General features: G+C 72.1%; 58 protein-coding genes and 1 tRNA gene (2 of these 59 cut by a window edge). 30 read left to right on the top strand and 29 right to left on the bottom strand.

Annotated features, from left to right (window positions below; all coding sequences use genetic code 11):
* The 3 genes in view from ABIC30_RS17490 to ABIC30_RS17480 are tightly spaced (at most 3 nt apart) and all read left to right on the top strand, a layout consistent with a single transcriptional unit that may run on beyond the window.
* Window positions 1–94 carry the 3' portion of a S1C family serine protease gene (locus ABIC30_RS17490; RefSeq protein WP_354455828.1) on the top strand. It extends 1037 nt beyond the left edge of the window, so only the last 94 of its 1131 coding nucleotides appear in the window; its start codon lies off the left edge, out of view; it ends in the stop codon at window positions 92–94.
* Window positions 91–339, top strand: a complete 249-nt coding sequence (locus tag ABIC30_RS17485) for a hypothetical protein (RefSeq protein WP_354455827.1) — start codon at window positions 91–93, stop codon at window positions 337–339. Before ABIC30_RS17490 ends, ABIC30_RS17485 begins: the two co-directional genes overlap by 4 nt.
* A gap of 3 nt (window positions 340–342) precedes the next feature.
* Window positions 343–1104 carry a J domain-containing protein gene (locus tag ABIC30_RS17480; RefSeq protein WP_020095813.1) on the top strand — a complete coding sequence of 254 codons (762 nt, stop codon included), beginning with the start codon at window positions 343–345 and terminating at the stop codon, window positions 1102–1104.
* A gap of 138 nt (window positions 1105–1242) precedes the next feature.
* On the opposite strand, the gene ABIC30_RS17475 is transcribed toward ABIC30_RS17480, so the two are convergent.
* The gene (locus tag ABIC30_RS17475) at window positions 1243–2709 is read right to left on the bottom strand and encodes a D-alanyl-D-alanine carboxypeptidase (RefSeq protein ID WP_091976918.1); all 1467 of its coding nucleotides are present in this window, start codon (window positions 2707–2709) and stop codon (window positions 1243–1245) included.
* Window positions 2710–3047: 338 nt separating this feature from the next.
* Between ABIC30_RS17475 and ABIC30_RS17470 the strand changes: the two genes are divergently transcribed.
* The 5 genes from ABIC30_RS17470 to ABIC30_RS17450 all read left to right on the top strand — a co-directional run bounded on the left by ABIC30_RS17470 (window position 3048) and on the right by ABIC30_RS17450 (window position 8250).
* A complete protein-coding gene (locus ABIC30_RS17470) occupies window positions 3048–3392 on the top strand; it encodes a phasin family protein (protein ID WP_020095815.1) in 345 nt (114 codons plus the stop codon).
* A gap of 205 nt (window positions 3393–3597) precedes the next feature.
* On the top strand, window positions 3598–3984 hold the full coding sequence (clpS, locus tag ABIC30_RS17465; protein ID WP_026605344.1) for an ATP-dependent Clp protease adapter ClpS: 387 nt from the start codon (window positions 3598–3600) through the stop codon (window positions 3982–3984).
* A 38-nt stretch (window positions 3985–4022) separates the two neighbouring features.
* Window positions 4023–6509: an ATP-dependent Clp protease ATP-binding subunit ClpA gene (clpA, locus tag ABIC30_RS17460; RefSeq protein WP_026605345.1), complete on the top strand. Its 2487-nt coding sequence runs from the start codon at window positions 4023–4025 to the stop codon at window positions 6507–6509.
* 92 nt (window positions 6510–6601) lie between these two features.
* Entirely contained in the window at window positions 6602–6886 is a 285-nt protein-coding gene (locus ABIC30_RS17455) for a hypothetical protein (RefSeq protein WP_020095819.1), read from the top strand.
* A 65-nt stretch (window positions 6887–6951) separates the two neighbouring features.
* A complete protein-coding gene (locus tag ABIC30_RS17450; RefSeq protein WP_020095820.1) occupies window positions 6952–8250 on the top strand; it encodes a flavin monoamine oxidase family protein in 1299 nt (432 codons plus the stop codon).
* A gap of 21 nt (window positions 8251–8271) precedes the next feature.
* Here the strand turns inward: ABIC30_RS17450 and ABIC30_RS17445 are convergent, their stop codons facing one another.
* The 3 genes from ABIC30_RS17445 to egtB are packed head-to-tail and all read right to left on the bottom strand — an operon-like array spanning window position 8272 to window position 11625.
* Window positions 8272–9336, bottom strand: a complete 1065-nt coding sequence (locus ABIC30_RS17445) for an adenylate/guanylate cyclase domain-containing protein (RefSeq protein WP_020095821.1) — start codon at window positions 9334–9336, stop codon at window positions 8272–8274.
* Between the two features lie 27 nt (window positions 9337–9363).
* Window positions 9364–10338 (bottom strand): L-histidine N(alpha)-methyltransferase, encoded by a 975-nt coding sequence (gene egtD / locus ABIC30_RS17440; protein WP_020095822.1) that lies wholly within the window; start codon window positions 10336–10338, stop codon window positions 9364–9366.
* Window positions 10339–10356: 18 nt separating this feature from the next.
* Window positions 10357–11625 carry an ergothioneine biosynthesis protein EgtB gene (gene egtB, locus ABIC30_RS17435; protein WP_354455826.1) on the bottom strand — a complete coding sequence of 423 codons (1269 nt, stop codon included), beginning with the start codon at window positions 11623–11625 and terminating at the stop codon, window positions 10357–10359.
* Between the two features lie 294 nt (window positions 11626–11919).
* Here egtB and murI point away from each other — a divergent pair, with 294 nt between their 5' ends.
* Window positions 11920–12795, top strand: a complete 876-nt coding sequence (gene murI / locus ABIC30_RS17430) for a glutamate racemase (protein WP_042674021.1) — start codon at window positions 11920–11922, stop codon at window positions 12793–12795.
* A 113-nt stretch (window positions 12796–12908) separates the two neighbouring features.
* Window positions 12909–13625: a cache domain-containing protein gene (locus ABIC30_RS17425; protein WP_354455825.1), complete on the top strand. Its 717-nt coding sequence runs from the start codon at window positions 12909–12911 to the stop codon at window positions 13623–13625.
* 59 nt (window positions 13626–13684) lie between these two features.
* Here ABIC30_RS17425 and ABIC30_RS17420 read toward each other — a convergent pair whose 3' ends face one another.
* A complete protein-coding gene (locus ABIC30_RS17420; protein ID WP_020095826.1) occupies window positions 13685–13876 on the bottom strand; it encodes a hypothetical protein in 192 nt (63 codons plus the stop codon).
* A gap of 425 nt (window positions 13877–14301) precedes the next feature.
* Window positions 14302–14514 carry a hypothetical protein gene (locus tag ABIC30_RS17415; protein ID WP_020095827.1) on the bottom strand — a complete coding sequence of 71 codons (213 nt, stop codon included), beginning with the start codon at window positions 14512–14514 and terminating at the stop codon, window positions 14302–14304.
* A 240-nt stretch (window positions 14515–14754) separates the two neighbouring features.
* Between ABIC30_RS17415 and ABIC30_RS17410 the strand changes: the two genes are divergently transcribed.
* From ABIC30_RS17410 to ABIC30_RS17395, 4 genes are all read left to right on the top strand, one after another.
* Entirely contained in the window at window positions 14755–14967 is a 213-nt protein-coding gene (locus tag ABIC30_RS17410) for a hypothetical protein (RefSeq protein WP_020095828.1), read from the top strand.
* 106 nt (window positions 14968–15073) lie between these two features.
* Window positions 15074–15331, top strand: coding sequence for a hypothetical protein (locus ABIC30_RS17405; RefSeq protein WP_020095829.1), 258 nt, complete (start codon window positions 15074–15076; stop codon window positions 15329–15331).
* Between the two features lie 133 nt (window positions 15332–15464).
* Window positions 15465–16106, top strand: coding sequence for a DUF47 domain-containing protein (locus tag ABIC30_RS17400; RefSeq protein ID WP_020095830.1), 642 nt, complete (start codon window positions 15465–15467; stop codon window positions 16104–16106).
* Between the two features lie 15 nt (window positions 16107–16121).
* A complete protein-coding gene (locus ABIC30_RS17395; protein WP_020095831.1) occupies window positions 16122–17108 on the top strand; it encodes an inorganic phosphate transporter in 987 nt (328 codons plus the stop codon).
* Window positions 17109–17138: 30 nt separating this feature from the next.
* On the opposite strand, the gene ABIC30_RS17390 is transcribed toward ABIC30_RS17395, so the two are convergent.
* From ABIC30_RS17390 to ABIC30_RS17375, 4 genes are all read right to left on the bottom strand, one after another.
* The gene (locus tag ABIC30_RS17390) at window positions 17139–17492 is read right to left on the bottom strand and encodes a GCG_CRPN prefix-to-repeats domain-containing protein (protein WP_020095832.1); all 354 of its coding nucleotides are present in this window, start codon (window positions 17490–17492) and stop codon (window positions 17139–17141) included.
* Between the two features lie 84 nt (window positions 17493–17576).
* Window positions 17577–17840, bottom strand: a complete 264-nt coding sequence (locus ABIC30_RS17385; protein WP_020095833.1) for a GCG_CRPN prefix-to-repeats domain-containing protein — start codon at window positions 17838–17840, stop codon at window positions 17577–17579.
* A 181-nt stretch (window positions 17841–18021) separates the two neighbouring features.
* Window positions 18022–19395 (bottom strand): sensor histidine kinase, encoded by a 1374-nt coding sequence (locus tag ABIC30_RS17380; RefSeq protein WP_354455824.1) that lies wholly within the window; start codon window positions 19393–19395, stop codon window positions 18022–18024.
* Window positions 19395–20129, bottom strand: a complete 735-nt coding sequence (locus ABIC30_RS17375) for a response regulator (RefSeq protein ID WP_354455823.1) — start codon at window positions 20127–20129, stop codon at window positions 19395–19397. Before ABIC30_RS17375 ends, ABIC30_RS17380 begins: the two co-directional genes overlap by 1 nt.
* Window positions 20130–20280: 151 nt before the next feature.
* On the opposite strand from ABIC30_RS17375, the gene ABIC30_RS17370 reads away from it, so the two are divergent.
* Window positions 20281–21360: a tartrate dehydrogenase gene (locus tag ABIC30_RS17370; protein WP_056525363.1), complete on the top strand. Its 1080-nt coding sequence runs from the start codon at window positions 20281–20283 to the stop codon at window positions 21358–21360.
* 25 nt (window positions 21361–21385) lie between these two features.
* Here ABIC30_RS17370 and ABIC30_RS17365 read toward each other — a convergent pair whose 3' ends face one another.
* Complete coding sequence (locus ABIC30_RS17365) at window positions 21386–22441, bottom strand: zinc ribbon domain-containing protein (RefSeq protein ID WP_056525360.1); 1056 nt, start codon at window positions 22439–22441, stop codon at window positions 21386–21388.
* 211 nt (window positions 22442–22652) lie between these two features.
* On the opposite strand from ABIC30_RS17365, the gene ABIC30_RS17360 reads away from it, so the two are divergent.
* The 4 genes from ABIC30_RS17360 to ABIC30_RS17345 all read left to right on the top strand — a co-directional run bounded on the left by ABIC30_RS17360 (window position 22653) and on the right by ABIC30_RS17345 (window position 24051).
* Entirely contained in the window at window positions 22653–23114 is a 462-nt protein-coding gene (locus ABIC30_RS17360) for a cupredoxin domain-containing protein (protein WP_354455822.1), read from the top strand.
* Window positions 23115–23136: 22 nt separating this feature from the next.
* Window positions 23137–23538: a thiol-disulfide oxidoreductase DCC family protein gene (locus ABIC30_RS17355; RefSeq protein WP_354455821.1), complete on the top strand. Its 402-nt coding sequence runs from the start codon at window positions 23137–23139 to the stop codon at window positions 23536–23538.
* A gap of 4 nt (window positions 23539–23542) precedes the next feature.
* Window positions 23543–23758, top strand: a complete 216-nt coding sequence (locus tag ABIC30_RS17350; RefSeq protein WP_012317770.1) for a hypothetical protein — start codon at window positions 23543–23545, stop codon at window positions 23756–23758.
* A gap of 158 nt (window positions 23759–23916) precedes the next feature.
* On the top strand, window positions 23917–24051 hold the full coding sequence (locus ABIC30_RS17345; protein ID WP_354455820.1) for a hypothetical protein: 135 nt from the start codon (window positions 23917–23919) through the stop codon (window positions 24049–24051).
* A 468-nt stretch (window positions 24052–24519) separates the two neighbouring features.
* Here the strand turns inward: ABIC30_RS17345 and ABIC30_RS17340 are convergent.
* Both ABIC30_RS17340 and leuC read right to left on the bottom strand, forming a co-directional pair.
* Window positions 24520–24604: transfer RNA gene (locus tag ABIC30_RS17340), tRNA-Leu, on the bottom strand.
* Window positions 24605–24671: 67 nt separating this feature from the next.
* Window positions 24672–26084: a 3-isopropylmalate dehydratase large subunit gene (gene leuC / locus ABIC30_RS17335; protein ID WP_020095841.1), complete on the bottom strand. Its 1413-nt coding sequence runs from the start codon at window positions 26082–26084 to the stop codon at window positions 24672–24674.
* A 244-nt stretch (window positions 26085–26328) separates the two neighbouring features.
* Between leuC and ABIC30_RS17330 the strand changes: the two genes are divergently transcribed.
* The gene (locus tag ABIC30_RS17330; RefSeq protein WP_354455819.1) at window positions 26329–27294 is read left to right on the top strand and encodes a 2-hydroxyacid dehydrogenase; all 966 of its coding nucleotides are present in this window, start codon (window positions 26329–26331) and stop codon (window positions 27292–27294) included.
* Window positions 27291–28202: an AprI/Inh family metalloprotease inhibitor gene (locus ABIC30_RS17325; protein WP_354455818.1), complete on the top strand. Its 912-nt coding sequence runs from the start codon at window positions 27291–27293 to the stop codon at window positions 28200–28202. Before ABIC30_RS17330 ends, ABIC30_RS17325 begins: the two co-directional genes overlap by 4 nt.
* Window positions 28203–28244: 42 nt before the next feature.
* Here the strand turns inward: ABIC30_RS17325 and ABIC30_RS17320 are convergent, their stop codons facing one another.
* The 4 genes from ABIC30_RS17320 to ABIC30_RS17305 form a co-directional block, all read right to left on the bottom strand.
* A complete protein-coding gene (locus tag ABIC30_RS17320) occupies window positions 28245–28859 on the bottom strand; it encodes a cytochrome b (RefSeq protein WP_354455817.1) in 615 nt (204 codons plus the stop codon).
* Window positions 28860–28926: 67 nt separating this feature from the next.
* Window positions 28927–29493, bottom strand: coding sequence for an NAD(P)H-dependent oxidoreductase (locus tag ABIC30_RS17315; protein WP_020095845.1), 567 nt, complete (start codon window positions 29491–29493; stop codon window positions 28927–28929).
* 184 nt (window positions 29494–29677) lie between these two features.
* Window positions 29678–30337, bottom strand: a complete 660-nt coding sequence (locus tag ABIC30_RS17310) for a class I SAM-dependent methyltransferase (RefSeq protein WP_020095846.1) — start codon at window positions 30335–30337, stop codon at window positions 29678–29680.
* Window positions 30338–30339: 2 nt separating this feature from the next.
* A complete protein-coding gene (locus tag ABIC30_RS17305; protein ID WP_354455816.1) occupies window positions 30340–31503 on the bottom strand; it encodes a glycosyltransferase in 1164 nt (387 codons plus the stop codon).
* A 137-nt stretch (window positions 31504–31640) separates the two neighbouring features.
* Here ABIC30_RS17305 and ABIC30_RS17300 point away from each other — a divergent pair, with 137 nt between their 5' ends.
* Window positions 31641–32852, top strand: a complete 1212-nt coding sequence (locus ABIC30_RS17300; RefSeq protein WP_042669279.1) for a DNA topoisomerase IB — start codon at window positions 31641–31643, stop codon at window positions 32850–32852.
* Window positions 32853–32887: 35 nt separating this feature from the next.
* On the opposite strand, the gene ABIC30_RS17295 is transcribed toward ABIC30_RS17300, so the two are convergent.
* Entirely contained in the window at window positions 32888–33574 is a 687-nt protein-coding gene (locus ABIC30_RS17295) for a LuxR C-terminal-related transcriptional regulator (protein WP_091679872.1), read from the bottom strand.
* Between the two features lie 212 nt (window positions 33575–33786).
* On the bottom strand, window positions 33787–34683 hold the full coding sequence (locus ABIC30_RS17290) for a GGDEF domain-containing protein (RefSeq protein WP_354455815.1): 897 nt from the start codon (window positions 34681–34683) through the stop codon (window positions 33787–33789).
* A 74-nt stretch (window positions 34684–34757) separates the two neighbouring features.
* Here ABIC30_RS17290 and ABIC30_RS17285 point away from each other — a divergent pair, with 74 nt between their 5' ends.
* The gene (locus ABIC30_RS17285; RefSeq protein WP_354455814.1) at window positions 34758–35114 is read left to right on the top strand and encodes a hypothetical protein; all 357 of its coding nucleotides are present in this window, start codon (window positions 34758–34760) and stop codon (window positions 35112–35114) included.
* Here ABIC30_RS17285 and ABIC30_RS17280 read toward each other — a convergent pair.
* Both ABIC30_RS17280 and ABIC30_RS17275 read right to left on the bottom strand, forming a co-directional pair.
* Complete coding sequence (locus ABIC30_RS17280) at window positions 35086–35475, bottom strand: hypothetical protein (RefSeq protein ID WP_354455813.1); 390 nt, start codon at window positions 35473–35475, stop codon at window positions 35086–35088. The two genes, ABIC30_RS17285 and ABIC30_RS17280, sit on opposite strands and share 29 nt — an antisense overlap.
* Window positions 35476–35624: 149 nt before the next feature.
* A complete protein-coding gene (locus ABIC30_RS17275; protein ID WP_354455812.1) occupies window positions 35625–35855 on the bottom strand; it encodes a hypothetical protein in 231 nt (76 codons plus the stop codon).
* Between the two features lie 332 nt (window positions 35856–36187).
* On the opposite strand from ABIC30_RS17275, the gene ruvB reads away from it, so the two are divergent.
* The 3 genes from ruvB (at window position 36188) to ybgC (ending at window position 38879) form a co-directional block, all read left to right on the top strand.
* Window positions 36188–37243: a Holliday junction branch migration DNA helicase RuvB gene (ruvB, locus tag ABIC30_RS17270; protein WP_091679881.1), complete on the top strand. Its 1056-nt coding sequence runs from the start codon at window positions 36188–36190 to the stop codon at window positions 37241–37243.
* Window positions 37244–37610: 367 nt separating this feature from the next.
* On the top strand, window positions 37611–38336 hold the full coding sequence (locus tag ABIC30_RS17265) for a DUF4142 domain-containing protein (protein ID WP_354455811.1): 726 nt from the start codon (window positions 37611–37613) through the stop codon (window positions 38334–38336).
* 90 nt (window positions 38337–38426) lie between these two features.
* Complete coding sequence (gene ybgC / locus ABIC30_RS17260) at window positions 38427–38879, top strand: tol-pal system-associated acyl-CoA thioesterase (RefSeq protein ID WP_091679884.1); 453 nt, start codon at window positions 38427–38429, stop codon at window positions 38877–38879.
* A 3-nt stretch (window positions 38880–38882) separates the two neighbouring features.
* Here ybgC and ABIC30_RS17255 read toward each other — a convergent pair whose 3' ends face one another.
* Window positions 38883–39671, bottom strand: a complete 789-nt coding sequence (locus ABIC30_RS17255; RefSeq protein WP_354455810.1) for an HpcH/HpaI aldolase family protein — start codon at window positions 39669–39671, stop codon at window positions 38883–38885.
* A gap of 308 nt (window positions 39672–39979) precedes the next feature.
* Between ABIC30_RS17255 and tolQ the strand changes: the two genes are divergently transcribed.
* The 4 genes from tolQ (at window position 39980) to tolB (ending at window position 43921) form a co-directional block, all read left to right on the top strand.
* Entirely contained in the window at window positions 39980–40696 is a 717-nt protein-coding gene (gene tolQ / locus ABIC30_RS17250; RefSeq protein WP_012317751.1) for a protein TolQ, read from the top strand.
* 27 nt (window positions 40697–40723) lie between these two features.
* On the top strand, window positions 40724–41170 hold the full coding sequence (locus tag ABIC30_RS17245) for an ExbD/TolR family protein (RefSeq protein WP_020093363.1): 447 nt from the start codon (window positions 40724–40726) through the stop codon (window positions 41168–41170).
* Between the two features lie 9 nt (window positions 41171–41179).
* On the top strand, window positions 41180–42517 hold the full coding sequence (gene tolA / locus ABIC30_RS17240; RefSeq protein ID WP_331326317.1) for a cell envelope integrity protein TolA: 1338 nt from the start codon (window positions 41180–41182) through the stop codon (window positions 42515–42517).
* Between the two features lie 66 nt (window positions 42518–42583).
* Complete coding sequence (gene tolB / locus ABIC30_RS17235; RefSeq protein WP_091976958.1) at window positions 42584–43921, top strand: Tol-Pal system beta propeller repeat protein TolB; 1338 nt, start codon at window positions 42584–42586, stop codon at window positions 43919–43921.
* A gap of 231 nt (window positions 43922–44152) precedes the next feature.
* Here the strand turns inward: tolB and ABIC30_RS17230 are convergent, their stop codons facing one another.
* The 7 genes from ABIC30_RS17230 to secA all read right to left on the bottom strand — a co-directional run.
* Window positions 44153–45385, bottom strand: coding sequence for an MFS transporter (locus tag ABIC30_RS17230; protein ID WP_100252136.1), 1233 nt, complete (start codon window positions 45383–45385; stop codon window positions 44153–44155).
* Between the two features lie 37 nt (window positions 45386–45422).
* Window positions 45423–48029, bottom strand: coding sequence for a sensor histidine kinase (locus ABIC30_RS17225; protein ID WP_354455809.1), 2607 nt, complete (start codon window positions 48027–48029; stop codon window positions 45423–45425).
* 371 nt (window positions 48030–48400) lie between these two features.
* A complete protein-coding gene (gene ahcY, locus ABIC30_RS17220; RefSeq protein ID WP_091679894.1) occupies window positions 48401–49801 on the bottom strand; it encodes an adenosylhomocysteinase in 1401 nt (466 codons plus the stop codon).
* Window positions 49802–49959: 158 nt separating this feature from the next.
* Window positions 49960–50364: a hypothetical protein gene (locus ABIC30_RS17215; protein WP_056525297.1), complete on the bottom strand. Its 405-nt coding sequence runs from the start codon at window positions 50362–50364 to the stop codon at window positions 49960–49962.
* Window positions 50365–50671: 307 nt separating this feature from the next.
* Entirely contained in the window at window positions 50672–52615 is a 1944-nt protein-coding gene (locus ABIC30_RS17210; protein WP_091976962.1) for a potassium transporter Kup, read from the bottom strand.
* A gap of 114 nt (window positions 52616–52729) precedes the next feature.
* Window positions 52730–53401, bottom strand: coding sequence for a dethiobiotin synthase (gene bioD / locus ABIC30_RS17205; protein ID WP_091976964.1), 672 nt, complete (start codon window positions 53399–53401; stop codon window positions 52730–52732).
* Window positions 53402–53408: 7 nt separating this feature from the next.
* Window positions 53409–53903, bottom strand: partial view of a preprotein translocase subunit SecA gene (gene secA / locus ABIC30_RS17200; RefSeq protein WP_026604963.1) — the end only. The gene runs 2397 nt beyond the window's last position; 495 of the gene's 2892 nt are visible here — the last part of the coding sequence; the start codon falls outside the window, past its right edge; its stop codon occupies window positions 53409–53411.

Below are 53903 nucleotides of genomic sequence, written 5' to 3'. Positions count from 1 at the left end.
CCTCGGCGCCGGCGTGACCCTCAAGGTGGAGCGCGACGGCCGGATCCGGCAGGTCCGCGTCACCACCGCCGAGGTCGCGGAGAACCGGCGATGACGCGCGCGGCCCTCCTCCTGTCCCTGATCCTCCTCGCCGCCGCCGCGCGCGCCGGCGAGGCGCCCACGCGCGCGCGCCTCTGCCCGGAGAACCTGCCCGAGGGCGTGCGCCTCCCGCCGCAGCCCGGCTGCGACGCGAGCGTCCGCCCGCCGACGCCGCGCCGGCCGGGCCACTTCGATCTCGGGGACGGGACGAGCATCCAGATCGGCGGGAGCGCGTCCGCCCTCTACGGCGTGCGGCGCTGAGCGATGGTGCTGTTCGCTGGCCTGCTCGCCTGCCTGACCCTGTGGTGGCTGTCGAAGAACTCGGGCGGCCTCGGCCGGAGGCTCCGCGGCGGTCTCCGGGCTGGCCTCGGCGCCGCCCTCGGGCGGGCGCGTCTGCCGACCTTCGGCGCCTTCGCGCTGCTCGCGGCCGGGTTCCTGCTCCTGCGCGGGAACTTCGTCCTCGCGGCACTGCTCGGGCTGAGCGGCGTCTGGATGATCGAGGGCCAGGCCGCCATGACCGCGCGGCTGCGCCGGCTGATCCGGCCGGGATCCGGCGAGCGCCCGCGCGACCCGGAGGACCGCCGCTTCCGCACGGTCCTGATCGACGCCCTCGTGCGCCCGGACGGCAGCCTGCGCACGGGCCGCGTCATCGCGGGGCCGGGCGCCGGCGCGTGGCTCGACAGCATGCCCACCGGGGCCGTGGTCGAGCTGCTGCGGCTCTGCCGGATCCGCGACGCCGCCGGCGCCGCCCTGCTAGAGCCGTATCTCGACCGCCGGTCGCCCGGATGGCGTGTAGACGCTGAGGGCGATCGCGACCCGCGGCCGCGCCGTCCGCCGCATCCAGGGGCGATGACGCAGGAGCAGGCGTACGAGATCCTGGGGCTTCAGCGCGGGGCGACCGCTGAGGAGATCCGGTCGGCCCACCGGTCTCTCATGAAGCGCGCCCACCCCGACCAGGGGGGCAGCGCCGAGGGCGCGGCGCGCGTCAACGCGGCCCGGGACAGGCTTCTGAACCGACATCGCTGAACTCCACGCGCGTTGTCAGAGAGTTACCGATCGTCGGCCGCGGACGAACTCGGTCGCGGCCGTTCCGTAACCGGCGCGCGGGCGCGCCGGTGGCTCGCGAAACGCGGCGCGCGGGCGCGCCGGCGGGTCTCGCGGGTCTCAGCTCCGGGTGGCGAAGCAGCTGAAGCCGCTTCGCTTCAGGGCCGAGCAGGCCTCCTGGGCGGAATCCTGCTCGGAGAAGCCCGAGAAGCGGGCGCGGAACAGCGTGGTGCCGCCGTGCTCGACCTTGACCGTGTAGGGCGCGGCCTTCGACAGGCTGCCGCCGACCTTGGCGCGCGCTTCCGAGAGCATCGTCCGGGCCTTGGACTCGTCGTCCATGGCGCCGAGCTGGATCACCCAGGCGGTCGGGACGACGCGGGCGCCGGAGACCGCCTTCGGCGGCTCGTCGCGCTCGAGGGAGGCCACCCGGGCCGTGGACTTGGACGCGCCCGGGAAGGGCGGCTGGGCGTTGCCGCCGCCGGCATAGGCCTGGGCCGCCTTCGGGATCCCCTGCGGGCCGGGCTTCCAGGTGCCGCCCGGCGTCGTCGTCTTGGCGGGGGACAGGTCGAGGGGCTCGCCGGTGGTGCCGGTTGTCTCGACGTCCTCGTCGTCCGCCGAGGCGACCTGCGTGCGGGTCCGCGAGACCGCGTCGGCGACGACCGCCGGGCGGGCGCGCTCGGCGACCTCGGTGACCGGCGCCGAGATCCGGGCGCCGGCATAGGCGCGCGGCAGGCTGGCGCGGACGAGGTCGGCCATGATCCGGTCGCGGCTCGCGCCGGACTTGCCGCCCAGCACGATCGCCACGATCTGGCGCCCCTCGGACTTCGCCGCGGTCATCAGGTTGAAGCCGGAATCCCGCGTGTAGCCGGTCTTGATCCCGTCGACGCCCTGGACGTTGCCCAGGAGGCGGTTGTGGTTGCCGATCACCCGGCCGCGGAACGCGAAGGACCGGGTCTGGAAGTAGCGGTAGTAGTGCGGGAACCGGTCCTGGATCGCCCGGGCCAGCACGGTCAGGTCACGCGCGGTGGTCAGCTGGTCCGGATCGGGCAGGCCCGAGGCGTTGGCGTAGTGCGTGCGGCTCATGCCGAGGGCGTGGGCCTTCGCGGTCATCATCTGGGCGAAGCGCTCCTCGGAGCCGGCGATGTTCTCGCCGATGGCGCAGGCCACGTCGTTCGCCGACTTCGTCACGATCGCCTTGATGGCGTCCTCGACCGAGATGGTCTGGCCGGGGCGCAGGCCGAGCTTGGACGGCGCCTGGGCGGCGGCGTGGGCCGAGATGGTCAGGTCGGAATCGAGGGCGAACTTACCCCGCTCCATCTGCTCGAACAGCATGTAGAGCGTCATCACCTTGGTGATCGAGGCCGGGTGCCGCAGGGCGTCCTCGTTCACCGCGTGCAAGGTCTTGCCGCTCTTCACGTCCACGACCATCGCCGCGTAGGGCGGGTTGTAGCCGCCGCCGGCGCGGGCGTGGTGGTGCCGACCGCGCCGGGCGTCGGCCGGTGAGGCCATGGCCGTCAGGACGGCGGCGGCCAGGATCGCGGCCGGGAGCGCTGGAATCGTCCGGGAGCGGCCTACTACGCTACGCATCACGCCTGATTGCCTCGCGAGACCGGATCTGGCCGGTCGTATCCCCTGCAGAGCCTTCCGCCGATCACGTGGCCCCGCTGCATCAGTGGAGAGTTAGGCAAGTGCAGTTACAGGCCCGTTAATGCGATCGCGGCGAGTGCCGGATCGTGCCGGTCCGGCATCCGCTTACCGGCCGTTCCCGACCCGCTGTTGCCGGTCGGCCATGCCGTGCCGGTTGCGGCCGGCCGCTCTTACAGGCCCGAGCTTGACGCTGGCTGTCGTGCCGCACACTCTCCCGGCGATCCGAAACTGTCGGTCGCGGATGGCGGGCCGGCTCGGCGGCGGACCGGAGATCGGCGATGCAGAAACCCCCTGCCCTCCCCCTGAGCCCGGTCGCCTCCGGCTTCGGGACGCCCCTGCGGCGGTTCGGGATCGCGAGCCGCGCGGCCCAGACCCTCGGCATCGAGTATCTCGACTCGGTCAAGAAGGCCCTCGACGACCTCGGGGCGACCTGGGGGGCGCTGGCGGTGGCGCGCAGCCCGACCGAGATCCTGGCGGTGCAGGCCGCGTACCTGCAGCGGGCCGGGGAGCGCGCCGCGGCTCGCTCGGCCGCCGCCGGCGACGCGATGCTGGGCCTGACCGGCGCGTTCCTGCGGCCGAAGGCGCTGGCACCGGCCGCGGCCCGTCCCGGCCCGGCGCGCTAGCGGGTCGGCCATCATGCGCCGGGGACACGCGGTGCAGGGCGGACAAGTGCGCACAGGCGTCTGGCGAAGTCGGCTCACCGTCTGTAGATTAAACGGCGTGGAGCTGAGCGCTGCTCCCGGCAGGCCAGGATCAGGATCGGCCGTGAGGGCCGGCGGCGCCCGCTCCGAGCAAGGGATCGGTTCGACGCACATGAGACAGGTCCCCATGCAGGGCACCGCGAGTTCGACCAGGGAGCACCGGCCGGCGCGTATCGCGGTCACGGCATCCGGTTCGCGCACGCCCGGGGGCGACGACCGGTCCAACACCGCGATCATCACGCGCACGAAGCCGCGGACCAAGCGGCCGAGTCTGTACCGGGTACTCCTTCTGAACGACGACTATACGCCGATGGAGTTCGTGGTCCTGGTGGTCGAGCGGTTCTTCAACAAGAGCCACGAGGACGCCTACCAGATCATGATGCACGTGCATCAGAACGGGGTCGGCGAGTGCGGGGTCTTCACCTACGAGGTGGCGGAGACCAAGGTGACGCAGGTCATGGACTTCGCACGCAAACACCAACATCCTCTCCAGTGCGTTATGGAAAAGAAATAGGCGCCGCTCGCGGTAGGCACGAAGGACAGAGGCCAGCTTTGCCAAGCTTCTCACGCAGCCTAGAACAAGCCCTCCACCGCGCCCTGGCGCTCGCCGGGGAGCGCCGGCACGAATACGCGACGCTGGAGCATCTCCTGCTCGCCCTGGTGGATGACCAAGATGCGGCCGCGGTCATGCGCGCCTGCAACGTCGAGATCGACACGCTCAAGCGCAGCTTGGTCGACTACGTCGACACCGAGCTCTCCAACCTCACCGGCGATGGCCGGCAGGACGCCAAGCCCACGGCCGGGTTCCAGCGCGTGATCCAGCGCGCCGTGATCCACGTCCAGTCGTCGGGCCGCGAGGAGGTGACCGGCGCCAACGTGCTGGTGGCGATCTTCGCCGAGCGCGAGAGCCACGCCGCCTACTTCCTGCAGGAGCAGGACATGACCCGCTACGACGCGGTCAACTACATCAGCCACGGCATCGCCAAGCGGCCCGGCGCCTCCGAGGCGAAGCCCGTGCGCGGCGCCGACGAGGAGGGCGCGTCCGAGCGTCCGAGCGACGAGGGCGATCCCCGCGGCGCCAAGAAGAAGGGCGACGCGCTCGACGCCTACTGCGTCAACCTCAACAAGAAGGCCCGCGACGGCAAGATCGACCCGCTGATCGGCCGCGAGAGCGAGGTCCAGCGGACGATCCAGGTCCTCTGCCGCCGGCAGAAGAACAACCCGCTGCTGGTCGGCGATCCCGGCGTCGGCAAGACCGCGATCGCCGAAGGTCTGGCGCGCAAGATCATCCAGCACGAGGTGCCGGAGGTGCTCGCCGACGCGACCGTCTTCTCCCTCGACATGGGCACGCTGCTCGCCGGCACCCGCTACCGGGGCGACTTCGAGGAGCGCCTCAAGCAGGTCATGAAGGAGATCGAGGCGCACCCGAACGCGATCATGTTCATCGACGAGATCCACACGGTGATCGGCGCCGGCGCGACCTCGGGCGGGGCCATGGACGCGTCGAACCTGCTCAAGCCGGCGCTCGCCTCCGGCACGCTGCGCTGCATCGGCTCGACCACCTACAAGGAGTACCGCCAGTACTTCGAGAAGGACCGCGCCCTGGTGCGGCGCTTCCAGAAGATCGACGTCAACGAGCCGTCGATCCCCGACACGATCGAGATCGTGAAGGGCCTGCGGCCGTACTTCGAGGAGTTCCACAAGCTCAAGTACACGACCGAGGCCGTGAAGGCCGCGGTGGAGCTGTCGGCCCGCTACATCAACGACCGCAAGCTGCCCGACAAGGCGATCGACGTGATCGACGAGACCGGCGCCTCGCAGATGCTGGTGCCGGAGGCGCGCCGCAAGCGCACCATCGGCATCAAGGAGATAGAGGCGACCATCGCCACGATGGCCCGGATCCCGCCGAAGACGGTCTCCAAGGACGACGCGGTGGTGCTCCAGCACCTGACCGAGAACCTGAAGCGCGTGGTCTACGGACAGCCGAACGCCATCGAGGCCCTAACCTCGGCGATCAAGCTGGCCCGGGCCGGCCTGCGCGACCCGGACAAGCCGATCGGCTCGTACCTGTTCGCGGGCCCGACCGGCGTCGGCAAGACCGAGGCCGCCAAGCAGCTCGCCGCCTCGCTCGGCGTCGAGATGCTGCGCTTCGACATGTCGGAGTACATGGAGCGCCACACGGTGAGCCGCCTGATCGGCGCGCCCCCCGGCTACGTGGGCTTCGACCAGGGCGGCCTGCTCACCGACGGGATCGACCAGCACCCGCACTGCGTGCTCCTCCTCGACGAGATCGAGAAGGCGCATCCGGACCTGTTCAACATCCTGCTGCAGGTGATGGATCACGGGAAGCTGACCGACCACAACGGCAAGCAGGTCGATTTCCGCAACGTCATCATCATCATGACGTCGAACGCGGGCGCCTCGGACCTGGCCAAGGCGGCCTACGGCTTCACCCAGTCGAAGCGCTCCGGCGACGACGTCGAGGCGATCAACCGGCTGTTCGCGCCGGAATTCCGCAACCGGCTCGACGCGATCATCTCGTTCGGCCACCTGCCGAAGGACGTGGTGGCGAAGGTGGTGGACAAGTTCGTCCTCCAGCTCGAGGCGCAGCTCGCCGACCGCAACGTCACGATCGAGCTCTCCGACGAGGCCCGGGACTGGCTGGTGGAGCACGGCTACGACGACGCGATGGGCGCGCGCCCGATGGCCCGGCTGATCCAGTCGACCATCAAGACGCCGCTCGCCGACGAGGTCCTGTTCGGCAAGCTCAAGGACGGCGGCGCGGTCCGCGTGGTCGTCCGCAAGCCGGAGGACGGCGAGGCCAAGGCCGGCGCCAAGGACAGCCTGGGCTTCGACTTCCCGGCGGGTCCCGTGACGCCCAAGCCCGAGAAGGACGTGACCAACGCCGCCAAGCGCCACAAGCGCGCCAAGCCCCGCACCGCGGCCCGGAAGAAGACGCCGAAGGACAACAAGGGCGGCGGCGGCAGCTCGGGCGGCGGCGTCCGGACCGTGCCGAAGGTGCCACTCGTGCGCGCCTAATGGTGTGCAGGCCGGCTGGCGGCCTTCCGGACTCGGGGGCCGCCGGTCTATGACCGCCGCGACGCGCATGCGCCGCGGCGAGGAGGCGCCCGATGACTGACAACCTGCACGAGGGACCTCTGTCCCCCGTCGCGCAGCCGGCGCCCCCCAAGAAGCTCACCCGGCGCGAGGAGCGGCGCCGGCGTCGCCAGCGGCGCCGCCGCGGCGAGGAGGTGCTGGCCTGGGTGCTCGTGCCGTTCATCTGCTTCGGCATCTACTGGGGCATCGCCGCCGGCTTCGACTTCTTCGGCACCTCGCCGGGCCAGGTCTGGGACCAGCTGATGCAGGTCAAGGCCATGATGGAGAAGCGTTCGGGTCCCCAGGGCGCGCGCGGCTAGCGCGCCGCCGCGGGTCCCGGCGCGGGGGAGGCGACGCCTCCGGACGGTTCCGAGCGGGCGCGCCCATGACACCGACCCGTCGATCGCTGCTCGCCGCCCCCCTCCTGGCGATGCCGGCCCTCCGGGCCCGCGCCGGCGGCGGATCCGTGGTCGTCGTCGGCGCCGGGGCCGCGGGGCTCGCGGCCGCCGCCCTCCTGCGGGCGGCAGGGCAGAGTTTCACCCTCGTCGAGGCCCGGGACCGGATCGGCGGCCGCGCCTTCACCGACCGGGCGCTCGGCGACGCGTGCCGGTTCGACGCCGGCGCCGAGTACATCCACTGGGCCGAGCGCAATCCCTGGGCGCCCATCGCCCGGGCGGCCGGGGCGCACGTCGCCCGCGAGGACGGCTGGGCGCGCCGGCTCGTCGTCGACGGCCGTCCCGCCACCGTCGCCGAGGCGGCGCGGCGGCGTGCCGGCTTCTCCGGCCTCGACGCGCTGCTCGCCCCGAAGGGCGGCGACCCGTCCCTGGCGGAGGCGGCCGGGGCCGGCGGCCCCGACGCCGCCCTGGCGGCGGCCGGCCTGAGCCGGCTCTCCCTCGGCGAGGATCCCGAGCGGGTCTCGGCCGTGGACTACGACCGGCTCTGGTCCGGCTCCGACCTCTGGATCGACGGCTACGGCGACCTCGTGGCGCGGCACTTCGCCGACCTGCCGGTCAGCCTCGGCTGCCCCGTGCGGGCGATCGACTGGTCGGGCCGCGGGGTCCGGGTCGAGACGGCGCGGGGCACGATCGCGGCCGCCGCCGCCATCGTCACGGTGCCGGTCGGCGTGCTGAAGGCCGGGGCCGTGGCGTTCGCGCCGGACCTGCCGGACGCCGCCCGGACGGCGCTCGACGGCCTGTCGATGGGCGCCTACACCAAGATCGGCCTGCGCCTCGACCCCGCGCGCCTCGACGGTGCCGACCTCGGCGACGCGGTCTCGGTGGCGACGGGCGGCCCGACGATCTACTTCGAGATGCAGCCCTTCGGCAGGTCCCTGGCGGTGGCCAATCTCGGCGGCGACCTCGCGCGCGACCTGTGCCGGGCCGGTGAGGCGGAGGCGGTGGCGCTCGCCACCGAGCGCCTGGTCGCGGTCCTCGGCGGCGGCGCCCGCAGCGCCGTCCAGGCCGGGCGCCTCGCCGGCTGGTGGACGGACCCGCACGCCCGGGGCTCCTACTCGATCGCCGCCCCCGGCCACGCGGAGGCCCGCGACCGCCTGCGCGCGCCGGTCGGCGGGCGCGTGTTCTTCGCCGGGGAGGCGCTGGCGGGCGGCGGCGCCATGACGGTGGGCGGGGCGACCCTCGACGGCGAGCGCGCCGCCCGGGCGGTGCTGAAGGCGCTCGGCGCCTGACGGGCTCGTCGCCGCGGCGGTTCACGCGGTCGCGGCGCGGCTCGGCAGCGGTCGCGCGGGTGCCGCGACGGCGGTCCGGCGCCGGATCGCCGCCACCGCCAGGGGCTCGGCGCGGCCGCGCAGGGCGTGGGCTCCGAGATCCTCCGCCACGAGGTCGTCCGGCAGCGGGCCGAGCCGGGCGAGGAGGTCGGCCGAGACGAGGACGTCGACGCCCAAGGTCTTCGACAGGGCCTCCAGCCGGGCCGTCGTGTTCACGACGTCGCCGAAATACGCGATCTTGTGCCGCTCCAGCCCGATCTCGGCGGTCACGACCGGGCCGCAATGCAGCGCGGCGCGGAACTGCGGCACCTGCCCGAAGCGATCCCGCCAGCTCTCCGCCTCGGCGGCGAGCCGCTCCTGGAACGCGAAGACGCAGCGCAGGCAGGCGGCGTCGCGCAGGCCCCGCTCCATCGTCCAGGTCACCAGCGCGAGGTCGCCGACGTAGTCGTCGATCGAGCCGCGGGCGCGCGCCACCGGCAGCGCCAGGGCGTTGAAGACCTGCCCGAGATAGGCCTGCGCCGCCCGGTCGCCGTGGCGGTCGGCGAAGCGCGTCGACCCGGTCACGTCGAGGAAGAGGAAGATCCGCTCCTCGCTGATCGGCCGGTGGTAGCGCCCGATCAGCAGGTTCGCGAAGACGCCAGGGCCGATCAGGTCGCGGACCCGGAACACGAACACCACCAGGGCCGAGATGCCGAGCGCGTAGAGCAGGCCGGACTGCGACATCAGCATCGCGTTCCGCTCGCTGTACATGAAGCGGAACAGCTGGTTCAGCACCGTGCTGGCGACCGCGTTCCCGACCACGATCAGCGCGATGTAGAGCGCCACGGTGGCGAGCAGGAACAGCGGCGTCGCGAGGCCGCGGATGCGGTCGCGCAGCCGCGGCGCCAGCAACTGCCGCTCGTAGAGCAGGATCGGCGTGCCGATGATCGCGCCGCGGATCGCCGTCCCGGTCAGCGGGGCGATCCCGAAGATCACCCCGTAGAGGAGCCCCGCCAGGGCCCCCAGGGCGGGCGCCACCAGCAGGAACCAGCGCGGGCCGAAGCGCATGGATCCGCGTGCCCCGCCCGGCCCCGCTCAGTCCAGCCGGAGCGCGTGGACCGAGAACAGCTGGTCCGGGTCGGTCCAGACCGTCAGCCACGTCCAGCCCGCCCGCTCGGTCAGCGCGCGGAACGTGGCCGGCGTGTACTTGTAGCTGCTCTCGGTGTGGATCGTCTCGCCCGCCGCGAACGCGAAGGTGTCGGCGCCGACCCGCACCGCCTGGGCGTCGCGGGCGACGAGATGCATCTCGATCCGCGAGGCGTCGGTGTTGAACACCGCCCGGTGGCCGAAGGCGTCGGGCTCGAAGCGCCCGGCGAGTTCCCGGTTGATCCGGGTCAGGAGGTTGAGGTTGAAGGCGGCGGTGACGCCCTGCGCGTCGTCGTAGGCGGCCTCCAGCACCGCCGCGTCCTTCACGAGGTCGACGCCGACGATCATGTGGGCGCCCGGCCCCAGGATCCGGCCGAACCGGCGCAGCAGATCCTCGGCCTCGTGCGGGTCGAAGTTGCCGATGGTCGAGCCCGGGAAGAACCCGGCGCGCGGCAGGCCGTTCAGGCTCTCCGGCAGGTCGAAGTCGCGGGTGAAGTCGGCCACGACCGGCTCGACCCGCAGGTCCGGGAAGTCGCCCCGCAGGACCTCCGCCTGCCCGCGCAGGAACTCGCCGGAGACGTCCACCGGCACGTAGGCCGCGAGGGTGTCGAGGTGGCGCAGGAGACGGCGCAGCTTCACGGTCGAGCCGCTGCCGAACTCCACCAGCGCCGCGTGGGCCGGCAGCAGCGCGGCGATCTCGGGCCCGCAGGCGTCGAGGATGCCGATCTCGGTCCGGGTCGGGTAGTATTCCGGGAGCCGGGTGATCGCCTCGAACAGCGCGGACCCGGCCTCGTCGTAGAAGTATTTCGGCGACAGGGCCTTCTGGGGCTTGGACAGGCCCGCGCGGACGTCGTCGAGGAAGCTCAGCGGTGGCGCGTCCAGCGTGACCGGCGTCGCGTCGGCGAAGGTGGGCTTGATGGTCAAGGGCGGCTCCGGGGCGCGTCAGGCGGCGTCGGCGAGGCGCAGGCCGGTGAACTGCCAGCGCTGGTGCGGATAGAAGAAGTTGCGGTACGGCAGCCGGGCATGGCCCTCGGGGGTCGCCACCGACGAGCCCCGCAGCACGAACTGGTTGGCCATGAACTTGCCGTTGTACTCGCCGAGCGCACCCGGGAGCGGCCGGTACCCCGGGTAGGGGACGTAGGCGCTGCGGGTCCATTGCCAGACGAGGCCGAAGGCGTCCGGCAGGCCGCCGTCGCGGGCCGCGACCTCCCACTCGAACTCGGTCGGCAGGAAGCGGCCGGCCCAGCGGGCGTAGGCGTCGGCCTCGTAGTAGCTGACGTGGGTGACGGGCGCGTCGAGGTCCACCGGGCGCTCGCCGCCCAGCGTCATGGTTGCCCACCCCTCCCCGTCCCGGCGCCAGTAGCCGGGGGCCTCCCAGCCCTCCGCCGGCCCGGCGTACCAGCCGTCGGAGAGCCACAGCTCCGGCTTGGCGTAGCCGCCATCCTCCATGAAGGCGAGCCACTGGCGGTTCGTCACCAGCGCCCGGTCGAGGCGGCCGGCCGGGATCAGCGTCTCGTGCCGGGGCGACTCGTTGTCGAACGAGAACCCTTCGCCCGCATGCCCGATCCACGCGATCGCGCGGTCGAGGGTGACCTGGCCGGCCTGCGCCGCCGCCTTCGGGAAGCGCCAGTCCGGGTCGTAGGCCGGGTTCAGCGGGTTCTGCGCGAAGGCGTGCAGGATGTCGGTGAGGAGGAGCTCCTGGTGCTGCTGCTCGTGGTAGAGGCCGATCTCCAGGATCGGCAGCACTGCCTCGAGCGCGCGCTCGGAGGCTTGGCCCAGCAGGGCCTCGACCGCCCGGTCGATATGGGCGCGGTAGGCCGCGACCTCCGCCATGGTCGGGCGGGTGATCATGCCGCGCTGGATGCGCGGCTGACGGGGACCGGCCGCCACGTAGTACGAGTTGAACAGGTAGTGCAGCCGCGCGTCGTAGATCGCGTAGCCCGGCAGGTGCTCCCGCAGCAGGAACTGCTCGAAGAACCACGTGACATGCGCCCGGTGCCACTTGGTCGGGCTGGCATCGGCCATCGACTGGACCTGCTGGTCTTCCGGCGAGAGCGGCGCGGCGCGGCGCTCGGTCTCGCTCCGGACCTGCCGGTAGGCGGCGATCCAGGCGGCCCGGTCGATCGGCCGGGCCGTGACCTGCGGCGGCGGGAAGGCCGGTGCCGCGGGGTCGCGTCTCTCGTCCGGGCGCAGTGCGGCTGTCGCTGCCATGACGATGATCCCTTTTTTCGGGCCTGACCGAGAACCGTCTTCTCGACCCCGGCCGGCGCGCAGAAGATATGTTCCGGCCGTGTTCCGACAACCTCTGCAAGAGCGGACGCGGCGGCTTCGTGTGCGCCTGGTCGGCGCGCGGTCGCCGCTCGGCCCACCGGGCCTCTTCGCCGCGTCGGCACGGCGGTTAACGGAACGGGTTGGGGATCACGGGTCTTTCTCTCGCCGCAGTGACACCGCCTTAACCCTCGCTGCCGAGATTTTGGGACGCTCTTCGAGGAGTCCGGGGTTCTCATGCGGATCGATCTGATGGCCGGGGCCAGCCTGTCCGCCGCCGCTCTGCGCTGCGCCGCAGAGCCGACCATCCTGGTGTTCGATTCCGGCCTCGGCGGCCTGACCGTCCTCGACGCGGTGCGGCGCGCCCGCCCGGATGCCCGCTACGTCTATGTCGGCGACGACGCCGCCTTCCCGTACGGCCGGCTCTCGGAGGCGACCCTCGTCGCCCGCGTCCTCGCCGTGATGGAGCGGCTGGTCGCGACCCACCGGCCCGACCTCGTGGTCATCGCCTGCAACACCGCCTCGACGCTGGTGCTCCCGGCGCTGCGCCAGCGCTTCACGACGCCCTTCGTGGGGGTGGTCCCGCCGATCAAGCCCGCCGCCGAGGCGACGCGCTCGCGGCTCGTGACCCTGCTGGCGACGCCCGGCACGGTGGCGCGCTCCTACACCCACGACCTGATCGCGACCTACGCGGGCTCCTGCGCGGTGACGCTGGTCGGCTCGCAGAACCTCGCCGGCTTCGCGGAGACCGAGCTCGCGGGCGCGCCGGTGGACGACGCCACCCTCGCCGCCGAGATCGCCCCCTGCTTCGTCACCGAGGCGGACGGGCGGCGCACCGACGTGGTCTGCCTCGCCTGCACCCACTATCCGCTGCTGCTGCCGCGCCTCCAGGCGGTCGCGCCCTGGCCGGTGACCTGGATCGACCCGGCGCCCGCCATCGCCCGGCGCGTCGTGCAGCTGATCGGCCCCCTCCCCCGCGAGGCGGACCGGCACGGCTCGGCGCTCGGCGCCTTCACGGCCGGCACCTGCCTGACCGACGCCCTGCGCGCGGCCCTCGCCGCCCGGGGCATCGGCGACGTCGCCGTGGAGGCGGTGCCGCTGCCGATGCAGTGAGGCAGTGCGGCGTCTCTCGCCCTGTCATCCCTTGTTCGGGTGATGACCGGTTCAGGCTGACAGGTCTCTCATTCCACCGGTTCGACACGTCATGTTGAAAGCGGGAGAGGCCGATGGCGTCCAGGGCTTCGAGACTGGCGATCCTCGCGCTGCTCGGACTGGGACCGGTCGCGCCGGCCCGGGCCTGCGGTGACGGTGAGGCTCCGGTATCCTGCGACGATCCGAGCCCGAATGGCCTCGCCTCCTGGATGCTCGGCCGCGTCGATCGGGCCCTGAAAGCCGACCGGACCCGGGCGCTCCAGGACTTCACCGACGGCACGCGCGGGTTCCGCACCGCCGACACCTACGTGTTCTGTATCGATGCGGACGGCGTCATGACCGCCCACCCGAACCCGATCCTGAAGGGGCACGACGTCCGCGACCTGCACGACCGGACCGGCCACCACTTCATCCGCACGATGCTGGACACGGCCAGGCCCGGCCAGATCTCGGTGATCCGCTACCTGTTCCCCAAGCCGGGCAGCACCGTCGAGGAGCCCAAGACCACCTACTACACCCGGGCCGGGGACCAGACCTGCGCGGTCGGCGTGTACGACGCCGACGCCGCGGCCCCGACGGTCGCGACGCCCGAGGGCCGCGTCGCCCTGCTGCGCCAGAAGCTCGACGGCCAGATCCCGAGCAGTGCCCGCGCGGACTGGACCGCCTTCCTGGAGGCCCTGAACGCGCAGGGCGACGAGAAGGAGACGGCGATCGCCGAAGCCCGGCGCGAGCTGAGGGCGGCCGCGAGTGCGCTGGATCAGGCCGGGCTCGGCGCGGCGCGCGGCGAGTAGGCGGGGCGGCCGGGGGCGGCTCGGGCGCCGCGTCGGGGTCGCCTGTCAGGCCGTGCCCGTCACCGCAGGATCTGGGCGCCCGCGATCTGCGCCGTGGCGACCGGGGCCGCGTCGGCCTCGGCGGGCACGACCAGATGGACGAACAGCATGCCGGCCGCGACGATCAGCGCGAGGGCGAGGATGCGCCACAGTTCCAGGATCGGCTCCTGCGCCGGGGCATCCTGAATCGCTCGGTTCGTCTCGCTCGGCATCGCTTCCGCTTTCCCGCCTGTGACCCTCCGGATCGGACACCCGGAGGATGAACGCTTGGTAAAATCCGCCCCGATCGGCCCGGCCCGCCGAGGCGGGCTCGGCGGGGAGCGGGGGGCCGGCGTCGGGATCGTCGCCGCCACCGCGAGGCAGAGGGAGCGGGCGCTGGCGATCGCCTCGCCGACCGGGGCCGTGTCGCAGCGGAATGGGGCCGCAGCGGGACGGGCCCGGTCCCGCGGCGTGCGGTGCCGCACCCGCTGACGTTGCGGCCGGGGCGCGGTCCCGGTCACGAGGCCGAGCGCGGAGGCCGAACCTCGTCGTCTCGGATCCACCCGCACGTCCCGGAAGCGAGAGGGACGGGCTCGGGTGCGGCGTCGATGGCCGGCGCGGATCCGGGCCGGTCCCGGTGCCCGCAGGTCCGGTCGACCTACGCGGCGGCCGGCAGGGCGGCGACCTCGCAGCTGTCGGCGCGCAGGCGCCAGTCGACCACCCGGGCCCCCGCGCAGAGCAGCGCCTTGGCCTGCCAGACGGCCGACACCTCCGACGGCGCCCGGACCAGGATCGCGCGCTGCCGCACCCGGTGCTCGTGGCCGGTATCGTCCGCGACGGTCTTGTAGAAGGTGACGCGATAGAGGCGCATGGTCCGGGCTCCGGTTGGGCGCGGGGATCGTGGGAGACCGGGGCGGCGCGCGCATTGATCCCGCGCAAGGACGGGACGCCCACCACGCGCGGGCGTCGCGGGTGGGCGCAATCAGTTGTCGACAGTCGAATACCCGGCGATACAGGGCGTTGATTACATTCGCGGGAATGGTCTAGCTTCATCAGCAATCGTCCGCAGTCCGGAACGGTCCGCGGCGGGGCTCCAGACCGGGAGTGCCTGATGTTCGAGAGCGTGTTCTGGGGTGCGGTACTCGTGGCGCTGATCGGTTCGGCCGCGCTGGTGGCGATCGGCGCCAGCGTCCAGCCGCGGTTGGGTCGCAAGATGGAGATGGACGCGCGTCTCGCCGATCCGCGCCGCACCTTCGGGCGCAAGCGGCGCTGGGCGCGTCCGCCGCGGACGATGCGGCGACCCGGCCTGCTCCCCATGCGGTGACTAGCGCTGCACCAAAGACGTACATCTCCCGCCGCCGGCGCGCGTGATAGCTACCTGTTCACTGCGGAAATGCAGTGTTCACGCCGGGCTGGAGGGATCGGTACTGATGAGCGTGCGTCAGATTTGTGATCAGGTTCGGATCGCCGAGCAGGCCTTCACCGCCGCGCTCGGCAACATGAAGGCCGCAGGCCTGCGCGAGTCGCTGACCCGCGAGCTCCAGGAGATGGAGAGCGCCGAGATCGACGCCGGGCAGGACGCGGCCGCGGCGCGGTCGGCCTCCTGGAAGCGGGTCAAGATGCTGCACGGGCTCGGCTACCCGGTGGATTTCGGCTGGCTCCACGCCGCCGCCATCCCGGTCCGCTGAGCGGCGCCGGCCGGCGCCGCCCCGCTGGCAGATTGTTTGCCGGCTCCCGGATCGGGTCGGCGCTCTCGCCCGTTGTGCCTGCCGGGTGCCGTCGCACCCGGCCGCCGCGCCGACCTCTCGATCCGGACACGCCATGCTGGCTTGGTTTCGCGCCCTGATGCCGCGGGAGGACCGGTTCTTCGATCTCTTCGAGCGTCACGCGCGGACGCTCGAGGACGGCGCGGCCGCCCTGCGAGGACTTCTCGACGGGACTCAGGCCGTCCCGTCGGCCTACGCGGCGATCGCGGCCCACGAGGACGCGGCCGACGGGATCACCCGCGAGGCGCTGCTGGCGGTCCGCCGGACCTTCATCACGCCGTTCGACCGCGGCGACATCCAGGCCCTGGTCGGCTCCCTCGACGACGCCATCGACCAGATGCTCAAGACCGCCAAGGCGGTCCAGCTCTTCGAGGTGACCACCTTCGAGCCGGCGATGCGCGAGATGGGCGCGGTCATCCAGGAGGCCGCGCAGGTCACCGCCGAGGCGCTGCCGAAGCTGCGGGCCCTCGGCGAGAACGCCGCCGCGCTGAACAGCCTGACCGAGCGCGTCATCGAGCTGGAGGGGCGGGCCGACGACCTGCACAATGACGGGCTGAAAGCCCTGTTCAAGGCCTCGGGGCGGGACCCCATGGCCTTCCTCGTCGGGTCCGAGCTGTACGGCCACCTGGAGAAGGTCATGGACCGGTTCGAGGACGTGGCGAACCAGATCAGCAGCATCGTCGTCGAACATGTCTGAGCCGCAGGTCGCCGCGTGACGCTCCTCGTCGTCCTCATCGTCCTCGCCCTGGTCTTCGACTTCCTGAACGGGCTGCACGACGCCGCGAACTCCATCGCCACGATCGTGTCGACGCGGGTGCTGGCGCCCCGCTACGCCGTGTTCTGGGCGGCGTTCTTCAACTTCGTGGCCTTCCTGGTCTTCGGCCTGCACGTCGCCGGCACGGTCGGCTCGGGCATTATCGACGTCGCGACGGTGGACGACCGGGTCATCATGGGCGCGCTCGGCGGCGCTATCACGTGGAATCTGGTCACGTGGTACGCCGGCATCCCGTCCTCCAGCTCCCACGCCCTGATCGGGGGCCTGCTCGGCGCCGGCATCGCCAAGGCGGGGGTCGGCGTGATCGTCTGGCCTGGCGTCATCGCCACCAGCGCCGCCATCGTCCTCTCGCCCGCCCTGGGCTTCGCCCTCGGGCTGCTGCTGATGCTGGCCGTCTCGTGGATCTTCGTCCGCTCGACGCCGCACGCCGTGGACCGCGTGTTCCGGGGCCTCCAGTTCGTCTCGGCCTCGCTCTACTCCCTCGGCCACGGCGGCAACGACGCCCAGAAGACCATGGGCATCATCGCGGCCCTGCTCTACGCCCACGGCGAGAGCGGGGCTTTCCACGTGCCCCTCTGGGTGGTGCTGTCCTGCCAGACCGCCATGGCCCTCGGCACCCTGATGGGCGGCTGGCGCATCGTCCACACGATGGGGTCGAAGATCACGCGGCTGTCGCCCATGCAGGGGTTCTGCGCCGAGACCGGCGGCGCCGCGACGCTGTTCGCCGCGACGGCCTTCGGCATCCCGGTCTCGACCACCCACACGATCACGGGCGCCATCGTCGGCGTCGGCGCCGCCCGCCGGGTCTCGGCGGTCCGCTGGAACGTCGCGCAGGGCATCGTGATCGCCTGGGTGATCACGATGCCGGCCGCGGCCCTGGTCGCGGCCCTGACCTACGCGGCGTCGGGCCTCGTCCTGCCGTAGCGGACGGGCGCGGCCGGATCCGGCACGGGGTCACCAGCGATGGTGCCAGCCGCCGTGGTGCCAGCCACCGTGCCAGCCCCGATGCCAGCCGCCGCGCCATCCCGCATGCCATCCCCCATGCCAGCCGGCATGGCGGAAGCCGCCCCAGCGATAGCCGCCGCCCCACGCGAAGCGTCGGTGCCAGCGGTAGCCGTAGTGCCACCGGTCGCCGACGCGCGGATAGACCGGAACGTAGACGAACGGCCTGTAGCCCAGATTCGGCCGGCACCAGCCGTAGACGTTGCGGTGGAAGCCGGGCCCGCAGCCGTCGCGCGCCTCGGCGCTCGAGCCGGCCAACAGAACCCCCGCGGCGAGCGCCACGGGCAGGACGAGAGTGCGGATCATGATTCAACTCCGGGAGTGTCTCCACGGGAACCCGGCCGCGGGGCCGGACGCGGAACGGGGGACGCGATCGAGCGTCCCGGCGTCTCAGTTCGGCCAGCAGCGGCGGCCGTAGGGGCCGATGTGGAAGCCCGCCGGGCACGAGCGGCCGCGGATGTAGCCGCCCCACTGGCCGCCGGTGCGGCAGCCGCCGTACGGGCCGCGATGGCCGTAGGGACCGCAGCCGCCGTAGACCTGGATGATCCGGGCGCCGTCGGCGCCGTCGGAGACGGCGTCCTGCACCAGCGGCAGCGCCGAGGCGGGCACCGCGAGGCTCACGACGAGGGCGGCGGGAGCGAGAACCTTCAACATCGGTGATCTCCTTCTGCTCGATCGGTCAGCGCGGCCCGGGGCCGGCTGCCGCCGCCGGGACGGAGGATCCGCCGCGGCGTGTGAGCGAAGGTTCGTCCGCGCGCGCTGCCCGGATGTGACCGGGGAGCGCCGTCCTGTAACGATGTGTAACGGCCGGTTGCGGGCCCGTTGCGGCCCGCCGTCAGGACAGGCTCGGCAGGGTCACGACGAGCCGCGCGCCGCCGTCCGCGCCGGCCTCCGCCACCACCGTGCCGCCGTGGGCCTCGGCGATCTGCCGGCTGATGGCGAGGCCCAGGCCTGTCCCGCCGGTCTGTCGGCTGCGCGAGCGCTCGACCCGGTAGTACGGGCTGAACACCGCCGTCCGCTCCGCCTCGGGAATGCCCGGCCCGTCATCCTCGACGACGATCCGGCACACCGTCCCGGCCCGGCTCACCCCCACCGCCACCGAGGAGCGTCCGAACTTGACGGCGTTCCCGATCAGGTTGGCCACGACCCGGCGCAGGGCGACCGCGTCACCGGCCACGGTGGCGTCCCGCACCTCCTCGCCGGTCAGGCTGATCGTGGCGCCCTGGGCGGCGTGCTCGGCCACCTCGACGGCGACGAGATCGGCGAGATCCACCGGCGCCCGGGTCGCCTCGACGGCGGTGCCGCGGGCGAACCCCAGGGACGCCTCGATCAGCTCGGTCATGGCGTCGAGATCCGCCACGAGCTTGTCCCGGAGCATCGGCTCCGCCACCACTTCGGCGCGGAGGCGCAGCCGCGTCAGGTAGGTCTTGAGGTCGTGCGAGATGGCGCCGATCAGCAGCGAGCGCTCGGCCATGAGGCCGGCGATCCGCTCCTGCATGCCCTGCACTGCCTGGGCGAGACGCCGGATCTCGGGCGCCCCCCGGGGCGCGCTCACCCGCTCCGGGGCGCGGCCGTCGAACCGGGAGACCGCGTCGGTGAGGCGGCGCAGCGGTGCGAGTTCGTGGCGCGTGCCGACCAGGACGAGACCGGCCGCCGCGGCGCCGAGCACCGCCACCCAGAGGCTCAGCGGCTGGCCGAACAGCCACGGCATGAGCGAGCGATGATGCTCGGCCGCGCTGATCACGGCGTACCGGCCGTCGGGCAGCCGGTAAGTCGCCAGCGCGAGGCGTCCGATCGGCCCGGCGCGCTCGGCCTGCGCGATGTTGGCCGGATCGACGCCGCGGCGCAGCAGGGCGGCGTCGGTGTAGGCCTGGACGCGGTCGGCCGGCTCGGCCGTCATCCGCCGGATCCGGGTTTCCAGGCGGGGCTCGCGGATCAGGTCGACGGTGTCGGGCGGCGCGTCGGCGATCTCGGCCCGCAGCACCTCGCCGCTGACCGCCTTCAGGATGGCCGGCCTCTGGGCGGGATCCGCGTCGCGCAGCAGCGTCATGATGCCGGCGGCCTGGTCGACCCGCGGGAAGCGCGAGCCCGCGGGCAGCCGCTCCTCCCGGCGCTGCCAGTGATCCAGGGCCACGGTGGCGAGGACGAGCAGAGAGAGGGCGCCGAGCAGGAGCAGCATGATGCGCCCGAGGAGCCCGACGCGGCCCATCACGGCGTTCCGGAGCGGACCGGGGCGGCCAGGATGTAGCCGGCATTGCGCACGGTCTTGAGCAGGGACGCGGCCTGACTGCCCGAGGCGTCGAGCTTGTGCCGCAGGCGGCTGACCTGGACGTCGATGGTGCGGTCGAAGGCGTCGGCGGTCCGGCCCCGGGTCCAGTCGAGGAGCTGGTCGCGCGAGAGCACCCTCTGCGGCCGGGTGACGAAGCAGTGGAGCAGGTCGTACTCGGCGCTGGTCAGCGGGATCTCGGCGGCGGGATCGCCGGTGATCACCGTGCGGGCCGCGAGATCGACGACGAGGTCGGCGACACTGAGACGCTCGGAGGCGGCCGCGGCGGGCTGGCCGCCGACGCCGTGGGCCCGTCGCAGGACCGCGCGGATCCGGGCCAGCAGGACCCGCGGGTTGAACGGCTTCGAGACGTAGTCGTCGGCGCCCATCTCCAGGCCGAGGACCCGGTCGATGTCCTCATCCTTGGCGGTCAGCATCACGACGGGCGGGCCACCGGCGTCGCGGAGGCGGCGGCAGATGGAGAGGCCGTCCTCGCCGGGCAGCATCCAGTCGAGGACGACGAGGTCGGGCGCGGGGCCCGCCGCGATCAGGCGGTCGAGGGCCGCGCCGCCGTCGAGGGCGACGGCGCGGAACCCCTCGCCCTCCAGGTAGCCGGCGAGCAGGGCGCGGATGTCGGGATCGTCCTCGACGATGGCGATTGTGGTGCCCTCGTGCATGGGGCGAGCATAGGGGCGGCCGGCGGCACGGCAACGCGAAACTGCACAGTGTCACAAAACGTTACACGTCCCGATCCGGACACCGAGCCCGCGCCCACCGTCACGCGCTCGCTTTCTCGTCTCGCCCCCGAAGACACACGAGAAGACTCCCATGACGAAGACCTACACCATCGCGGCCATCCCCGCGGACGGCATCGGCGTCGAGGTCATCGCCGCCGGCATCGAGGTGCTCGACGCGCTGGCCGAGAAGACCGGCTCCTTCGCCTTCCAGTTCGACCATTTCGATTGGGGATCGGACTACTACAAGAGGCACGGCGCGATGATGCCGGCCGACGGCCGTGACCAGATCCGGAACCACGACGCGATCTTCTTTGGCGCGGTTGGGGCGCCGGACGTGCCCGACCACATCACCCTCTGGGGCCTGCGGCTCGCGATCTGCCAGCCCTTCGACCAGTACGCCAACGTCCGCCCGACCCGGATCCTGCCGGGCATCACCAGCCCGCTGCGCAACGTCTCGGGTCCGGAGCTCGACTGGGTGATCGTGCGGGAGAACTCGGAGGGCGAGTACGCCGGCGTCGGCGGCCGGGTCCACCAGGGCCATCCCAACGAGGTCGCCACCGACGTCTCGATGATGACCCGCTCGGGGGTCGACCGGATCATCCGCTACGCGTTCGAGCTCGCCCGCTCCCGTCCGCGCAAGCTGCTCACCGTGGTCACCAAGTCCAACGCCCAGCGCCACGCCATGGTGATGTGGGACGAGATCGCCGCCGCGGTCGCGAAGGACTTCCCGGACGTGACCTGGGACAAGATGCTGGTCGACGCCATGACGATGCGCATGGTGACGAAGCCCGAGACCCTCGACACGATCGTGGCGACGAACCTGCACGCGGACATCCTGTCGGACCTCGCGGCGGCGCTGGCCGGGTCGCTCGGCATCGCGCCGACCGCCAACATCAACCCGGAGCGGACCTACCCGTCGATGTTCGAGCCGATCCACGGCTCGGCCTTCGACATCGCCGGCAAGGGCATCGCCAACCCGGTCGCGACCTTCTGGACGGCGTGCCAGATGCTGGAGCACCTCGGCGAGAAGCCGGCGGCCGACCGGCTGATGCGCGCGGTCGAGCGGGTCACCGCGGATCCGAACCTGCACACGCCGGACCTCGGCGGCACGGCGACGACCCGTCAGGTCACCGACGCGGTCATCGCGGCGATCCGGGGCGACAACGCCTGAGGCGTGCCCGGGTGCCCGGGCGGCCTCAGGGCGCCTCGCTCGCGAGATCCGGGCTCCGGGTGCCGCAGGCCCGACAGAAGCGCTCGAAGGTGCTCTTGCGCTGTGCGCAGGATGGGCAGTGCGCGAAGATGCCGAGCCCGCAATGGGGGCAGAAATTCGTGCTCGCGTCGTCGAGGGCGATCGGCCGCTCGCAGCCCGGGCACGCCTTCTTGGCGAGGCGCGCCAGGGCCTGGTCGGTGGCGATCTCGGTCCGCCGCTCGGCGTCCGGGCGCGCCTCCACCACGGCCTGCCGGGCGCGGTAGGCGTGCAGCGCGTTGATCGCCGCCCGGCCCGCGACCAGGGTGACGATCACGCCGACGCCGTACTGCACGTAGCCGCCGTAGCTCGGCATGTAGGGCACGAGCTCGACGAAGAACGCGAAGGCCGCCGCGAAGGCGAAGCCCCACACGAAGGGCCAGTTGCGGGTGCGGCGGCGCTTGAGCAGGAGCCATCCGGCGAGGGCCAGCAGCGGCAGCGTCAGGGCGAGGCGATAGCCGAAGACGCGCAGCTCCTGGCCGCGCTCGGCCGCGTCGAGGCGTGTCTGCGCGGCGGCCCGCAGATCGGTGTCCACGCGCAGCTGCGCCGCCTCGCGCTCCGACAGGTCGAGCCCCGTCCGCGCCAGGGCCGCGAGCCGCTCCTCGATGGTGCGCTCGGCGGCCTTCAGCGCGTCGAGCTGCTGCGTGCGCGCGATGAGCCCGGGATCCTGGTCGACCCGCTGCGTGGCGTCGCGGGTCTTCAGCCAGTTGGCGAAGGTCTCGCGCGCGCCCTCGGAGGCGGCCTGCGCAGCCTCGAGGGCGAGCTGGTCCTGCTCGACCGTCCGGCGGTTGTCGTCCTGCTCCCGGCGGATCTGCTTGAGGGCCTCGGCCGACGCCGTGCCCTGGTCGGTGTCGAGGAACTGGTCGAGAGTGTAGCGGTGCTCAACCTGCGGCAGATCGCCGACGACCAGCGAGCCGAGCCCGATCAGGAACCACGCGAAGACCAGCGCGACGAGCCAGAGCGCCAGCGTGAACCAGCGCTCGGAGAGCCTTGAACCGGACCGCACGCGAATCGACCTCACTCAAAACCGAAGCGGGTCCTTATACCGCGTGACGCCCCCGGGATATGCCGGCTGATCCGGCGGCGGGACCCGCGGGCGCGATCGCTGGCATCCGCCCGGGTGCGGCGTTGCGCCCGGGAACGTCGCTGACCGCGCCGCCTTTCCCGGCGGTGTGCTCGGCGGAGCGCGCTGCCCCTCCAATCGGGACTGAACCCACATGCTGACACTCGCGCGCGGATCGGCGACGCTCCTGGCTCTCTCCGCTGTCCTGGCCGCAGGGCCGGCCCTGGCTCAGGGCAAGCCCCTGCCGCCGCCCGCCACAGACGCGATGCCGCCCGTGGAGCTGACGATCAGCCTGAAGGACGGCAAGCCGGTCTGCGACCCGGCCGAACTCAAGCTTCCGGCCGAAACCAACGTCGCGCTGAAGATCGTGAGCAGCGCCGACGCGCCGGTGACGATCACCGCGCCCGGGCAGTTCGAGAACGGCCTCGTGCTGCACGCCGACGGAGACCTCGTGCATGTCGCCAGCGAGAAGGGCTACACGGTCAAGCAGAACGGCAAGGGCACGCTGCGCCTGCGGACGATGAAGGCCGGGCAGGAGGAGTACGCCTGCACCAGCACGCGCAACGCCGACGCGCCCTTCAAGGGCAAGCTCGTCCTGAGCCCGCCCGCGAACTGAGCCCCTGAGCACCGGCGCGGCCATGGCCGAGGATCGCTCCGACGGGCGGCTCAGCGTCTACTACGACGGCGACTGCCCACTGTGCCGGGCCGAGATCGACCAGTATCGCCGGTGCGCCGGCGCGGACCGGCTCGCCTTCGTCGATGTCGGCTCCGGGGCACCCGAGCCGGCGCTCGGCGCGGATCTCGACCGAGCCCGCGCCATGCGCCGCTTCCATGTCCGGACCGCGGACGGGCAGCTGATCTCCGGCGCCGCCGCGTTCGCGCGCCTCTGGCAGACACTGCCCGGCTGGCGCTGGCTCGGCCGCCTGGTCGACCTGCGCGTCCTCGGTGTCCGGCCGATTCTGCCGGTCGCCGAGCTGGCCTACCGGCTGTCGCTGCCGCTGCGGCCGCGCCTGGCCCGGCTGATGGCCCGCCTCCGGTGAGCCGATGGCGACCCGCTGCGTCCACTATGTCGGCTTCCGGGACGACCGGTACTGGAACGCCTACCGGATCTTCGGCGGTCCGCGCGTGATCCACCGGCGCTGGGATTTCTACGCGACCCGCGACGTCGGACCGGACGACGTGGTGGTGTTCGCCGAGGGTGACGAGACGCAGCCCGTCGCGGACAGGAACGCCACGGACCTCGACGAGCGCTGGCTGTAGCGGTCACGCGGGGCGTGCCCCTGCCGGGAAATGGGCTCCCGCGGATGCCGCCGCTTCTCCGTGCCGGAGGAAACCCCAGCACCTTAAGAGGTATTGCGCCCCCACAACAATTCGCGAGAGTAGCGGTGAGCTTCCACTCGCAATCGAGGAGGTCCGCGGTGGTCGAAGTCCGTATATCGGAGGACAACGACGGCCGCTGGACGGTCTACGCGCCGGGGCTGGTGGTCACCGATCTGACGCACGAGGAAGCCCAGGCTTTCGCGGCGAGCTACCGGCGCGTCACCGCAGCGTGATCGGGAGAAGCCGGCGCGGCCGTGCCGGCGGGTTTGCGTGGATCCCCGGAGGGACGTCACGCTGCCGCGAGCACGGCGCTGTCGCAGCGCGGGGCACGAAAAAACCGCCACGGCCGGAGCCGGGCGGTTCGAGGTGATCTCGCTGGGGGAATTGTCGAGACCTCGTCTACGCGCGGGATGGCAGCGCGGTTCCGGTCTCCAGGTCGAACGGCGCCCCCTGAGGCCCGGACGACCACTCCTACCGCCGTGCCTCCTCGCCGCTCCGTGATCGCATGGCTCGCCACAGCCGAGGAAACGGCGGCACAGCGCCGGGGCCGGTCGGTCGAACGGGGCGACCGATACGCGGACAGTGGGTCGGGCTTTGACGGCCCGAGAGGCGGGACGGGCGCCCGCATCCTCGGTCCGCAGATCCCGCACCCCAGAAACAACAAAGCCCGCCAATGCGTTGGCGGGCTGCTGTCAGGCATTTGGTGCCCAGGAAAGGACTCGAACCTTCACCTCTCGCGAGACTGGTACCTGAAACCAGCGCGTCTACCAATTCCGCCACCTGGGCTCGCCGTCGGCCATCGGCCGGCGACGGCTCCGTTTAGGCAACGGAGCCGCCGGCGTCAATCGCGATTTCAGCCCTGCGGCCACTCCCGGATGTCGACGAAGTGTCCGGTGACCGCCGCGGCCGCCGCCATGGCTGGGGACACGAGGTGCGTGCGTCCGCGGGGACCCTGGCGGCCCTCGAAGTTGCGGTTCGACGTCGAGGCGCAGCGCTCGCCCGGACGCAGCTTGTCCGGGTTCATGCCGAGACACATCGAGCAGCCCGGCTCGCGCCAGTCGAAGCCCGCCGCCTTCAGGATCTTGTCGAGACCCTCGGCCTCGGCCTGCGCCTTCACGAGGCCGGAGCCCGGCACGATCATCGCCGAGACGCCCTCGTGCACCTTCCGGTCGCCGACGACCCGCGCGACCTCGCGCAGATCCTCGATGCGGCCGTTGGTGCAGGAGCCGATGAAGATCCGGTCCAGGGTGATGTCGGTGATCCGGGTGCCCGGCGTCAGGCCCATGTAGGCGAGCGCCTTCTCCTTCGACTGCCGCTTGTTCTCGTCGGCGATCTCGGACGGGTCCGGGATGCGGCCCTGGATCGAGATCACGTCCTCGGGGCTCGTGCCCCAGCTGACGATCGGCGGCAGGTTGGCCGCATCGAGACGCACCTCGCGGTCGAAATGCGCGCCGGCGTCGGTGACGAGGCTCTCCCAGTAGCGGCGGGCCGCGTCGAAGGCCGCGCCCTTCGGCGCCTTCGGGCGGTCCTTCACGTAGGCGAAGGTCGTCGCGTCGGGGGCGACCATGCCGGCGCGGGCACCGCCCTCGATCGACATGTTGCAGATCGTCATCCGGCCCTCCATCGAGAGCGCGCGGATCGCCTCGCCGGCATACTCGATGACGTGGCCGGTGCCGCCGGCGGTCCCGATCTCGCCGATGATCGCCAGGATGATGTCCTTCGCGGTCACGCCGGGCGGCAGCGTGCCATCGACGGAGACGCGCATGTTCCGGGCCTTGCGCTGCACCAGGGTCTGGGTGGCGAGCACGTGCTCGACCTCCGAGGTGCCGATGCCGTGGGCCAGCGCGCCGAAGGCGCCGTGCGTCGAGGTGTGCGAATCGCCGCACACGATCGTCTGGCCGGGCAACGTGAAGCCCTGCTCCGGGCCGATGATGTGGACGATGCCCTGGCGGCGGTCGAGGGCGTCGTAGAACTCGATGCCGAAGTCTCGCACGTTCTCGGCGAGCGCCTCGAGCTGCGTGCGACTCTCGGGATCCTCGATGCCCTGCGAGCGGTCCGAGGTCTGGACGTTGTGGTCCACGACGGCCAACGTCTTCTCCGGATGGCGCACCTTGCGGCCGGCCACGCGAAGACCCTCGAAGGCCTGCGGGCTCGTCACTTCGTGGACGAGGTGCCGGTCGATGTAGAGGAGGCTGGAGCCGTCCGGCTGGACATCGACGACGTGGTCGTCCCAGATCTTGTCGTAGAGGGTGCGCGGGCTGGTCATCGGTCTTCGTCTTCGGCGATTGGGGTCGGTGCAGAACTCTCGCGATGATGCGTGGTCCTTAGTAGGCATCGCGCGCGGTTTTCGAAAGAGGCGAGCCCTGTGCCGGCCGAACGGCCGCCCGGCTGATCCGCGCGGTTGTCACCGCCGGCCGCTCCTGCGCGCTGGCGCCCCACCCCGCACAGGCTCTATGCCGGGACGGGGGAGGCGGCCGACACCGACGCGCGGCCGAACGTGGGAGTGAACGATGGCTGAGGCCCCGGTCGAGATCCTGTTGCTCCGGAAGATGCACCCGTTGGTGGAGAAGGCCTTCGCGGGGCGGTACGGGGTCCACCGGCTGGCGGAGGCCGCGGACCCGGAGGCCCTGCTCGCCGAGATCGGCCCGCGGATCCGGGCGCTCTGCGTCGGCGGCGGGGTGGACGAGGCGCTGATGGACCGGCTGCCGAACCTCGAGCTGATCGCGAATTTCGGCGTGGGCTACGACGCCGTCGACGCCGCCGGGGCGCAGCGGCGCGGGATCGTCGTCACCAACACGCCGGACGTCCTCACCGACGAGGTCGCCGACCTCGCCCTCGGCCTCACCCTCGCCACCCTGCGGCGGATCCCCCAGGCCGACCGCTACCTGCGGGACGGCCACTGGCCCAAGGCGCCCTTCCCGCTCACGGCATCGCTGCGCGGGCGGCGGGTCGGCATCCTCGGTCTCGGCCGGATCGGGCGGGCGATCGCCCACCGCCTGGAGAGCTTCGGCGTCGCGATCGACTATCACGGCCGCAGCCGTCAGGCGGACGTCGCCTACACCTATCACGATACGCTGATCGGCCTCGCCCGCGCGGTCCACATCCTCATCGTGGTGGCGCCCGGCGGTGCCGACACGCGCAACCTCGTGGACGCGGCCGTGCTGGAGGCGCTCGGTCCCGAGGGCATCCTGATCAACGTCGCCCGGGGCACCCTGGTCGACGAGGCGGCGCTGACCGCGGCGCTGAAGGCGGGCACGATCCTCGGCGCCGGCCTCGACGTCTTCGAGAACGAGCCGCACGTGCCCGCGGATCTCGCCGCCCTCGACAACACGGTGCTGCTGCCGCATGTCGGGTCGGCCTCCGAGCACACCCGCGCGGCGATGGCCCAGCTCGTCGTCGACAACGTCGTCTCGTGGTTCGAGGGACGGGGTCCGCTGACGCCCGTCGCCGAGACACCCTGGAGACCGACCGCGTGAGACAGGCTACGGCCGCCCTGCTGGCCGCATCGGCGCTGATCGCGGCCGCCGCGATCGTCCGGCCGGCCGCCGCCCAGGACGTGCCCGCCGCCACAGACGAGGCCGCACCGCCGTCCCCACCTCCGGCCGCGGAGACGCTCTCGGCGCCCCCGGCTCCGACCGCGCCGCCGAGCCTCCCCGAGAAGCTCGGGCAGGTGCCTGGAACCTGGGACCTGTCGCGGGACGGCACCAACCGCCGCTGCGTCATGACGCTGGTGCTCGACAGCGGCGAGGCGGGGCAGCGGCTGCGCTTCCCGGCCGGATGCCGACGGGCCCTGCCGGTCCTGAACAGCGTCGCCGGCTGGCTCTTCGTCGACGGGGCCGTCCGCCTCGTAGATCGCAACGTCCGCCCGGTCCTCGATTTCGCCAAGCGGCCGGACCAGCGCAGCCTCGTCGCCCAGGCCGAGGGCGGCGAGCGCTACAGTCTCGTTCCCCTCGACATCGTCGCGATGCGGCCGGCCGACGCGGCCGCCGCGCCCGAGACAGCGCCGACGGATCCGGCGAGCCCGGCCCCCTCCCCGCTCCAGACCGCGGCCCCGGTGGCGGCCGAGCCGCAGCCGCCGGCGACCGCCTCGGCCGCGACCGCCTCGGCGGGGCCGGCGCCGGGCCTCTACGCCCTCGACCGCTTCCAGCAGCGCGATACCTGCCGGATCAACCTCGACGGGGTCGGCGGCGGCGTGCACATCGTCCCCGGCTGCCACGACAGCGGCCTGGAGGTGTTCGATCCGGTGCGCTGGCGGTACGCGAAGGGCCGGATGACGCTGACCGCCAAGCGGGGCCACAGCATCGACCTCGTGCCGAGCGGCGACGGCCGGTGGCGGCGCGATCCCGAGGTCGGCACCACCTTCGTCCTGCGCCGCGTCGATTGAGCGCACCGCGCGACGACGGCCGCGCGCTCGATGACGGGCGCGTCAGCGCGACGAGCCGCGCCCGTCCTGGACCGGCAGCATCCGCTCCAGCAGACCGTCGCGGCGGATGACCAAGTGCCACGCCGTGCCGGCGACGTGCAGCAGGACCAGGGCGTAGACGAGCCACTGGCCGAACACGTGGATCGACTCGAAGATCTTCTGCGTCGCGTCGTCCTTCGGCAGTCCCGGGATCGTGAACAGCCAGAAGTACGGCGTGTCGCGCCCGGACAGCGCGCTCAGCAGGTAGCCGCTGATCGGCATGATCAGGAAGATCGCGTAGAGCAGGAAGTGGTTGACGCGCCCGATCAGCGTCAGCAGCCGCGGCGCCTGCGGGTCCGGCGGCGCCGGCCGGATCATCCGCCAGACGATCCGCAGGACGACGATCGCCAGGATCGTCAGGCCGACCGACTTGTGCAGCACGAACATGCTGCCCTTGGCGGGCGTCGGCGGCAGGCTGATCGCGACCCAGGCGAGCGGCAGCACGGCCAGGACGAGGGCGGCGTTCAGCCAGTGCAGCGCCTGCGAGACCGGGTGGTAGCGCGGCAGTCCGGATGCCGTGACGTAGGTGGCGGGCAGCGCGGTCGGCGCCTTGCCGGCCGTGAGCGGAGAGCCTGACATGATCCCTCGCGGATGAGCGTGGTCCCCCTCCGATCTAGGGCCCGCCTCAGGCCGGGGGAGTCTCCTGTCAGCCGGATGCGCCGGACGAGGCCGTCCGCGACACGTCGAGCAGGGCTGCGAGTTCCGCGGCCGCGGCGCGCAGCCGGATCGCCACGGTCTCGTCGACGATGCGGCCGTCCACTAGGTCGTCCGACCCGGCATAGACCGAGGTCGGCGCGACGTGGGCCGCGAAGAAGCCGAACAGGGGTCGGAGCCCGTGCTCGACCACCAGGGCGTGGCGCAGGCCACCGCCCGTCGCGGTCAGCGCCACCGGCATGCCGATCATCCGGGCCGGATCGACGAAGTCGAAGACGTGTTTGAACAGCCCGGCATAGCCGCCCTGGTAGACAGGCGTCCCGACGATCAGCGCGTCCGCCGCCTCGATCGCCTCGACGAGGCGCGCGGCGGGCGCCGAGAGGTCGTCCCGCTGCGTCGCGCCGAGGCCCGGGCCGGCATCCATCAGGTCGTACACGGCGAGGTCGATCCCGCGCAGGCGACCGAGTTCGGCGCCGAGGGCCTCGACCAGGATGCGGGTGCGCGAGGGTCGCTTGGCGCTGCCCGAGAAGGCGACGACGCGGGCACGGCTGGGCTTCACACTCGACTCGACACTCACCACGAAACCTTCCGCCGCAGCACGCCCTGATCCGGGACTCCGAACACCCTGGCGCATGCGCGGCACGCGACGCGGGTCGATTCGACGGTAACGCATTCCCGCGCCGGATAAAGCCTCGGCGCGGCCGCGCGGGCGGCGGTCCGGCGGGACCGTCTCGGCGGAGCCGTCATCCGCGGAGCCGCCAGACGTGGCTGCGCTTGATCTCGGAATCCTCCAGCGCGCGCGAGACCGGAACCTCGTAGGTCGCGAGGCAGTCGAGGCGGTCCCGCGGAAGGTAGGTGCGGCCCGGATCGCCGATCAGCACGGTGACGCCGCGCGCCTGCAGGCGAACGAGCCAGGCGGTCACGGCCTCGGCGAGGTCGCGCTCGTAGAACACGTCGGCCGCCAGGACGAGGTCGGCCCGGGGATCCGTGGCGAGGAGATCGTCGGCGATCGCGGCGACGCGGTCGCCGACGCCGTTGGCCGCGGCGTTCAGCCCGATCGCCGCGACGGCGAAGGGGTCGAGGTCGCTGGCGACGACGTGGCGCGCCCCGGCGCGGGCCGCCGCGATCGCGACGAGGCCGGACCCCGAGGCGAAATCCACCGCGCGCGCGCCGTCCGCGACGTCCGGGTTGTCGAGGACGTAGCGGGCGAGCGCCTGGCCGCCCGCCCAGGCGAACGCCCAGAACGGCGGCGGCAGCCCGATCGCCTGCAACTCCTCCTCGGTCCGCTGCCAGAGATCGGTCGCCTCGTCGGCGACGTGCAGGCGGATCTCGGGCGCGTGGGGGACGGGCAGCAAGCGGGTGTTGGCGCGGATGAAGCCGGCGGGATCGTCCGGTGCGCGCACGGTCAGGCCTCCAGCAGGTCGCGCCACACGGCGCGGACCTGGTCGGTCACCGCGGTCTCGGTGAAGCCCCCGGTCTCGATCCGCGCCCGCGCGGCCGCGCCCAGGCCGGCGACGAGACCGGCATCGCCGCTCAGGCGCGCCAGGGCGGCGGCCAGGGCCGGCGCGTCGTCCGGGGGAACGAGCAGGCCCTCGACGCCGTCGCGCACGAGGCTGCGGCAGCCCGGGACGTCGGACGCGACCAGCGCCCGGCCGCAGGCGGCGGCCTCCAGCAGCGTCCGCGGCAGGCCCTCCCCGCCGCGCGAGGGCAGGCAGGCGACGTGGTGGCCGGCCCAGACCCCCGCGACGTCGGTCGTCGGCCCGTGCCAGACGATGCCGTCGCGGCTCCAGGCGCGCAGGGTGTCGGCGCCGATCGCCCGCCGGTTCGACGGGTCCGGCGCGCCGTACAGCGCCAGCTCCACCGGCGCGCCCTGGCTCCGGGCGAGGCGGACGGCCTCGACGGCGACGTCGATCCCCTTCGACCACAGCATCCGGGCGACGACGGCCACCCGCAGCGGCGGCATCGGCGGCAGCGGCTGCGGGACGAGGATCGCGGGATCGACGCCGGCGCCGCCCACCACGGTCACCGACCGGTCGAGCGGGTCCAGGCCCAGGGCCAGGGCGTCGTCGGGGTTCTCGAAGAGGAAGCGCGTCCGCGACGAGGCCAGCGGCCCCCGGATCAGCGCCCGCAGGGCGAGGCGCGCCGCCCGGCCGAGGCGGTCGCTCCGGGCGCCGACGAGGCCGAGGCCGGTCAGGGCGAAGACGCGGGACGGGATTCCCGCCATGGCGGCGGCCGTGCCGCCGACCAGGATGCCGCGCAGGGCGATGCAGTGGACGATGTCGGCCTTCAGCGCCTTCAGGATCGCGGCGAGCTGCCCGGCCGCGTAGCCCGCGGCCATCGGGTTGAGGCTCGCCCGCTCGGCCTCCAGGTTGACGACCTGCGCGCCGCTCGCCTCGATGGCGGCCCGGTGGAGGCGGACCCGCGTCACCACCGCGACCGAGAGACCCATGCCGACGGCGGCGCGGGCCATCGGCAGGAAATGCGAGGCGAAGAACCAGTCCTCGGTCACCACGAAGACCAGGCGGCGCATCGGAACGGGCAGGTTCCCGGGTTCGGCATCGGACTGCATCCGTCCCCTCTAGCACGGCGGCGGGGCCCGTCCTGCGACGGATGTGCAGGCCCGGAACGGCGATCCCGTGCCGCCGGTTGTCCAAGGCCTTCTCGCCGGGCGAGGCAGCCCGGCGGCGTCGATGGGAGGGGCTGTTCATGGCGTGCGTCGAGACGGCGGAGAGCGGCGGAGACCTCCGCGCCGCGGCCGAGGAGGCCGGGCTCGTCTACGTCGATGACGGCCGGCCCGGGCTGACCCGCCGCCGGAGCGGGACCGGCTTCCGCTACTGCGACGCGAAGGGTGCGCCGGTGCGCGACAAGGGGGTGCTGGCCCGCATCCGCGGCCTCGCGATCCCGCCGGCCTACACGGATGTCTGGATCTGCCCGCGCCGGAACGGCCACATCCAGGCGACCGGCCGCGACGCGAAGGGGCGCAAGCAGTACCGCTACCACCCGGACTTCCGGCAGGCGCGGGAGGCCAACAAGTTCTCGCGGATCATGGCCTTCGCGGACGCGCTGCCCGGGATCCGCCGGCGCGTCGACGCCGACATGAGGCGGCCGGGCCTGCCCCGCGACAAGGTGCTGGCCACCGTCGTCCACCTGCTGGAGACCACGCTGATCCGCGTCGGCAACGACGACTACGCGCGGACCAACAAGAGCTACGGCCTCACGACCCTGCGCGACCCCCACGTCCGGATCGAGGGTTCGGCTCTGTCGTTCCGCTTCAAGGGCAAGAGCGGCAAGACCTGGGACGTGTCGCTGAAGGACCGGCGGGTCGCCCGGATCGTCAAGGCCTGCCAGGACCTGCCGGGCCAGGAGCTGTTCCAGTATCTCGACCCGGACGGCACCCAGCGCGACGTCACCTCCTCGGACGTGAACGCGTACCTGCGCGAGATCACCGGCGAGGACTTCACCGCCAAGGATTTTCGGACCTGGGCCGGCACGGTGCTGGCGGCGCTGGCGCTGCGGGAGTTCGAGAGCTTCGACAGCGAGGCCGGAGCCAAGCGCAACATCCGCGCGGCCATCGAGAACGTCGCGGGCCGCCTCGGCAACACGCCGACGATCTGCCGCAAGTGCTACATCCACCCGCAGATCCTCGACTGCTACCTGGAGGGCGGCCTGCTCCTGCAGGTGAAGGACGCGGTCGAATCGGAGCTGAGCGAGGACCTGTCGAGCCTGCGGCCCGAGGAGGCGGCGGTGCTGGGACTCCTGCAGGCGCGCCTCTCCGCCGCCGAGGACGCCGTCAAGGCCGGCGGTCGGGTCAAGCCGGCGGGCGCGCGGAAACGCGGGGCGAAGGCGCCAGAGCGGTCCAAGAGCGGAACGGCGGCCAAGCGCGCGTCCGGAGCCCGGAAGGCGGCCGCGGCCGCTTAGGGGGGCGGTCTCGCCGAGACCGCCCGATCCCCCTCTCAGTGCCGGGACTGGTTGTCGTTGCCCGAGGACCGGTTGTCGGTGCCGCGCCGAACCTGATCGCCGGAGTCGACCACCGGGGCCAGGCCGAGCTGGCGGGCCAGCGAGACGAGGTCCTTGAGGCGGCCGGTCTGGGTCTTGCGCCGCAGGTTGAGCCGGTGGGTCTCCACCGTTCGCACGCTGAGCGCCAGCCGCCGCGCGACCTCCTTGTTGCTGAACCCGGAACTCAGGAAGCGCAGCACCTCGGCCTCGCGGGGCGTCAGCCCGAGGCTCTCGCCCGCCTCCGGCGGCATCGCCACCGGCTGCTCCGGCGGGACCAGCACGTCCGAGCCCTCCGCCAGCGCCAGCAGCGCCGCGCCGAGGTCCCGCGGCGACTTGGAGCGCGCCACGAAGGCGTCGGCGCCGGCGGCCAGCAGGGCGCGGAGGTCGTCCGCCGTCAGCGCGCCGAAGGCGACCAGCGTGCGCAGCGCCGGCTGGCGCTCCTTCAGGGCGACGATGCGGGCGATCCCGTCTGCCAGCCGGATCTCGTCGAGGAAGACCAGGGCGACGCTGCTGCCGGCGTCGGCGCGATCGAGATCGGCCTCGCCGATGGTGTGGAACTCGGGCATGTGCTCGAGGGTGGCGCGAACCGTCGCGCTCAGGTCCTCCGGCTCATCCAGGATCAGGACGCCAACGGCCGTACTCATGACCTCGCACCTCTCTCTCCCGGCTTGATACAGGCGGCCGGGATCGAAGGCGAAGTTCCAAGATCCGTTCCAGCAACAACTCGCGAATATTAAGCTTTATATTGGCCGAATCGCTCCCCAGGAACGGATACTCGGCGAATCAATGCGCCGATCTGGGACGACGGTGGGACACCGCTCGACGGACTGTGCCGATCCGGGACGGGCGGTCCGGCTCAGCCCGCGACGGCGCGGATACCCTCGCTGTGATCCGGCACCACCCGGTTCCGGCCGCCGCCCTTCGCCGCGTAGAGCGCGACATCGGCCCGCTTGACCAGGGCCTCGACGCTGTCGCCGTCGCGCCACGTGCTGACGCCGAAGCTGCAGCTCAGCGCGATCGGACCCTGCGTCCCGTGGATCCGCAGGGCCTGGACGTCGGCGCGCAGGCGCTCGGCCTGCGCCACGGCCTCCGCGAGCCCGCGGCCGGGCAGGATGACGGCGAATTCCTCGCCGCCGAGGCGTCCCGCGATCCCGGCACCGGCGATCAGCTCGGCCACGGCCTTGATCGCCACGTCGCCGACATCGTGCCCGTGCTCGTCGTTGATGCGCTTGAAGTGATCGATGTCGAGGAGGATCGCCGAGACGGCGCCCGGCCTCGGGTCTCGCGCCGCGGCGGCCCGCGCGCGCTTGAAGAAGGCACGCCGGTTGTAGGAGCCGGTCAGCGGGTCCGTCTCAGCGAGGCGGATCAGCTCCTCCTGCATGGTGGTCAGGCGCTCGGCCGCGCGCAGGCGCGCGTTCAGCTCCTCGGCGCTCGGCGGCTTCTCGATGAAGTCGTCGGCGCCGCTGTCGAGGGCCTCGGCCAGGCTGCGGACGTTGCGGGCCGACGACATGGTGATGACGTGCAGCGGCCCGCGGGATTCGGCGAGGAGCCGGGCCGACCAGCAGAGTTCGAGCCCGCAGAGCGGCCGCACTTCCAGGCTGGTGATGAGGACCCGGACCGCCGGCGTCGCCGCCAGGAACTCCAGCGCCCGCTCCGAATCCGTGAACGGGTGCACCGCGTGGCCGCGCGGCTCGATCAGGGACGCGATGATCTGCAGCACGACGCGGCTCGAGTCGACGATGACGATCTGCATGGCGTGACCCGCACCCGATATCCGCGGTGTAAGCTGGAAGGCTTAACCGCCCCCCAACGGAGCTGAACCCCGGTATGAGCGTGGCCATTACCACTCCAGATCGGCGCTATATCGTTGTCCGGGCGCGTCTGTGGCGCCGCGCGAATCCCGACCTGTCGGAAACCTGTCGGGCCGCGCTGGTGCAGCGCCTGATGGCGGCGCGCCGGGGCGTGAAAGAGGCCAAGCGGGCCGAGCGCGCGGGCGAGCCGGGCTCCGCGGAGGCGCTCGCCGCCGCCAGGGCCGAGGTCGATGCGGCGAAGGTCGGACTCGGCGAGCGCGGCCCGGTCTGGTGGGCGGACGGCGCGCCCGACCTCAACCGGCACCTCGTCCGCAACACGCCCTACGCGGCGTGGTTCGCGGCGCTCAGCGACGGGGAACCTGAACCGCGATGACCCGGGCCCCCGCGACCGGGTCGGCCCCGACGGCGCGCGCGCCGCGGCGGCCGTAGGGGGCGGCGTTGATCACCGTCAGGGTCGGCTCGGCCGCCGGAGCGGCCTGGATGCCGGTCACCGTCGGGACGCCGTAGGTGCCGTAGCTCCAGGGCGTGGGCACGATCTGGGTCGGGCGCGGCACGCGGGTCAGCGGGGCGCCGATATAGGTGCCCCGCACGAACTCGCCGGCAAAGCCCGGATCGGCGACGTAACCGGGCGCGTAGGCGACCGGAGCGTAGGGATCGGCGCTCCGGAAGGTCTGCGCCGACGCGGGCGCCGCCGCCGCCAGAGCGAGCAGGGTCACGATCGTCCGGTTGGCCATGGGTCCGGCTCCGAGGGGTGTCGGCGGGCGCGGTGCGCGCCGGGTGCGGGGCCAACAGACCGGATCACCGGCCGTTCCGCGTCTCCAGTCGCGCAGAGTGCGTAACGGTCCCGTCATGCCCAGCCGATCGGCCCCCGGGTGCGCACCGGTCAGCGGCAGGTGGTGATCCGCCGGACCACCCAGCCCTCGCCCTCGATCCACAGACGGCGGCGCGCCCGGCTACATGTGACGTCGTCCTCCCGCTCCGCCGAGACGGGATGAACCTGCGGGTTGGCCTCGGCGACCTTGGTCTCGGCCGGGCCGGTGGCGGCCTGGGCCGCGAGCGGAACGGCGAGCATGACGGTGCCGGCTGCGGCGGCAGCGATCGTACGGAGTTTCATCGGGGAGAAGCGCCCTGCGGCCATGCTTGGAGGTTTGGTCCAGGAATGCGCGGGCCGGCGGTTCGGTTGCATCCCGGTTGCGTCGATCGCGACGGCCCGTGCGCTCGCTCACATCGCCGGTGGCGCCACACGGGCTGACGCCCGGCCGCGACACCTGGCCACGACACTTGGCCACGACACTTGGCCACGACACTTGGCCACCGTGCCCGGCCGCGGCGCTTAGACTTCCCGGCTTTCACGGGTAAGGAAGAACAAAACCGGACGCGCCGGTGCCCAGCCGTCCTGCGAGACCGCCCATCGCGGGCCGCGGCACGGTCCACGAAGCAGGGTTCATGAGCAAGTCGAAGCCTCCGACCAACGCGCTCCTGACACCGGAGAAGCGCACCGAGGACGTCGATCAGACGATCCGTCCTCTGAGCCTTGCCGAGTTCATCGGTCAGCGCGCGGCGCGGGCGAACATGCAGGTGTTCATCGAGGCGGCGAGGAAGACCGGGCAGGCGCTCGACCACGTGCTGTTCGTCGGGCCGCCGGGCCTGGGCAAGACCACGCTGGCGCAGATCGTGGCGCGCGAGCTCGGCGTGAACTTCCGCTCGACCTCCGGGCCGGTGATCGCCAAGGCCGGGGATCTGGCCGCCCAGCTCACCAACCTGGAGGAGCGCGACGTCCTGTTCATCGACGAGATCCACCGGCTCAACCCGGCGGTCGAGGAGATCCTCTACCCGGCCATGGAGGATTACCAGCTCGACCTGATCATCGGCGAGGGCCCGGCGGCGCGCTCGGTCAAGATCGAGCTGCCGAAGTTCACGCTGGTCGGCGCCACGACGCGGGCGGGGCTGCTGACGACGCCGCTGCGCGACCGGTTCGGCATCCCGATCCGGCTGGAGTTCTACGAGATCGACGAGCTGGAGCAGATCGTGGCGCGCGGCGCGCGGGTGCTGGGCCTGGGCATGTCGGCGGAGGGCGCCAACGAGATCGCCCGTCGGGCGCGGGGCACGCCGCGGATCGCCGGTCGGCTCTTGCGGCGGGTGCGGGACTTCGCGGTGGTGGCGGAGGCCGAGACGGTGACGCGGGCGATCGCCGACCGGGCGCTGCAGCTCTTGGACGTGGACGGGGCGGGTCTCGACGTGATGGACCGCAAGTACCTGAGCCTGATCGCGCGCGCGTTCGGGGGCGGGCCGGTGGGCATCGAGACGATCGGGGCGGCGCTGTCGGAGCCGCGGGACGCGATCGAGGACATCATCGAGCCCTACCTGATCCAGCGCGGCTTCGTGCAGCGCACACCCCGCGGACGCGTCCTCACCCGACACGCCTACCGGCACATGCAGATGCCGGAACCGAAGCGCGAGACGCCCGGGCAGTTCGGCTTCTTCGGTGACGGAGAGCCCTGAGGACCGGTCAACGCGTCTCCATGCATTGAATTCGGACCAGCATTTCACCGGGCACATGCGCGGGACGCACGGTGCTGCGCGCGGCAGCCGGGTGAGTTCCGCGTCGCGATCTCGGCAAGTCGCTGCCGTAAGAGCCGTTTTGTCGATCGTCTCGGAACAATATTGCCAAGCTTAGGCGGGGATCTCGTCGATCACGTAAGTGTAAAAACTGCCGGATCGCGTGGAACAGCGCCGAAACGCGACAGTTGGGGAGGCGACCGCGCCGGGTCCGCTCGGCGCCGGCAAGGCTGTCCCGATCAGGGTCCTGCCCTCCGATCGCGGCAGATCTTCGCGATCTCAAGAACAACGTCAGGGATAAACTTCCGCCATGAAGAAACTCACGCTCGCCGTGCTCGGCCTGTCCGTCGCCGCCATCTCGGCGCCCGCCTTCGCGCAGGACGCCCTGCCGATCCGCGTGCTGCCCTTCGCCAATCAGGACGGCGTCGGTGCCGCCGCGACCGAGACGCCCGTCTTCCGGGCGGAGGCGCTGCGTTCGGACGCCGCCAGCATCGAGGCGAGTCGGATCGCCCTCCAGCGGTCGCGCAACCCCCGGGTCCGCAACTACGCCAACCGCGTCCTCGTCGAGCGCAAGGCGACCACCGACGCGCTGCTGCCGCCGAACACCTCCCTCACCCGCAACGGCTCGGTGGTCTCCGACAACCAGGGCATCCGCACCGACCTGAGCAACCCGGTCGGCCTGGTGCTGGCGCCGGTGACGGTGGCCGCCAACATCGGCACCGGCATCGTCGGCGGCGCCCTCGGCGCGGTCGGCATCGTCGACAACAGCCCGGCCGAGCCGGGCCGCCGCGTGGCCCTCGGCGAGCGCGGACAAGCGCGTCTGGCGCAGCTCCAGGCGGCCCCGAACGGCCGGGCCTTCGACCGGACCTACATCGACCAGCAGGCCCGCTCGGACGCCCGCACCCTGGCGCTCTACGACGCCTACGCCAAGCAGGGCGACAACGCCCAGGGCCGCAAGTTCGCCACCGAGGCCCTGCCCTACATCGCCGACGAGCACGCCCACTCGGCGAGCCTCGCGGCCCGCATCGGCGGCTGAGCGCCGCGCATGGCGTGATCTGCGCGAGGGCCGCCCCAGGGCGGCCCTCGTCGTGTTGCGCCGTCGCACAGCCCGTCGCTAAAGGGGCGCATGAGCGCGATCGAGCCCGCCAAGAATGGATCCGCGGAGGACGGTGCCCCGCCCCACCGGATGGGCGTGCGCGTCTACTACGAGGACACAGACTTCTCCGGCTTCGTCTACCACGCCAGCTACCTGCGCTTCCTCGAGCGGGGCCGCACCGAATTGTTGCGGGAACTCGCTGGCGACCAGTCGGACCTGCACCGCGACGCACGCGGCCTCGTCTTCGTGGTGCGGCGCATGAGCCTCGATTTCCTTCGGCCGGCCCGGATGGACGACCTGCTCACCGTCGTGACCCGCACGCGCGCCCTGCGCGGCGCCTCGATGCAGCTCGCCCAGGATGTCCGACGGGGCGACGAAGTGCTGGTCTCCGCGGAGGTCACGGTCGCCTGCGTGCGGGACGGCCGCGCCGTCCGCCTCCCGGACGCGCTGCGGCGGCGGCTCGCGCCCGGCGAGGCCGCCTAGACCTCAGCCGGCCCGCGCCGGGTCGGCCTCGCAGAGCACCCGCGCGAAGGCGTTGACGATGGTCAGCGCGTCGTACTCGACCGAGACCAGCTGGTAGCCCATCCCGACCATCTCCCGGGCGCGCGCCGGCGACGGCGCGAAGGCGCAGGGAATCTTGCCCGCCGCCCGGGTCTTGCGCGCGATCTCCCCGAGGGCCGCCGTGACCGCCGATCCCAGCGGGTCGATGGCCGCCCCCTTGGACAGGGCGATCGACAGGTCGGCGGGGCCGACCAGGACGCCGTCGATGCCCGGCACGGCGAGGATCGCCTCCAGGTCGGCGATCCCCGCCTCGGTCTCGCACATGGCGATCGTGAGCGCCCGATCGTTGGCGCCCGCTAGGTAGTCCGCGCCGTTCCGGAGCCCCGAGAGCCACATGGCCCGGTCCGGTCCCCAGCTCCGCTGCCCAACCGGCGGGAATTTCGCGGCCGCGGCCAGGGCCTCGGCATCCGCGACGGTGTTGATCATCGGCGCCACGATTCCGGCGGCGCCTGCGTCGAGCATTCGCGAGACCATGGCGAAGTCGCCCACCGGCACGCGCACCAGGGTCGATTTGCCGGCCAGGGCGACCTCGGTGATCGCCGCACACGACGTCTTGTAGTCGTAGGTGCCGTGCTGCTGATCCAGCAGGACGGCGTCGAAGCCGGCGCGCGCCAGGAAGCCGGCCAACATCGGGTCGGCGATCATGGACCAGCCCAGGAACCGGGCCGGGCCGGTGGGCAGCAGATCGGGCAGGCTGGGAACGGGGAGGGTCATGCGCGTCCTGCGTATCTCAGGGCTGTCGACTCGGCGCCGTGGGCCGCGACCATACGGGAGGCGCTTTCGACAGGTCTAGCCCGGACGGCCCGTCGGACGGCGGCACATGCCTCAGGATCGCCCGGATCGAAACCGATCCTTAACCCTGCCGCGCCCTTAACGGAGGCGATGCCACGGCGGGGCGCGGGGGCCGTCGACGGCCCTTACTTTCGACAGATTCGCGGGCGACAGCGTTGATATCGCTCACGGATCCGGCGGACGCGGGCCTCGCCCGGCGCATCGCGATCCGGAGCAGGAGACCTCGACGGATGAACCCAGCCGACGCGATGCAGGCCGCGCCTGTCGCCGACATGACGCTGCTCGGCCTGTTCCTGCAGGCCCACTTCGTCGTGAAGATCGTGATGATCGGGCTGCTCAGCGCCTCGATCTGGTGCTGGTCGATCATCGTCGACAAGACGCTGCTGTTCCGCCGGACCAAGGCCGAGATGGACGCGTTCGAGGACGCGTTCTGGTCCGGCCGCTCCCTGGAGGAGCTGTTCCGCTCGTTCAACGACCGGCCGGCCACGGGCCTCGCCGCCGTCTTCGTCGCCGCCATGCGCGAGTGGAAGCGCAGCTTCGAGGGCTCCGGTCGGCAGATCCAGTCGCTGTCGCAGCGCATCGAGAAGCAGCTCGACGTCACCATCCACCGCGAGGTCGAGCGGCTCGAGTCGCGCCTGCTGTTCCTCGCCTCGATCGGCTCGGCCGGCCCGTATATCGGCCTGTTCGGCACCGTCTGGGGCATCATGACCGCGTTCACCTCGATCGCGGCCTCGAAGAACACCTCGCTCGCGGTCGTCGCCCCCGGCATCGCCGAGGCGCTGTTCGCCACCGCCATCGGCCTGTTCGCCGCGATCCCGGCGGTGCTCGCCTACAACAAGCTCCAGGCCGAGGTTTCCAAGGCGCAGTCGCGGCTGGAGAGCTTCGCCGACGAGTTCTCCGCCATCCTCTCCCGCCAGATCGACGAGCGCCTGCCGCTCGCCGCCTGAACCGGCTGATCCAGAGGAGACCGATCCATGGGCATGGCAGCGGGCGCATCGCAGGGCGGCAAGCGCCGCCGGCGCCGGGGCCGCCGCGGCGGACCCATCAACGAGATCAACATGACGCCGTTCATCGACGTCGTGCTCGTGCTCCTGATCATCTTCATGGTCGCGGCGCCGATGATGACCGTGGGCGTGCCCCTCGACCTGCCGCAATCCAAGGCCTCGCCGCTCAATTCCGACGTGAAGCCGATCACCCTGTCGATCCGCCAGACCGGCCAGGTCTTCCTCGGCGAGGACGAGCTCACCGACGACTCGATCGTGCCGAAGCTCATGGAGACCGCCAAGACCGGAACCGAGGAGCGCGTCTTCGTGCGCGGCGACAAGCGGGTCGATTACGGCCGCGTGGCGCAGGTGATGGCGATCGTGACCGGCGGCGGCTTCAAGAAGGTCGCCCTCGTCACCGAGCCTGAGCATCAGTAGGGCCGTCCCGTGGAGTTCCGCTTCGACCGCAAGGAACCGGGTGTCTGGATCTCCGCCGGCACCCACGTCGCGCTCCTCGCGCTGGCGCTGGTCAGCGTCGCGGCCCCGGCCCTGCCGGAGGCCCAGGAGGGCGTGCCCGTCGAGGTGATCACCGAGAACCAGTTCTCCGAGATCACAAAGGGCGAGCGTCAGGCCGACAAGCCGATGCCGAACGCCACGTCGCGGGCGGACCGCAAGGCCGAGAAGCTCGAGGACCGCGAGCCCGAGAATTCCAAGCAGGACGCGCCGACCGCGCCGACCCGCACGGCCGAGATGAAGCTCGCCAACGCGGACGAGATGCCGCTGCGCGCCGAGCCCGATCCGCAGGAGGCGGCCCAGGCCGCCAAGGCGGCGGAGAAGGCGGCGCAGGAGAAGCGCGACGCCGAGAAGGCTGCCGCCAAGGCGGCCGAGAAGGCGGCCGAGAAGGCCACCGCGGAGAAGGCTGCCGCCGCCAAGGCCGAGGCGAAGGCCAAGGCCGAGGCGGTCGCGAAGGCCGAGGCCGAGAAGCGCGAGCAGCTCGAGAAGCTGATCGAGAAGCAGGAAGCCGAGGCCGCGGCGGCCGCCCAGAAGGCCGCCGCGAAGAAGGCCGAAGCCGCCAAGGAGGCGGCCAAGGAAGCGGCCAAGAAGGCCGCCGACGCGAAGGCCAAGGCCGAGGCCGAAGCCGAGCGTCAGAAGGAGATCGCGGAGGCCAAGGCCGAAGCCGAGCGCGAGAAGGCGGAGGCCGCCGCCAAGGCGAAAGCCGAGGCCGCGAAGGCCGAGGCGGCCGCCAAAGCCGAGGCCGCCGCCAAGGCGAAGGCGAAGGCCATGGCGGACGCGAAGGCCAAGGCCGATGCCGAGGCCAAGGCGCGCAAGCAGGCCGAACTCGCCGACAAGTTCAACGCCGGCGACATCCGCTCGGTGCTCGCCTCGAAGGCGCCGTCTCAGTCGACCGGCGCCACCGGCCACGCGGTGCAGAAGGTGGCGGCGCTCGGCGCCGCGACCGGCAACGCGCAGCGCCTGTCGCCGTCGCTGCGCGACGCCCTGGTCGGCCTGCTCCAGCAGCAGATCGAGCGGTGCTACTCGGCGCCCCCCGGCGCGGCCCAGGGCGTGGTCCTGCCGGTTCTCGACATCCGCCTGAACCCGAACGGCTCGCTCAGCACGGAGCCGCGGATCATGCGCGGCGGGGCGAGCGCGGTCGACCAGTCGATCGCGCAGGCCGCGCTCCGGGCGGTCCGCCGCTGCGCGCCGTACAACATTCCGGCCACCTATGCGCCGTACTACAACGACTGGAAGGCCATCAACGCGGAGTTCGAGTTCACGGCGACCTGAGGTCTTCCAGCCAGTGTCCCGCCGTCCCCGCGTTCCCGTCTGATCGTCACTCGGATCCGACCCACCATGCTGCACCTCCCCTCCGTCGGGCGCCTCCCGACGTCCTATGCCGCGCGCCTGCTCGCGCTCCTCGTGATGCTGACGGGCCTCCTGGCGGGGCCGGCCCAGGCGCAGCTGCAGCTGCGCATCGGCGGCGGCAACTTCCAGCCGATGCCCATCGCCATCGCGGATTTCGGCGGCGACCCGAGCCTCGCGGGCCTCGTCTCCGGCGTGGTCACCAACGACCTGCGCCGCTCCGGCTACTTCACGCCGCTCGACCACGCCCGCTTCCCCGAGCAGCCGAACTTCGACGCCGCGCCGAACTTCGAGAAGTGGCGCGCCACCGGCGTGCAGGGCCTCGTCACCGGCCGGGTCGTCCGCGAGGGCGGCCGGGTCAAGGTCGAGTTCCGGCTCTGGGACGTGACCAACGGCCAGCAGATGACCGGCCAGCAATACGGCACCGACGCCGCCAACGTCCGGCGCACCGGCCACCTGATCGCCGACGGGGTCTACACCAAGATCACCGGCCTCGGGCCCTGGTTCGACAGCCGCATCGCCTTCGTGGACGAGACCGGCCCCAAGGAGAACCGCCGCAAGCGCCTGATGGTCATGGACCAGGACGGCGCCAATGTCCGGGCGATCACCACCGGCGAGATGTCGATCGTGGCCCCGCGCTACTCGCCGGCCACGCAGGACATCGCCTTCATGGCCCAGGCCACCGGCCACCAGCCGCGGGTGCAGATGATCAACCTGGAGACCGGCTCCCGCCAGGCGCTCGGCAACGTCGATTCGATGAGCGCGAGCCCGCGCTTCTCGCCGGACGGCCGCAAGATCGTGATGAGCGTCCAGCAGGGCGGCAACGCCGACATCGTCACGATGGACCTCGCCTCGAAGGCCCAGCGCTCGATCACCAACGGCATGGCGATCGACACCTCGCCGACCTACTCGCCGGACGGGTCGCAGATCGCCTTCGAGTCCGACCGCGGCGGCTCCCAGCAGGTCTACGTGATGGGGGCGGACGGCTCGAACCCGCACCGGATCACCTTCGGCCCCGGCTCGGCCTCGCAGCCGGCCTTCTCGCCCCGAGGCGACCTGATCGCCTACACCCGCCAGCGCAACGGCGGCTTCGCCATCTGCGTCTCGAAGCCCGACGGCTCGGGCGAGCGCGTGCTCACCGAGGGCTTCCACAACGAGGGCCCGACCTTCGCGCCGAACGGCCAGTACGTGCTGTTCTTCCGCGATCCGGGCGGCCAGGGCGGCGGCAAGCTGTTCATGGTCGACATCACCGGCAAGGTGGAGCAGCCGGTCCCGACGCCCGCCTACGCGTCCGACCCGACCTGGTCGCCGCTGCTGTCGGGCCGCTGAGCCCGTCGCGGAGCCCGTCGCGGAGCCCGGCTCACGAGGCGGGCTCCGGGGCCGTTCCCGATTCTGGTGGAACGGTTCGGCAGGACGGCGGCTCCAATCGAGAGAGCTGCGCCTTACCCCTCCCCCACACGGGAGAGGGGACCCGCGTTTCGTGCGGCGCCGGCTCGCGGGGCCACGATCGCCACGGCCGTCATCCGGGACGCGTCGCGTCCCGAGCCGCGCGACGGCGCGCTAGCCCTGCACCATCAGCCGGTCGCGCGCCTTCAACGCCGGGAAGAGCCTGCCCCAGAGCAGCGCGACCCCGACCGTCGCGGCCCCGCCGACCACCACCGCCGGGACCGCGCCGATCGCGGCGGCGAGCAGCCCCGATTCGAACTCGCCGAGCTCGTTCGAGGCGCCGATGAACACCGTGTTCACCGCCGAGACGCGGCCGCGCATCGCGTCCGGCGTCTCGCCCTGCACGAAGGTCTGGCGCACGTAGACCGAGATCATGTCGGCGGCGCCCGTGACGAACAGGCAGGCCATCGACAGCGGCAGCGACGTCGACAGCCCGAACGCGACCGTGGCGGCACCGAACACCGCGGCGGCGCGGAGCATGCGAACGCCCGCGTGGCGCCGCAGGGGGTAGTTCGCCAGCAGCACCGCCATGGCGACAGCCCCGAAGGCCGGCATGCTCCGGAGCGCGCCGAGGCCGAGCGGGCCGACGTGCAAGACCTCCGCGGCGTAGATCGGCAGCAGCGCCGTGGCGCCGCCGAGCAACACCGTGAACAGGTCGAGGCTGATCGCCCCGAGCACCACCGGCTGGGAGCGGATGTAGTCGATCCCGGCCGAGAGCGCCGCCCAGGTGATCGGCGGCCGCTCGCTCACCGCCGCCGGCCGGTAGCGGATCAGCAGGGTCAAGGCGCTGGCCAGGGCGAAGCTGCCCCCTGCCCCACCGAACACGACGGCGGGTCCGAGGGCGTAGAGGAAGCCGCCGAGCGCTGGCCCCATCACCGACGCGCTCTGCCAGAGGGACGCGTTCCACGCGATCGCCGAGCCGAAAAGCGGCCCGGGCACCAGGGTCGGGAGCAGCGCCTGCAGGGCCGGGTTGGCGAAGGCCCGGGCCGTGCCGACGACGATGACCAGGGCGTAGATCGGCCAGACGGAGTGCACGCCCGCGAGGGCGCAGGCGAGGAGGCCGAGGCTCGCCGCGCTCTGGAGCGCGAAGGCGGCGGCGCCGACGAGGCGCCGGTCGTAGGCGTCGGCGACGTGGCCGGTGATCAGCGCGCACAGCACCGCCGGCAGGAAGCCCGCGAGGCCCACGAGGCCCAGCGCCAGGGCGGAATGGGTCAGGTCGTAGACGTACCAGCCGATCGCCACCGCCTGCATCTGGTAGGCGAGGCCCGTGAGGAACCGGGCCGAGCCGAACAGGCGGAAGTCGCCGATGCCGAAGACGGCCCAGCCGGAACGATCATGCGCGGACATGCCTCCTGCTGCGCGGGACCGGCCGCGGAATCAAGCGCTACGGTGACGTTCGCCGGTCGGATGTCGGCGGCTCCGGCCTGCTCGACTGCAGCGTCAGGGTCGGCTTGCGCGGCGGCGGCGGAGGAGGAGGCGGCGACAGGACGGGCGGCTCGGGTTCGAGCGGCGGCGCGCGCCGGCCCTCGCCCGCGAGGTCGGTGGGAAACGTGCAGGTGACGCGGGTGCCGCTGCCCGGCGCGGTCTCCAGCTGCACCCGTCCCCCGTGCAACTCGACGAAGGAGCGCACGATCGACAGCCCGAGGCCGACGCCCCGGTGGCGGGTGCCGAGGGTGTGGCTCTCGAAGCGGTTGAACACCGAATCGGCGATCTCGGGCGGCATGCCGCGGCCGTGGTCCCGTACGCTCAGGAGCAGCTCCTGCGCGGTCCGGCGGGCGTGGACCTCCACGCGCTGGCCGGCATCCGAGAAGCCGACGGCGTTCGAGAGCAGGTTGAACAGGATCTGGCGCACCCGCTTCCCGTCGGCGTGGACGCTGCCGATATCCTCCGGCACGTCGAGGGCGAGGGTGATGTGCGATTCGGCGAGCCGGTCCTCGATGCCGCGGACGGCGGCCTCGACGGTGGCCTGGACGTCAACCTCCTCCCGCTGCAGCTCCAGCGAGCCGGCGTCGATCGAGGCGAGGTCGAGGATGTCGTTGATGATGACGAGCAGCGCCGCCGAGGAGCGCATGATGTGGTCGGAATACTCGCGCTGGCGCTCGTTGAGCGCGCCGACGGTCTCGTCGCCGAGAAGCTGGGTGAAGCCGATGATGTTGGTGAGCGGGGAGCGCAGCTCGTAGGAGACGTGGTGCACGAAGGTGTCGCGCAGCTGCGCGGCCTTCTCCAGGGCATCGTTCTTCTCGGTGAGCGCCCGCTCGACGTTCACACTCGCCGTGACGTCGATCAGGGTCAGGAGCGTCGCGCCCTCCGGGAGCGGCTGCGCGGCGCAGTCGAGCACGGTGCCGTCGACCACCTCGAGGCGGCACGTCCGGGCCGTGCGCGATTCGAGGCCGACCACCGCGTCGCGGATGTCGAGCCACGGCTCCTCGACGGGGGCGAGCGCCCGGCAGGCGGCGATCACCGCGTCCACGTGCGGGCGCTCCTCGATCATCTCCGGGTCGAGCCGCCACACGGTGAAGAAGGCCCGGTTGGCGAGGGACAGGCGCCCGTCCGCGCCGAACACGGCCACCGGCTCGGCCAGCGTGTCCAGGGTCTCGGCCTGCAGGCGGCGCAGGGCGTTGTAGCGGGACTCGGCGTTCAGGCGGTCGGAGACGTCGTCGAACAGGTAGGTCAGGCCGCCCTGCGGGTTCGGGTCCGCGACCACGCGCAGGGTTCGGCCGTCGGGCAGGTACCACCAGGTCTGGTTCGCCTCCGCGGCCCGGTAGGCGGACAGCACGCCCTGCTTCCAGCCGCGGAAATCCGCGTGCTCCTCGAGCTTCCGCTCCGCCCGCAGGTGGTCGAGGATCTCGCCGTCGGAGGGACGCCCGTCGAGGAAGGCCTGATCGAGATCCCAGAGCTGCCGGTAGGCGGCGTTGTGGAAGATCAGCCGCTGCGACACGTCGAACATCGCGACCGCGGTCGGCAGCTGGTCCAGGGTCCGCACGTTGGCGTTCATCTGCCGCTGCAGGTCGGCGCGGACGCTCTCGAGTTCCGACACGTCGATGGCGATGCCGACGCGGCCGGTCTCCAGCCCGGTCTCGAATACGTCGAGCATCCGCCGGTTCCCGGCCACGATGGCCGAGAGGCGCGGGACGCTCCGGGTCAGGCCGGCGAACCGGGCCGCCTCCTCGCGGGCGATCGTCTCGCGGGCCGGCCGGTCGAACAGCTCCAGGCCGGCATCGAGGGCGGCCTCGCGGCTCTCCGCCTCGACCGCCGCCACGTAGGCGGCGTTGATCCAGCTCAGGCCACCGTCGCGGTTGCGCCGCCAGACCGGCTGGGGGATCGCGTCGAGGAGCCCCGACAGGGCCGAGAGTCCCCGGCGGGTCTCGTCCAGTGTCGCGCGCAGGTCGGCGATCTCGCAGCGCTCCTGGCTGGTCTCGCGCAGGCGCAGGAGCGCCCGCCCCGCCACGGCCTGCCCGTGGGCCTCGATGTTGCGGCCGGTCTGGGTCCGCAGGCTCAGCGCGAAGCTGGTGCCGCGCACCCGCAGGGTCTCCACGGCGGTCTCGACGGCGGCCGCGTCCGCGGCGACGAGCCACGTGCCGAAGGCCAGGACGCGGCGGGCATAGCCGGAGGTCGGCCGCTCGCCGTGGATCGCGAGGCTGATGTCGCCCTCGACCACCGGCTCGCTGCGATGATCCCAGGTGACGATGATCTGCCGCTCGGCGTTGAGGAGCATCTCGGCCCGGTCATGGGCGCCGCGCAGGACGTCGAGGGTCGCGGCGAGCTCGCGCTCGCGGCGGGTCCACCGGCCGCGCTCGTAGAGGTGGAGGAGCGACAGGATCACCGCGAAGGCGACGAGGCCGCCGAAGATCGCCAGGGCGGCCACGCTGTGGATCTCCCGCGCGGGATGCGCGGCGGCGGCCTCCGGCAGCTCGGCGAAGGCCGCGCTCGCCGTCGTCAGCGCGAGCGCGCCCACGCCGATCCGAACGTGTGTCGCACGACCGACACCCATGGTTTGCCCCGCCCCCGTACCCGATGGCTGTCCGACCGGCGCGCGTCGCCGCGCGGCGCAGAAGGCACCGTTCCCGCGGCGATTCTCCCGAACCGCCGCAGCCCCATCGATCTAAGATTCGCCCGCACTCTAGGTGCGGCGGAATCGCCCCGGAAGGGGAACGAAGCGTGGCTTTGGGCAAAGTCGGCATAATCAGCCGTTAACGACACACAGAAGACACAGTTCGATTCGGCCGTCTGCGCTTGACAAACGAGAAGGCCCGGCGCAGCGCGCCGGGCCTCCAAATCTCTCCACCGGGCCGCGCCGCCGGATCGCGGCGGCACGGTGCCGGCCCCGGAAACGAGGCCGTCCGCGCAACCGATGATGCCGGCTCAGTAGCGGTAGTGCTCGGGCTTGAACGGGCCGCTCTCGGAGACGCCGATATAGGCGGCCTGATCGGGGCGGAGCTTCGAGAGCTTCACGCCGATCTTCTCCAGATGCAGGGCGGCGACCTTCTCGTCGAGAGTCTTCGGCAGGGTGTAGACCTGCTTCTGGTACTTGCCCGGGTTGGACCAGAGCTCGATCTGGGCCAGCGTCTGGTTGGTGAACGAGGCCGACATCACGAAGGACGGGTGACCGGTGGCGTTGCCGAGGTTCACCAAGCGACCCTCCGACAGGAGGATGATGCGGTGGCCGTCCGCGAAGGTGATCTCGTCCACCTGCGGCTTGATGTTCGACCACTTGAGGTTCTTCAGGCCGGCGACCTGAATCTCGTTGTCGAAGTGGCCGATGTTGCAGACGATCGCCCGGTCCTTCATCGCCCGCATGTGGTCGATGGTGATGATGTCCTTGTTGCCCGTGGCGGTGACGAAGATGTCGGCGCGCGGGGCCGCATCCTCCATGGTCACGACCTCGTAGCCCTCCATGGCGGCCTGGAGCGCGCAGATCGGGTCGATCTCCGACACGAGCACGCGGCAGCCGGCGTTGCGCAGGGACGCGGCCGAACCCTTGCCCACGTCGCCGAAGCCCGCGACCATCGCGACCTTGCCGGCCATCATCACGTCGGTGCCGCGGCGGATGCCGTCGACCAGCGACTCCTTGCAGCCGTACAGGTTGTCGAACTTCGACTTGGTGACCGAGTCGTTCACGTTGATCGCCGGGAAGAGCAGCTTGCCCTCCTTGGCCAGCACGTAGAGGCGGTGGACGCCCGTGGTGGTCTCCTCGGAGACGCCCTTGATGCTGTCGGCGAGACCGGCGAACCAGCCCTTCGGCTTCTCGGCGAGCTTGCGCTTGAGGAGCGCGAAGAAGACCTCCTCCTCCTCGCTCTCCGGCTTGTCGAGGAACGCGGTGTCGCCGTTCTCGGCACGCAGGCCGAGATGGACGAACATGGTCGCGTCGCCGCCGTCGTCGAGGATCATGTTCGGCATGCCGCCGTCGTGCCAGTCGAACAGGCGCGAGGTGTAGTCCCAGTACTCCTCCAGGGTCTCGCCCTTCACGGCGAAGACCGGGATGCCGGCGGCCGCGATGGCGGCGGCGGCGTGGTCCTGGGTCGAGTAGATGTTGCAGGAGACCCAGCGGATGTCGGCGCCGAGCGCCTTCAGGGTCTCGATCAGCACGGCGGTCTGGATCGTCATGTGGAGCGAGCCGGCGATCTTGGCGCCCTTCAGGGGCTGCGCAGCGCCGTACTCCTCGCGGACCGCCATCAGGCCCGGCATCTCCGTCTCGGCGATCGAGATCTCCTTCCGGCCGTAATCGGCCAGCCCGATATCCTTGACGATGTAATCCTTGGCCATGAGTCGATGGCTCCGTGTTCGCGTTGCGGGTCGGGGCAACCCCCTACCACCGCGCGGTCTACGAAGCAATCAAGACATAAAGATGTCTTTATGCGTTCTGATCGGCGGGGCGGCCGCGCGAACGCCCGCCCCGCTCCGGATCAGGTCCCGTCCGCCGCTCAGCGGGTCGGCCGCGCCAGCCACCCGAGGCCGAACGCGACGGCGGCCACCAGGGCGAGGGTCGTGCCGCGGTTCTCGTCCGCGCGCGCCGCGAGGGTGCGCCCGTGGCGCACGGCGCGGTCGCGGTAGTGCTGGCCGCGCTCGAGCGCCTCGTCTGCCAGGGCGTGCCCGCGCTCGCTGGCGTCGCGGAACCGGGCGCGCCCCTCCTCGACGAGGTGCTCGCCGCCGTCGCGCAGGTCGCGGACCGTATCCCGGGCCTCGCCGTAGGCGTACTGGGCAGCGCCGGCGGCCTGATCGTAGGCGCCGTCGAGCTGGTCGACGGCCCGGCCGCGCACCGCGCCCGCCGCCGTCTTGATCCGGCCGCGCAGATGGCGAACGCCGCCCTCGAGATGATCCCTGTTCATGCTGTCTCTCCATTCCGGCGCGCGCCCCGGGGGCGCGACGCCTGCGTCGGGGCGGAACGACGGCGGAAGGCTACGGTTCCCTGAGGAGCGGCGGAACGGCCTCAAGTTTCCGTGCATCGGTGAGCCGGCGCTGGAAACAGGTCCGGACCGGCGCAGCGTCCAGGAGGGGCGCGGCGTCAATTGCCGGGATCAGATCGAGGCACATCGCGGCCGGGCGGGTGCTCCGATCTCTGCGCACGACTCCGCCTGTTCTGGACCGCGCCGCCGCGGTGACTTGCCGAGCTGCGGGAATGTCTCGGGCCGGGGCCTAGATCTCAATCTCGGTGCCGACCTCGACGACCTGCCGGGTCGGCACGCCGAAGAAGGCGCCGGTGCGCTCGGCGTTGCGCTGCATGAAGGCGAACAGGTTCTCCCGCCAGGGCGCCATGCCCCGCTTGTCCCGTCGCGGGATGATCGTCTCGTGCCCGACGAAGACGGTCATGTCGTCGAGGACGTGCGGCGGCAGGTGGCGCGATTCCACCGCGCAGGCCAGCCCCTCGGGGATCGAGGCCTCCTCCATGAAGCCGTAGCGGAGGATCACCCGGTAGAAATCCGGCGCCAGGATCGTCACGTGGGCGCGCCGGTCCCGCGGGACGGTGGGCGTCTCCTCGTAGAGCGCCGTGATGATCAGGATGCGCTCCATCAGGGCGTGGTTGCGCTCGACGAAGCGCGAGAGATGCAGCGGGATGCCGTGCTCGGCCGCCGAGAGGAACGCGGCCGTGCCCGGCAGCCGCAGCAGGTCACGGTGCTGGAGACCGCCGAGGAAGACGTCCTCCGGCAGGCGCAGGGCGGCCCTCGCCTCCTCGACCAGCTCGTTTCCCTTCTTCCAGGTCAGCATCATCGCGGCGACGAGCCCGGCGAGCACCAGGGGAAACCAGCCGCCCTCGAGGATCTTCACGCTGTTGGCGGCGAAGAACACGAGGTCGATGGCGAGGAAGAAGCCGTTGACCGCGAAGACCAGGATCGGGTTGTAGCCCCAGCGGAGCGCGATCAGCGCGGCGAGCAGCGTGGTGATGCCCATCAGCATCGAGACCGCGATGCCGTAGGCGCCGGCCAGGGCGTCGGAGGAGCCGAAGACCACCACGGCCGTCAGGGTCGCCACGGCGAGCAGCCAGTTCACCGCCGGCACGTAGATCTGGCCGCGCTCCTCGTGCGCCGTCTGGACGATGCGCATGGCCGGCAGGAAGCCGAGCTGGACCGATTGCTGGGTCAGGGAGAACACGCCCGAGATAATCGCCTGCGAGGCGATGATGGTCGCCATCGTGGCGAGCGCCACCAGGGGCAGATGGCCCCAGTCGGGGCTGAGGCGGAAGAACGGGTTCTCCAGGGCGTCGGGCGCGGCGATCAGCAGGGCGCCCTGGCCGAAATAGTTGAGCACCAGCGCCGGCAGGACCAGCGCGAACCACGCGATGCGGATCGGCAGGGCGCCGAAATGGCCGAGATCGGCGTACATCGCCTCGCCGCCGGTCACCGCCAGGAAGGCCGCGCCGAGCATCGCGAAGCTGACGTGCCAGCCGGCATGGAGCATGAAATCGACGGCCCGGAACGGGTTGGCCGCCGCCAGAATCTCGGGCTTGGCGACGATCCCGGCGATCCCGAGGAGCCCGAGGACAACGAACCAGACGAGCATGACCGGTCCGAACACCCGGCCGATGGCGGCGACGCCCTTGTGCTGGACCAGGAACAGACCGACCAGGATCACCAGCGTGATCGGCACGACGTACGGCCCGAGTGACGGCGCGTCGACCTTCAGGCCCTCGATCGCCGAGAGCACCGAGATCGCCGGCGTGATCGCGCCGTCACCGTAGAGCAGCGCCGCGCCCACCAGCCCGACCACCAGGAGCAGCGCCTTCCACGTGCCAGGCCGGGCCTGACGGGCGCCGAGCAGCGCCAGCATGGCGACGATGCCGCCCTCACCCCGGTTGTCGGCGCGCAGGATCAGCACCGCGTATTTCAGCGACACGATCAGGATCAGCGACCACAGGATCAGCGACACCGCGCCGGTGGCCGCCGCAGCAACCGAGGCGCCGCCGGCGGTCGCGGCCTTCACGGCCTCCTTGAACGCGTAGAGCGGGCTCGTGCCGATATCGCCGTACACGACACCCAGCGCGCCGAAGACGAGGGCCGGCCGGAGCCTGTCACGCGCCGCTTCCGCGTCGACCGCGCCGGTCTCGGATCTGGGACTCGCCGCCGGGGCAAGGGTCTGGCTCACCGCAGGATTCCCCCACGGCGCCACCCGGCCTCGACCATCCGGGCGCCGGGCGCGACGCCGTGGCGGTAAAGCTAGGGGCCACGGCCGCGCCGTCCAGCGACGCTGTCGCGGCGCTCAGATCGAGCCGGTCAGCTCCTCCGGGCAGGCGTCGCCACGGCGCAGACAGAATACGGGCGCGCCGGCATGACGGGCGATGGCCGCGGCCACGGTCGCGGCGGGCGCCGGCGCGCCCAGGCTCTCGCTGACCACCACCGCGCGCAGCGACACATCGTGGAGCCGCAGGGTCTCGCAGGCCGTGAGCGCGTGGCTGATCGCCCCGAGATAGCTCCCCGAGACGAGGAGCGCCGGGACGCCAAGCGCGCGGAGCCAGTCCAGGCCAGTGGCGGCCTCCGTGACCGGGCTCATGAGCCCGCCGACACCCTCGATCAGCAGCATGTCCTGGGTGCAGGCGATCTCAGCCCGGCACCAGCCGACAAGGTCGGCGAGGTCCAGGGAGCGCCCCTCCAGCACGGCGGCCTGATCCGGCGAGAGCGGTGCCGCGAATCGCCAGGGCGAGCAGGCCTCCACGGCCTCCTCGTCCAGGGCGAGCCCCTGCGCGTCCAGCAGCCGGGCGGTGTCGCTCTCGACGAAGCCGGGATCGCTCAGCGGCGGGACACCGCTCGCGAGCGGTTTCACCGTCCGCACCGTCCGGCCCTGAGCCCGCAGGCGGCGCGTTAGGGCGGCGGTGACGTAGGTCTTGCCGATCTCGGTCCCGGCCCCGGCGATGAACAGCGCCCGCGCGGGCATCCCCGCCTCAGGCCTGGAGGCTGCCGTGGCAGTGCTTGTACTTCTTGCCCGAGCCGCACGGGCACGGCTCGTTGCGGCCGACGCGGCCCCAAGTGGCGGCGTCGGTCGGGTCGCGCTCCAGCACGGCGCCGTCCGCCGCGAGGCCCTGGGCGGCGAAGCCGTAGGCCGGTCCCCCGCCGCCGTCGCTGCCCGAGCCGAGACCGGCGTAGTCCATCTCGTTCTCGCCGGTGACCGGGTCGAGATGCTGGGCGAACATCGGCGGCAGCGCCGGACCGCCGGGCGGGTACTCCTCCTGCGGCTCCTGCATCATGATCTCGACCCGCGAGAGCTGCGCGGTCACCTGCTCGCGCAGGGCGGTCACGAGACCGTTGAACAGGTCGAAAGCCTCGGACTTGTATTCGTTCAGCGGGTCCCGCTGGGCGAAGCCGCGCCAGCCGATCACCTGCCGGAGGTGGTCCAGCGTCACTAGGTGCTCGCGCCAGAGATGGTCGAGCGTCTGCAG

The sequence above is a fragment of the Methylobacterium sp. 1030 genome (assembly GCF_040544715.1).
Classification (GTDB): domain Bacteria; phylum Pseudomonadota; class Alphaproteobacteria; order Rhizobiales; family Beijerinckiaceae; genus Methylobacterium.
This window is presented reverse-complemented; position numbering and strand designations above follow the sequence as displayed.

Bases quoted from the DNA above. Each gene is read 5' to 3' on its own strand.
- ABIC30_RS17485 (WP_354455827.1), top strand. From the start codon at position 91: ATGACGCGCGCGGCCCTCCTCCTGTCCCTGATCCTCCTCGCCGCCGCC.
- ABIC30_RS17480 (WP_020095813.1), top strand. From the start codon at position 343: ATGGTGCTGTTCGCTGGCCTGCTCGCCTGCCTGACCCTGTGGTGGCTG.
- ABIC30_RS17475 (WP_091976918.1), bottom strand. From the start codon at position 2,709: ATGCGTAGCGTAGTAGGCCGCTCCCGGACGATTCCAGCGCTCCCGGCC.
- ABIC30_RS17470 (WP_020095815.1), top strand. From the start codon at position 3,048: ATGCAGAAACCCCCTGCCCTCCCCCTGAGCCCGGTCGCCTCCGGCTTC.
- clpS (WP_026605344.1), top strand. From the start codon at position 3,598: ATGCAGGGCACCGCGAGTTCGACCAGGGAGCACCGGCCGGCGCGTATC.
- ABIC30_RS17455 (WP_020095819.1), top strand. From the start codon at position 6,602: ATGACTGACAACCTGCACGAGGGACCTCTGTCCCCCGTCGCGCAGCCG.
- ABIC30_RS17450 (WP_020095820.1), top strand. From the start codon at position 6,952: ATGACACCGACCCGTCGATCGCTGCTCGCCGCCCCCCTCCTGGCGATG.
- ABIC30_RS17445 (WP_020095821.1), bottom strand. From the start codon at position 9,336: ATGCGCTTCGGCCCGCGCTGGTTCCTGCTGGTGGCGCCCGCCCTGGGG.
- egtB (WP_354455826.1), bottom strand. From the start codon at position 11,625: ATGGCAGCGACAGCCGCACTGCGCCCGGACGAGAGACGCGACCCCGCG.
- murI (WP_042674021.1), top strand. From the start codon at position 11,920: ATGCGGATCGATCTGATGGCCGGGGCCAGCCTGTCCGCCGCCGCTCTG.
- ABIC30_RS17425 (WP_354455825.1), top strand. From the start codon at position 12,909: ATGGCGTCCAGGGCTTCGAGACTGGCGATCCTCGCGCTGCTCGGACTG.
- ABIC30_RS17420 (WP_020095826.1), bottom strand. From the start codon at position 13,876: ATGCCGAGCGAGACGAACCGAGCGATTCAGGATGCCCCGGCGCAGGAG.
- ABIC30_RS17415 (WP_020095827.1), bottom strand. From the start codon at position 14,514: ATGCGCCTCTATCGCGTCACCTTCTACAAGACCGTCGCGGACGATACC.
- ABIC30_RS17410 (WP_020095828.1), top strand. From the start codon at position 14,755: ATGTTCGAGAGCGTGTTCTGGGGTGCGGTACTCGTGGCGCTGATCGGT.
- ABIC30_RS17405 (WP_020095829.1), top strand. From the start codon at position 15,074: ATGAGCGTGCGTCAGATTTGTGATCAGGTTCGGATCGCCGAGCAGGCC.
- ABIC30_RS17400 (WP_020095830.1), top strand. From the start codon at position 15,465: ATGCTGGCTTGGTTTCGCGCCCTGATGCCGCGGGAGGACCGGTTCTTC.
- ABIC30_RS17390 (WP_020095832.1), bottom strand. From the start codon at position 17,492: ATGATCCGCACTCTCGTCCTGCCCGTGGCGCTCGCCGCGGGGGTTCTG.
- ABIC30_RS17385 (WP_020095833.1), bottom strand. From the start codon at position 17,840: ATGTTGAAGGTTCTCGCTCCCGCCGCCCTCGTCGTGAGCCTCGCGGTG.
- ABIC30_RS17380 (WP_354455824.1), bottom strand. From the start codon at position 19,395: ATGGGCCGCGTCGGGCTCCTCGGGCGCATCATGCTGCTCCTGCTCGGC.
- ABIC30_RS17375 (WP_354455823.1), bottom strand. From the start codon at position 20,129: ATGCACGAGGGCACCACAATCGCCATCGTCGAGGACGATCCCGACATC.
- ABIC30_RS17370 (WP_056525363.1), top strand. From the start codon at position 20,281: ATGACGAAGACCTACACCATCGCGGCCATCCCCGCGGACGGCATCGGC.
- ABIC30_RS17360 (WP_354455822.1), top strand. From the start codon at position 22,653: ATGCTGACACTCGCGCGCGGATCGGCGACGCTCCTGGCTCTCTCCGCT.
- ABIC30_RS17355 (WP_354455821.1), top strand. From the start codon at position 23,137: ATGGCCGAGGATCGCTCCGACGGGCGGCTCAGCGTCTACTACGACGGC.
- ABIC30_RS17350 (WP_012317770.1), top strand. From the start codon at position 23,543: ATGGCGACCCGCTGCGTCCACTATGTCGGCTTCCGGGACGACCGGTAC.
- leuC (WP_020095841.1), bottom strand. From the start codon at position 26,084: ATGACCAGCCCGCGCACCCTCTACGACAAGATCTGGGACGACCACGTC.
- ABIC30_RS17330 (WP_354455819.1), top strand. From the start codon at position 26,329: ATGGCTGAGGCCCCGGTCGAGATCCTGTTGCTCCGGAAGATGCACCCG.
- ABIC30_RS17320 (WP_354455817.1), bottom strand. From the start codon at position 28,859: ATGTCAGGCTCTCCGCTCACGGCCGGCAAGGCGCCGACCGCGCTGCCC.
- ABIC30_RS17305 (WP_354455816.1), bottom strand. From the start codon at position 31,503: ATGCAGTCCGATGCCGAACCCGGGAACCTGCCCGTTCCGATGCGCCGC.
- ABIC30_RS17300 (WP_042669279.1), top strand. From the start codon at position 31,641: ATGGCGTGCGTCGAGACGGCGGAGAGCGGCGGAGACCTCCGCGCCGCG.
- ABIC30_RS17295 (WP_091679872.1), bottom strand. From the start codon at position 33,574: ATGAGTACGGCCGTTGGCGTCCTGATCCTGGATGAGCCGGAGGACCTG.
- ABIC30_RS17290 (WP_354455815.1), bottom strand. From the start codon at position 34,683: ATGCAGATCGTCATCGTCGACTCGAGCCGCGTCGTGCTGCAGATCATC.
- ABIC30_RS17285 (WP_354455814.1), top strand. From the start codon at position 34,758: ATGAGCGTGGCCATTACCACTCCAGATCGGCGCTATATCGTTGTCCGG.
- ABIC30_RS17280 (WP_354455813.1), bottom strand. From the start codon at position 35,475: ATGGCCAACCGGACGATCGTGACCCTGCTCGCTCTGGCGGCGGCGGCG.
- ABIC30_RS17275 (WP_354455812.1), bottom strand. From the start codon at position 35,855: ATGAAACTCCGTACGATCGCTGCCGCCGCAGCCGGCACCGTCATGCTC.
- ruvB (WP_091679881.1), top strand. From the start codon at position 36,188: ATGAGCAAGTCGAAGCCTCCGACCAACGCGCTCCTGACACCGGAGAAG.
- ABIC30_RS17265 (WP_354455811.1), top strand. From the start codon at position 37,611: ATGAAGAAACTCACGCTCGCCGTGCTCGGCCTGTCCGTCGCCGCCATC.
- ybgC (WP_091679884.1), top strand. From the start codon at position 38,427: ATGAGCGCGATCGAGCCCGCCAAGAATGGATCCGCGGAGGACGGTGCC.
- ABIC30_RS17255 (WP_354455810.1), bottom strand. From the start codon at position 39,671: ATGACCCTCCCCGTTCCCAGCCTGCCCGATCTGCTGCCCACCGGCCCG.
- tolQ (WP_012317751.1), top strand. From the start codon at position 39,980: ATGAACCCAGCCGACGCGATGCAGGCCGCGCCTGTCGCCGACATGACG.
- ABIC30_RS17245 (WP_020093363.1), top strand. From the start codon at position 40,724: ATGGGCATGGCAGCGGGCGCATCGCAGGGCGGCAAGCGCCGCCGGCGC.
- tolB (WP_091976958.1), top strand. From the start codon at position 42,584: ATGCTGCACCTCCCCTCCGTCGGGCGCCTCCCGACGTCCTATGCCGCG.
- ABIC30_RS17230 (WP_100252136.1), bottom strand. From the start codon at position 45,385: ATGTCCGCGCATGATCGTTCCGGCTGGGCCGTCTTCGGCATCGGCGAC.
- ABIC30_RS17225 (WP_354455809.1), bottom strand. From the start codon at position 48,029: ATGGGTGTCGGTCGTGCGACACACGTTCGGATCGGCGTGGGCGCGCTC.
- ahcY (WP_091679894.1), bottom strand. From the start codon at position 49,801: ATGGCCAAGGATTACATCGTCAAGGATATCGGGCTGGCCGATTACGGC.
- ABIC30_RS17215 (WP_056525297.1), bottom strand. From the start codon at position 50,364: ATGAACAGGGATCATCTCGAGGGCGGCGTTCGCCATCTGCGCGGCCGG.
- bioD (WP_091976964.1), bottom strand. From the start codon at position 53,401: ATGCCCGCGCGGGCGCTGTTCATCGCCGGGGCCGGGACCGAGATCGGC.